Annotated in this window: 42 protein-coding genes and 1 CRISPR repeat array (2 of these 43 cut by a window edge); of the genes, 40 read left to right on the forward strand and 2 right to left on the reverse strand. The window is 31.4% G+C overall.

Features of this window, described 5'->3' with window-relative positions:
- From ACFOOI_RS03675 to ACFOOI_RS03825, 31 genes are all read left to right on the forward strand, one after another.
- Positions 1-8, forward strand: partial view of a heavy metal-binding domain-containing protein gene (locus ACFOOI_RS03675; protein WP_379835193.1) — the final stretch only. 190 nt of this gene lie to the left of the window's left edge; 8 of the gene's 198 nt are visible here — the last part of the coding sequence; its start codon lies beyond the left edge, outside the window; the stop codon is at positions 6-8.
- A gap of 589 nt (positions 9-597) precedes the next feature.
- Complete coding sequence (locus ACFOOI_RS03680) at positions 598-1,707, forward strand: HNH endonuclease domain-containing protein (protein WP_379835195.1); 1,110 nt, start codon at positions 598-600, stop codon at positions 1,705-1,707.
- The gene (locus ACFOOI_RS03685) at positions 1,695-2,501 is read left to right on the forward strand and encodes a bifunctional class I SAM-dependent methyltransferase/HIT family protein (protein WP_379835197.1); all 807 of its coding nucleotides are present in this window, start codon (positions 1,695-1,697) and stop codon (positions 2,499-2,501) included. The genes ACFOOI_RS03680 and ACFOOI_RS03685 overlap by 13 nt, the downstream gene beginning before the upstream one ends.
- 114 nt (positions 2,502-2,615) lie before the next feature.
- Positions 2,616-2,777 carry a hypothetical protein gene (locus ACFOOI_RS03690; RefSeq protein WP_379835199.1) on the forward strand — a complete coding sequence of 54 codons (162 nt, stop codon included), beginning with the start codon at positions 2,616-2,618 and terminating at the stop codon, positions 2,775-2,777.
- Between the two features lie 628 nt (positions 2,778-3,405).
- Positions 3,406-4,626 (forward strand): phage integrase SAM-like domain-containing protein, encoded by a 1,221-nt coding sequence (locus ACFOOI_RS03695; RefSeq protein ID WP_379835201.1) that lies wholly within the window; start codon positions 3,406-3,408, stop codon positions 4,624-4,626.
- 3 nt (positions 4,627-4,629) lie between these two features.
- On the forward strand, positions 4,630-5,640 hold the full coding sequence (locus ACFOOI_RS03700; protein WP_379835203.1) for a hypothetical protein: 1,011 nt from the start codon (positions 4,630-4,632) through the stop codon (positions 5,638-5,640).
- A gap of 332 nt (positions 5,641-5,972) precedes the next feature.
- Positions 5,973-6,176 carry a helix-turn-helix domain-containing protein gene (locus tag ACFOOI_RS03705; protein WP_379835205.1) on the forward strand — a complete coding sequence of 68 codons (204 nt, stop codon included), beginning with the start codon at positions 5,973-5,975 and terminating at the stop codon, positions 6,174-6,176.
- A gap of 164 nt (positions 6,177-6,340) precedes the next feature.
- Positions 6,341-8,008 (forward strand): hypothetical protein, encoded by a 1,668-nt coding sequence (locus tag ACFOOI_RS03710; RefSeq protein WP_379835207.1) that lies wholly within the window; start codon positions 6,341-6,343, stop codon positions 8,006-8,008.
- Positions 8,009-8,011: 3 nt separating this feature from the next.
- Positions 8,012-8,248, forward strand: a complete 237-nt coding sequence (locus tag ACFOOI_RS03715) for a hypothetical protein (RefSeq protein WP_379835209.1) — start codon at positions 8,012-8,014, stop codon at positions 8,246-8,248.
- Complete coding sequence (locus ACFOOI_RS03720; RefSeq protein ID WP_379835211.1) at positions 8,248-8,622, forward strand: hypothetical protein; 375 nt, start codon at positions 8,248-8,250, stop codon at positions 8,620-8,622. The genes ACFOOI_RS03715 and ACFOOI_RS03720 overlap by 1 nt, the downstream gene beginning before the upstream one ends.
- A gap of 658 nt (positions 8,623-9,280) precedes the next feature.
- Positions 9,281-12,916 (forward strand): hypothetical protein, encoded by a 3,636-nt coding sequence (locus ACFOOI_RS03725; protein WP_379835213.1) that lies wholly within the window; start codon positions 9,281-9,283, stop codon positions 12,914-12,916.
- 693 nt (positions 12,917-13,609) lie between these two features.
- A complete protein-coding gene (locus ACFOOI_RS03730) occupies positions 13,610-14,833 on the forward strand; it encodes a hypothetical protein (protein WP_379835216.1) in 1,224 nt (407 codons plus the stop codon).
- A gap of 78 nt (positions 14,834-14,911) precedes the next feature.
- Positions 14,912-17,707 carry a type I restriction endonuclease subunit R gene (locus tag ACFOOI_RS03735; protein ID WP_379835218.1) on the forward strand — a complete coding sequence of 932 codons (2,796 nt, stop codon included), beginning with the start codon at positions 14,912-14,914 and terminating at the stop codon, positions 17,705-17,707.
- 1 nt (position 17,708) lies between these two features.
- A complete protein-coding gene (locus ACFOOI_RS03740) occupies positions 17,709-19,346 on the forward strand; it encodes a class I SAM-dependent DNA methyltransferase (protein ID WP_379835220.1) in 1,638 nt (545 codons plus the stop codon).
- 1 nt (position 19,347) lies between these two features.
- Positions 19,348-20,952 (forward strand): restriction endonuclease subunit S, encoded by a 1,605-nt coding sequence (locus ACFOOI_RS03745; protein ID WP_379835223.1) that lies wholly within the window; start codon positions 19,348-19,350, stop codon positions 20,950-20,952.
- Positions 20,933-22,696 carry a restriction system-associated AAA family ATPase gene (locus ACFOOI_RS03750; protein WP_379835225.1) on the forward strand — a complete coding sequence of 588 codons (1,764 nt, stop codon included), beginning with the start codon at positions 20,933-20,935 and terminating at the stop codon, positions 22,694-22,696. The genes ACFOOI_RS03745 and ACFOOI_RS03750 overlap by 20 nt, the downstream gene beginning before the upstream one ends.
- Positions 22,696-23,784 (forward strand): HNH endonuclease signature motif containing protein, encoded by a 1,089-nt coding sequence (locus ACFOOI_RS03755; protein ID WP_379835227.1) that lies wholly within the window; start codon positions 22,696-22,698, stop codon positions 23,782-23,784. The genes ACFOOI_RS03750 and ACFOOI_RS03755 overlap by 1 nt, the downstream gene beginning before the upstream one ends.
- A gap of 19 nt (positions 23,785-23,803) precedes the next feature.
- Positions 23,804-25,657 (forward strand): McrB family protein, encoded by a 1,854-nt coding sequence (locus ACFOOI_RS03760; RefSeq protein ID WP_379835229.1) that lies wholly within the window; start codon positions 23,804-23,806, stop codon positions 25,655-25,657.
- The gene (locus ACFOOI_RS03765) at positions 25,654-26,892 is read left to right on the forward strand and encodes an McrC family protein (RefSeq protein ID WP_379835231.1); all 1,239 of its coding nucleotides are present in this window, start codon (positions 25,654-25,656) and stop codon (positions 26,890-26,892) included. Before ACFOOI_RS03760 ends, ACFOOI_RS03765 begins: the two co-directional genes overlap by 4 nt.
- A gap of 500 nt (positions 26,893-27,392) precedes the next feature.
- Positions 27,393-28,055: a hypothetical protein gene (locus ACFOOI_RS03770; RefSeq protein WP_379835234.1), complete on the forward strand. Its 663-nt coding sequence runs from the start codon at positions 27,393-27,395 to the stop codon at positions 28,053-28,055.
- A gap of 678 nt (positions 28,056-28,733) precedes the next feature.
- On the forward strand, positions 28,734-29,009 hold the full coding sequence (locus tag ACFOOI_RS03775) for a S16 family serine protease (RefSeq protein ID WP_379840172.1): 276 nt from the start codon (positions 28,734-28,736) through the stop codon (positions 29,007-29,009).
- A gap of 377 nt (positions 29,010-29,386) precedes the next feature.
- Positions 29,387-30,061 carry a CRISPR-associated endonuclease Cas6 gene (locus tag ACFOOI_RS03780; RefSeq protein ID WP_379835236.1) on the forward strand — a complete coding sequence of 225 codons (675 nt, stop codon included), beginning with the start codon at positions 29,387-29,389 and terminating at the stop codon, positions 30,059-30,061.
- 18 nt (positions 30,062-30,079) lie between these two features.
- On the forward strand, positions 30,080-31,555 hold the full coding sequence (locus ACFOOI_RS03785; RefSeq protein ID WP_379835238.1) for a Cas10/Cmr2 second palm domain-containing protein: 1,476 nt from the start codon (positions 30,080-30,082) through the stop codon (positions 31,553-31,555).
- Positions 31,546-32,076 carry an RAMP superfamily CRISPR-associated protein gene (locus ACFOOI_RS03790; RefSeq protein WP_379835240.1) on the forward strand — a complete coding sequence of 177 codons (531 nt, stop codon included), beginning with the start codon at positions 31,546-31,548 and terminating at the stop codon, positions 32,074-32,076. Before ACFOOI_RS03785 ends, ACFOOI_RS03790 begins: the two co-directional genes overlap by 10 nt.
- Positions 32,073-33,497, forward strand: a complete 1,425-nt coding sequence (locus ACFOOI_RS03795) for a hypothetical protein (protein ID WP_379835242.1) — start codon at positions 32,073-32,075, stop codon at positions 33,495-33,497. The genes ACFOOI_RS03790 and ACFOOI_RS03795 overlap by 4 nt, the downstream gene beginning before the upstream one ends.
- Positions 33,494-34,855, forward strand: a complete 1,362-nt coding sequence (locus tag ACFOOI_RS03800; RefSeq protein ID WP_379835244.1) for an RAMP superfamily CRISPR-associated protein — start codon at positions 33,494-33,496, stop codon at positions 34,853-34,855. Before ACFOOI_RS03795 ends, ACFOOI_RS03800 begins: the two co-directional genes overlap by 4 nt.
- Positions 34,845-35,231, forward strand: coding sequence for a TIGR04423 family type III CRISPR-associated protein (locus ACFOOI_RS03805; RefSeq protein ID WP_379835246.1), 387 nt, complete (start codon positions 34,845-34,847; stop codon positions 35,229-35,231). Before ACFOOI_RS03800 ends, ACFOOI_RS03805 begins: the two co-directional genes overlap by 11 nt.
- A gap of 4 nt (positions 35,232-35,235) precedes the next feature.
- Complete coding sequence (locus ACFOOI_RS03810) at positions 35,236-37,632, forward strand: TIGR03986 family type III CRISPR-associated RAMP protein (protein WP_379835249.1); 2,397 nt, start codon at positions 35,236-35,238, stop codon at positions 37,630-37,632.
- A complete protein-coding gene (locus ACFOOI_RS03815) occupies positions 37,629-38,741 on the forward strand; it encodes a hypothetical protein (protein WP_379835251.1) in 1,113 nt (370 codons plus the stop codon). Before ACFOOI_RS03810 ends, ACFOOI_RS03815 begins: the two co-directional genes overlap by 4 nt.
- Positions 38,742-38,769: 28 nt before the next feature.
- On the forward strand, positions 38,770-40,071 hold the full coding sequence (gene csx2, locus ACFOOI_RS03820) for a TIGR02221 family CRISPR-associated protein (RefSeq protein ID WP_379835253.1): 1,302 nt from the start codon (positions 38,770-38,772) through the stop codon (positions 40,069-40,071).
- A complete protein-coding gene (locus ACFOOI_RS03825; RefSeq protein ID WP_379835256.1) occupies positions 40,062-40,409 on the forward strand; it encodes a hypothetical protein in 348 nt (115 codons plus the stop codon). Before csx2 ends, ACFOOI_RS03825 begins: the two co-directional genes overlap by 10 nt.
- On the opposite strand, the gene ACFOOI_RS03830 is transcribed toward ACFOOI_RS03825, so the two are convergent.
- Complete coding sequence (locus ACFOOI_RS03830; protein WP_379835258.1) at positions 40,406-41,419, reverse strand: helix-turn-helix transcriptional regulator; 1,014 nt, start codon at positions 41,417-41,419, stop codon at positions 40,406-40,408. The two genes, ACFOOI_RS03825 and ACFOOI_RS03830, sit on opposite strands and share 4 nt — an antisense overlap.
- A gap of 188 nt (positions 41,420-41,607) precedes the next feature.
- Here ACFOOI_RS03830 and ACFOOI_RS03835 point away from each other — a divergent pair, with 188 nt between their 5' ends.
- Both ACFOOI_RS03835 and ACFOOI_RS03840 read left to right on the forward strand, forming a co-directional pair.
- Positions 41,608-42,342 (forward strand): hypothetical protein, encoded by a 735-nt coding sequence (locus ACFOOI_RS03835; protein ID WP_379835260.1) that lies wholly within the window; start codon positions 41,608-41,610, stop codon positions 42,340-42,342.
- 25 nt (positions 42,343-42,367) lie between these two features.
- Complete coding sequence (locus ACFOOI_RS03840; protein WP_379835262.1) at positions 42,368-42,874, forward strand: GreA/GreB family elongation factor; 507 nt, start codon at positions 42,368-42,370, stop codon at positions 42,872-42,874.
- A 64-nt stretch (positions 42,875-42,938) separates the two neighbouring features.
- On the opposite strand, the gene ACFOOI_RS03845 is transcribed toward ACFOOI_RS03840, so the two are convergent.
- Entirely contained in the window at positions 42,939-43,073 is a 135-nt protein-coding gene (locus tag ACFOOI_RS03845; RefSeq protein WP_379835265.1) for a hypothetical protein, read from the reverse strand.
- Between ACFOOI_RS03845 and ACFOOI_RS03850 the strand changes: the two genes are divergently transcribed.
- The 7 genes from ACFOOI_RS03850 (at position 43,051) to ACFOOI_RS03880 (ending at position 50,576) form a co-directional block, all read left to right on the forward strand.
- On the forward strand, positions 43,051-44,322 hold the full coding sequence (locus ACFOOI_RS03850) for an ATP-dependent DNA helicase (protein WP_379840173.1): 1,272 nt from the start codon (positions 43,051-43,053) through the stop codon (positions 44,320-44,322). The two genes, ACFOOI_RS03845 and ACFOOI_RS03850, sit on opposite strands and share 23 nt — an antisense overlap.
- Positions 44,323-44,367: 45 nt before the next feature.
- Positions 44,368-45,678, forward strand: a complete 1,311-nt coding sequence (locus ACFOOI_RS03855) for a hypothetical protein (protein ID WP_379835268.1) — start codon at positions 44,368-44,370, stop codon at positions 45,676-45,678.
- Positions 45,679-45,719: 41 nt separating this feature from the next.
- The gene (locus tag ACFOOI_RS03860) at positions 45,720-46,568 is read left to right on the forward strand and encodes a hypothetical protein (protein WP_379835270.1); all 849 of its coding nucleotides are present in this window, start codon (positions 45,720-45,722) and stop codon (positions 46,566-46,568) included.
- Positions 46,569-46,654: 86 nt separating this feature from the next.
- Positions 46,655-47,653 carry a CRISPR-associated endonuclease Cas1 gene (gene cas1 / locus ACFOOI_RS03865; RefSeq protein ID WP_379840174.1) on the forward strand — a complete coding sequence of 333 codons (999 nt, stop codon included), beginning with the start codon at positions 46,655-46,657 and terminating at the stop codon, positions 47,651-47,653.
- A 21-nt stretch (positions 47,654-47,674) separates the two neighbouring features.
- Positions 47,675-48,658: a BT4734/BF3469 family protein gene (locus ACFOOI_RS03870; RefSeq protein WP_379840175.1), complete on the forward strand. Its 984-nt coding sequence runs from the start codon at positions 47,675-47,677 to the stop codon at positions 48,656-48,658.
- A 1-nt stretch (position 48,659) separates the two neighbouring features.
- Entirely contained in the window at positions 48,660-49,133 is a 474-nt protein-coding gene (gene cas2 / locus ACFOOI_RS03875) for a CRISPR-associated endonuclease Cas2 (RefSeq protein WP_379835273.1), read from the forward strand.
- A 165-nt stretch (positions 49,134-49,298) separates the two neighbouring features.
- Positions 49,299-50,576: a DUF7017 domain-containing protein gene (locus ACFOOI_RS03880; RefSeq protein WP_379835276.1), complete on the forward strand. Its 1,278-nt coding sequence runs from the start codon at positions 49,299-49,301 to the stop codon at positions 50,574-50,576.
- A gap of 140 nt (positions 50,577-50,716) precedes the next feature.
- Positions 50,717-57,671: direct repeats of the CRISPR family, unit length 37 nt; unit sequence GACAGAACCAATAATCCAGAAGAATAAGGATTAAGAC (it continues 1,045 nt past the right edge of the window).

The following is a 57,671-nucleotide window of genomic DNA, read 5'->3' on the forward strand; positions in this document are numbered from 1 at the left end:
AAAAATAGTAAATAGGGGAGAGCCAACACTTTTTTCAGAATCTACGCTCCCTCTTTTTTTTTAACATAGTATTTAACTACCTGAAAGAGATTTTGGGTAGTTTTTTTTGGGGGGGATAAGCTAAATTCTTTGAAACTAGCCTGTAATAAGTTTTAAGTAATATCTAAGAAGACTTTTATTTTATGCAAATCAATAGCCTACATTAAGTTATGTCTACAAAAAAAGGATTTTCAAATGCCCAAAATTTACATAATTACCTGTAATCCATTTTTTAACCTATTTCTAATATTATATTTGTAATAATTGATGATTTTTGTGGTGAAATAAGAATGTTTTAATGCTGTATTTCCTTAAAAGTTAGCGTATAGCTTTACTTTGAGAATTTTAAAATGCACTTTACAATATAAAAATCACACAAACGAACAGGTAATTAATAATACCTTATTATTTTTTCTATTAAATATGAGTTTATTCCTTAAAGAAAATAAATTAAATTTCTCAGGGCATGATTCCTTTCAATGCCGACAACTTTGGCTTAAAAAAGGGTAAACTTGAAGATATTTTCTTTTTATAAATACCAACTTTAAAATAATAAAAATGAATAATGTAGTCTTCAATAATATCAGCAAAATCATTGAACAGGATAGTAAGACTACTACTTACAAATTTGCTCTTTTGCGGGGTGTAATTGATATTATTCAAGAAAATTCACCTTATATTTCGTTTGTAGAAAGCCGTGTTCATATTCCAACTGGATTGCTTATTGAAAAATGGTTGTTGTACTACTATCCGATTTTGCAATCTCAGACCTCAATCCCTCAAATTAACGGTGAAACTAATTTAGTTTTCAGCAATCATTTAAGTAAACTAATCTTTGCCTATGAATCTCGTGGCGGTTTTTCTGCTTTTTACAATGATTTGAAGAATAGAGGAATTCCAGAGGATTTACAGAGTGATTTTTATGAACTTTCTAAAAAACTGAGAGATACGATCACTAAAATGCCAATGAAATATATTGGACGTTCTATTACCAATGAATTTTATTCCATTTTTAAATATGAAAATAAAATAGTCAGAAGAAATTTAAACTTTAACATTGAAACTTTAATTAAAGACTTCGGAACATTCTCAATTCCCTTTGAATACTATGAAGCCTTTAAAATATTGGGTAGTTTCATCAATGGACAAGATTCCATTCTGTTTAAATGGGCGGAATTTTCAGTAAATGCTTCTGGGAATAATTTATCAGTTCACAAAGTTTTAAATGAGGTATTAAAAAGTCCTATCACCTTGCGAGATATAAAGGAATCTAAAAAATTGTATAAAGAGATTCTTCAAAAAGAAGGTAAAGTTTATTGCGTTTGGACAGGTAGGAAAATTTCAAACTATGATATTGATCATTTGATTCCGTTTTCAATTTGGAAAAATAACGACCTTTGGAATTTACTTCCATCAGATTCAAAAATTAATAATCAGAAAAGAGATAAAATCCCAACACCAGAAATTATAGAAAGGCAAAAAAGTTTAATAATTGATTATTGGGGAATTATTTATGAACATCAATCTAAAAGATTCCAAAAGGAGATCCAGGTTGCACTTTTGGGCAACCATTCATTTGATACTTGGAAAAATATTGGTATTTCTAAATTACAAAATAGTTGCAATTACCTAATTGAAAGCAGAGGTTTTGAAGGATGGAAAATTTAAAAGAAAACCCAAATAGCCACTTAACCGCAAAGGAAAGAGATACCCTTTCTTTTCCAGCCAAAATTCTATTTAATAAAAATCTATTGAATGGTGAGGTTTTAGATTTTGGATGTGGTTATGGAAGTGATGTTAAATTACTTAAAGCTAAAGGAATAAATATTGAAGGTTACGATAAATATCATTTTCCTAATTATCCGAGCAAAAAGTTTGACACCATTATTTGCTTCTATGTTTTAAACGTGTTATTGCAAGAAGAACAGGCAACCGTTTTGATGGAATTATCTCAACTTGTCAAACCAACAGGGAAAGTTTATATCGCAGTAAGAAGAGATTTGCAATTTGAGGGATTTAGAATTCATAAAATTCATCGAAAGAAAACATATCAGTGTAGTGTTTTATTAAATTCAAAGTCTTTTTTTAAAAATGACTTTTGTGAAATATATGAATATCAACATTTCACCCAAATCTTTAAAGCATCAAATAGAAATTGTCAGCTATGCAATCCAAGTTCTGATATGGATTTAATTGTTGAGTCTGCAACCGCATATGCTTTATTTGATAAATTTTCTGCAAATGAGGGAGAAGCCATAATAATTCCGAAGAGACATTGTTTAAATTATTTTGAATTATCTTTCAAAGAACAATCAGCATGTATATTTATGCTAAACCAGGTAAAAAAAATATTAACTTTAAAATTTAACCCTAGTGGATTTACTGTTAAAATAGATACAATAGAAAAAAATGATATTGAAAAAAAACATACACATATTCGTTTAGTCCCAACTTATAATTAGATTTTAAGGAATAAAATGTAGAGTTGAAAAATTAAAGTTACTTTAAAATTGAATTGTTATTAAAAAAACTTAAATCCATTTTATTTTCATTAATACCAACATCAACCCAAACCCATGCCACAAGAAGACCAACCACCAATCCAACCTAGGGAAAGATATCCAAAAGCTAAATATCCACCCGAAAGAAAAGAGTTTCCACTTTTGGATAAATACAAAGCCTATGTAGCTTTTGTGTTTATATTATCAATTGCAATATTGGCTTATTTATCATTTTAGGAAAATTATATTTAATTCAACCTTTAAAGCCACACGACCCAATATTTTTGAAAAATCACATCTCCCAAGAATCAAATATTCCTTATCAGTATCAAATCACTTTTCAAATATCCAATTCTCAGGCAGAATGAAAAAGTGATAAAATTAGCGAAATGTAGGGTTTGATAGACTTTGCGGTATAAAAAGTATATAAAATTGACTAATGTAAGAAATTTAGATTTTGCCATGTCAAATTGCAAATTTCAGTATTTTGGAGTATTGCATCCAAAAAATCATAGTAATTGGATAAAATTCAAAACTTAGAAAACTTTGGATACAAAACTAAGTCAGTTTTTAGTGTGCAATTAAAAGAACCGGATAAAATATAGTGGGGATATGCCCTAAATTAAAAAATCCCAATCTTTCGGCTATCAAAAGATTGGGATTTTAAAAGTGGAGACGCAGGGACAACACCTGCCAAATTTCATTAAATTAAATGCAACCATAAACAATCTGATTATCAGTATGTTACAACATTTTTCATTGTTTACACTTGTATGTTATTTGATTAAATATGATATTTATGGGCTAGAAATGGGCTAGATATGGGCTAGATTTTTCAAGTTAATACTTAATATTTTCACTAATAATGGCAACTATCAATTTTATAATTCAGACAGCTAAAAAACCTTCTCAAATTTATGTTAGAGTGAAGGAAGGGTCTCAAGTAGACATCAAAGCAAAGACACCATTTTTCATAAATCCAGAGGATTGGAGCACCATAAAAAAACAACCTAAAAACTTAAAAGATGCTGAAGGGAAGAAAATATTTCTAGGATTACAAGAATTGAAAAATTCAATAATGAAGGAAATAAATGAAGTTAATGGCCACACAATTCTTAATTCGGAGTGGTTATACAAAATAATAAATCCGGTAAAATTCCAAGATTCTAAAGTTGTTGATAAATCACTAATCGGATATTTCGAAAAATATTATTTGGCCAAAAAAGAAGATTTGGCGAAAGAATCAATGTTAAAAAAAATCAAATCAATGGAGGCTTTAGTTAGGCGATTTGAGAAGAAACTAAAGAAACCCATTCAACTTAATGATGTTGATTCGGCATGGATGATAAACTTCGAAAAATTTATGCGAGATAACAAATATGGTCAAGGCTACATTTTTAGATCAGTGAAGTTTATAAAAACTATATGTAGAGATGCACGAGAATCTGGTTTAGAAACTAATATAAATTTAGATTCAATTAAATCAAAAGATAAAAAAGCGTATAAAATATATTTGACTGAAGAAGAGATTGAAATTCTTAAAGATACCCTATTACCTACTGAAAGTTTAGAAAACGCTAGAGATTGGCTAGTAATTAGTTGTTACCTCGGTCAAAGGGTTTCTGACCTTATGCGATGTGAAAAAGGAAAAATAAAAGAAATCGATGGTCATAAAGTAATTGATTTAAGGCAAAAGAAAACAGACAAAGCCATTATGATAGCAGTTTTTCCTGAAGTTGAAGAGTTTTTAGCGAAACGAGATGGTGATTTTCCTAGGCCAATTTCAGATGTTAAGTACAACAAATATGTTAAAGAAGTTTGTAAAATAGCAGGATTGAATGAAATAATTGAAGGCTCATTAAACGACACTGAGTTAAATAGAAAAATTGATGGATTTTACCCTAAATGGCAGCTTATAAGCTCTCATGTAGGTAGAAGGTCTTTCGCTACCAATTATTATGGCAAATACCCTACAGCACTTCTTATGGCCCAAACAGGGCATACAACTGAGAGGGCATTCCTTGAGTATATAGGAAAGGGTCAGGTAGATCAAGTATTACAGCTTTTAAAAATGATAAATAAGTGATAAATGAAAACTTCAATTCAACTATTACACGATTTGTACCCCACAGAATTATTTACCACCAATTTTGATAATGTAATGAATTCTGAAGTAGAAAAATTCAATATTGAATATTACAATAACTTTTTAGTCAAATTCACAGAATTAACCCAAAATTCGGTCTTAAAAGAATCTGATTTTAAAAGCTATTTAAGTAGTGAGGCTGATTTTTTTTATAAAGAAATATATCAAGAAAAAGCTAGTAAAACCACAGAAGCAGAGAAAGAAAAATTGTTGAATTTTAAGAAAGTTTTTTTAAAGAACGGTTTAGAATTTGATTTAGCTAGGAAACAAATAAATGATTCTTATGCATACATACTAAAACATTACAAAAATTTTTCTACCAACTTAGGTTTAGTTCTATTGAATCATAACTACATAGTTTTTTTTCTAAACAAAAATCCAGAGGAAAATTATCAAACATTAAAGAAATTTGAATCTAACATAAAGAAAACCTTAAACAATTTCCAAAAACCTACTGAAATATTAGTCGATATCGATCAATTAAGGATCCAAAATGATAATAGAGCACCTATTATAGAAAGGATTAAAAAGATGAATCAAAAACTAAATAGCTTTTATGAAATTATTAAATGGAAAATATTCTTTTTGGAAATAGTCCATGTAGTTGAAAAAAGTCATCAATCTATAGATCATTTAAAATTGAAGTTTGAAATAGGTGAATTCCTACATCAAGAAGTTTTTTCCAATAAAACAGGATTCTCTATTTTCAATGAGATGGTTGAGCAAAGTGAAATAAAAAAAGGCACAAACTTTTATAGTTTTCTTTTTAACCAATTAAAAAAGGATGGAATGATTACAAAAGGGATTACAAATGGCAATTATATAGACTGGCTGTCTTCAAATTATCAATATAAACTCTCTCGGGTAATAGAGCTGAAAGACATGAAAATTGAAAAATATATGCCATTATATGAAAAGGCAAAACACATTTATTTGGGCACTGCAAACCTTTAATATTAATATTCCAACTTAAAAATATAACTATATCCTTATAGTTATATTTTTTTTTGCTTTTTTTCTTTTGACAAATCGGAGAATTTTAGGATTCACGCTTTTTTGCAAATTTTGTTATTAATCCATATTTGAAAATTATAATATATTGAAAATTAAACTTTAATGATTTTTAAAATATAAATTTATTTATATTTATCGAAAAAAACTGACGACACCAGTTGAGCAAAATCATTAGACTTTTTTAAGGAAATCCCATATTTTCTAAAAAAAAATTTATTTTTCAATAAAAAAACACTGCCCCTAATTTGCAATCAAATAAACAAACATTTCAAATGAACAATAGACAATCACATCAAGCTGAAAACAGCTATCCAGAAATTTTAACTAGGCAACAGGCTGCTGACCTGCTTAGTATTAATCTTTCTACCCTCTGGGCTTGGACGAAGTCCAAAAAATTAACCGCTTACGGAGTTGGTAATAGAGTATACTATAAATACTCTGAGATTATCAATAAAAACCTAACGCCCCTCAACTGAGCATAATTTGTTCAAGCACTTATAGTAGTTCGTTTATCTTAACGTCGACTCTAAGTTTTTTTCAAAACATTAAAATCTAAAATTTCATGAATCACGATTTATTCGGGAACATTATAAATGTCTCCCCTGGCAAAGCTTTGCCTATTCAAAAGGAAAAACCATCAATGCTAAACGACGGAACTGAGCAGAATAAGATTATCCATTGTGCCACCATTGAGAGAAAAATGGTGATCAAAACAAACTCAATACTGATATATGATGCACATAAAAGAGAAATGATGGTTGCATTAAATCCAAGAGCCAAGGAAAATCTAAACAACCAGAATGGAAATGATTCATCTATGAATGGGTATTTATCTCATGCTAGTAGGCGACATATTGAAAGGACTTTAGCGGTCTGGTTAACCGCTATCGAATTGAAAAATATCCTAAGTCTGCAAAAAAAAGAAGTAAACGCAGAAAAAGTATTTCCAACATTCGTTACGCTCACACTCCCAAGCACTCAGATGCATGGAGATAACCAAATTAAAGCGAAGATCTTAAATCCATTTATTAAGTGGATAACGGAAAATTCAAAGGATGTTTACACTAAAGGCTCAAAAAAAGGCAAACAGAAAGGGTTTGGTGTAAAATGTTTTTTTTGGAGGGCAGAGCCCCAAAAAAATACAAGAATTCACTTTCATATTATTGCGGATAAATACGTACCGTGGGAAAGAATTAGAGAGGAGTGGAATAGGTGCTGTGAAATATTAGGGTATGTAAGTAGGTATTCTAAAGTGCAAAAAGCAAGATTTAAAAATGGCTTTGAAATTAATCAAAATCAACTGAAAGAAGACAAATTCAATATAATTCTAATATCTCAAGAACATCTAAAAAAAAGCAAATATTTAAGCAAAGAGATTAGAAATCTTATGGAAAAATACAAAGGGTATAATTTTTCTTTTAATGAAAAACTAAATATGAAAGAGGTTGAAAAAGTTTTGATTGAAAAGCAAAAAGTTACCTATCAAAAAGCATATGACACCGGTTTTACAAACCCTCCATCAACAGAGATAAGAGCAATTCAGAACTTGAAAAGTCTTACAGCATATGTTATTAAATATATAGCTAAAAAGCCTACTGAAATGGATTTAGAACCTAACCAAAGGGTCGTTTACAATGAAATAGAAAAAAAGGATATGCTACAAACATTTGAAATCATAAAAGACCCCGATACAAATGAAAAAAAAGAAGTAATAATTGATGAAGTGAAATATGTGCCAAAATTTGAAGAGAGGAAAATTAGCGGACGTATATGGGGCTGTTCTGATAATCTAAAAGGTTTTAAAATAACTGATGATTTAATTATTGAAGAAGACGAAATCGGCAGAAAATTTTTGACTGGCAAAAAAATTAAAGTAATGAAAGATGGTATAGAGATAGAAACTGAAGAAAAGCATCAAAAGATTCCAATTACGGAAATGAGATTCTTTACAAAAACTGTTTCAAAAAGAGAAGTAATGGCAGACAATAGCCATCATTTTCCAAAATATCACGTTTCGGACGAATTTGAAGTAAACGAAGCCGTAAAATCTTTTATTGAAAAAATGATAACGACTATAGGTCAAACTGCGATAGATGAAATTACCTCCAAAGCAGGTAAAGGTTTCGAAAATATTAATGGACTTATAATTCCGATAATTCCAGAAAAAATGGGCTATAAATCCAAAAATAAAGAAAAAAAGGTATCAGTACGTATAGATCAAGTATTAAAAGATTATGGTATTGACCAATACGAAAGTTATATCTTATACTATGAGCATGTGTTTAAATCAGTTTACCAAAATAAATAATAAATGAAAACAGAAAGTAAAAATTACGGTGATTGGAGCGTAGATGAAGTCGGAAAAATGACTTATAAACGTAATGGAAAGGTGTTTTATGAGATTCCGCCAGAGTTATTGAGGGATCCAGATAAAATTGCAGAAGTGCTATGTTTTGATGATATCGATTATCATGACTTTATGACTCATGTTATAATGGCATGTAAAAAAGCCGGATATAAATCGATAAACATAAACATAAGACCATAATGAAAGAAACAAAAGATGAAAAGATTACTTTCAGGCTTACTGAGCTCTTAAGGAAGAAAATAGAATCTTATTCAAACGAAAAAGACAGCACTATTTCAAAGGTGGTGGAAGAAATTGTAAAAGAATATTTTACGACAAAGGAGCTAAAAGTAGAGGTTCAAAAAGTTGAGCTATCTAAATCTAAAGCGTTAGCCCCAAAACCTATAAAAGTGGTCCCAAAGCAAGGTGCTGTGCAAATTAAAAATAATGACTATAAATTTAGTTTTTGGGGTGTTGTATTGTTACTGTTAATTTTAACTGTTACCATAATTTTATCTAACAGACCCAGTAAAAGAAAATACGGGTATATGTTAGATGAGGGGTTAAATGATTAATCCTTTAAACCGAAATACCATGTTAATATTTTTAGAAATTGCCTCTTACTTCAAGTTTGAGGCAATTTTGTTTTTAAGAAAGCCAAATAAAATAGCGATTCCGCTGAAAAAAAAACGGCTTTTAGTCCTTAAGTTGCTTAATCTTTTATTGACAAATTTGGACTTATAAAAACGTCCGACAAAAAACGTCCACAATCCATTTTTATCACTTAAATTTTATTGCTCAGGCAGGCAAGACAGTTGAGACAGTCTGTTTTGCCTGTCTGTTTTTGTTTCTGTCTCGCAATCTGTCTCGCCTTAAAATCGGCCTTTGACATACTGTCTTGGGCTGTCTCGGGTTTTGTCTCGGGTAAAAATTGAGAGAAAGTACTCAGAAATTGAAAAATCAATTAAAAGTGTCCGACAAAAGCTATTTTTTTTGAAAAAAAATAAACTAAAATTTCCTTTCTCGAATAAAATTCTCAAAAAAAACTCTATGAATTATCTCTCAATTTGCTAAAGTTGTAGATGTTTAATAGCTTGATGAAGTGATGTTTCATTTAGGATTACCTTTTAATAAATTGGCCTTAGATTTATTTGATTATCCAATTAAAATTCAGAAATTATTTTTTTAATAAACCTTCTTTCATGTGAATTGTAAAATTTTTATTTACAGAGTATGAAAAATAATTTAATTAAGTCCTTTTTATCTGGGTTACTAGTTGTATCCTCAAACGAAGAATTTCAAAAATCACTTTTCGTAGATGGTTCGCTCAAAAAAGCATTATTAGTTAGTGGTAAAATAATTTTTGAGAAAGTTGCAGCAGATAAATTTTCTGAGTTTACTTCAAAGATTTCTTACAAGAGATTGGTAAAGGAAATAGAAAATCCAAATAATTTAAATCATTTTCTTTCTGAAACGATTAAGCCATCAATAATCAAAGCCTTTCAATATACTAAAATTGGCTATTTGGAGAAGCTAAACGAATTAGGAGAGTCAAAGGAATTTATTAACAATGAAGAAATTAGGTTAGAATGGTTAGAAAAGGATTTGAAAGAATGGTTGGTAGAAGAATCAATAGATGATTCATTCATTGATGAAACTGAAAACAGTTTGATGAATATTAAAAACAAAATCCTTCTATTTCAAGGACAATATAAGAATCCAGAAGTTTGGGAGAGTATAAGCACATATTTTGATCAGAAATTATTTAGTTGGTTTGAGCTCTCATTCAAAAAAACTTTATTAAATAATGACAATGCCTTTAAAAGTTTTGAAAAATACTATCTTGAAAAGATCTATAAACAAGGAGAAATTAATACAGGTTTAATTTTGGAAGTGGATAGTAAAATTGGCTTAGTTAATGAAAATTTAGAGGCAATTACTGAATTAATAAAAAACGAGAATAGACTAAAAAATGAAAATTATTTGAATATTTATGAGAATTTATATTTGAATCTTGAAAATTCTAAACCAAAGGGAAGAACTAAAATTGACATTTTCAGGAATAGGTTATTAGGTGTTAGAGCGTCAGATGAAAATAATTTTTTTGAAGATATATATATTAAAAGAAAAATTGATAACGATTTATTTAACAATTGGAAAAATGGATTCAATACTATAATTGGAGGTAAAACTCTGTCAGGAAAATCTCGAGCATTATATGAACTCTTAAAAAAAACTACCATTGAAGAAATAAAATACTTCAAGGCAGAAGCATTTCCACCCAGTAATTTAAACAGCTTTTTTAAAATTGAAAAAGAAGTTGAAACCATATTAGTGTTCGATAATATGGAAAAAATACTACTTTGGGATAATAATAAAGTGGAAGAGTTTTTAAAGTTATTTTTCAATTACACAGATAACTTTATTGTAGGAATAACTAATAAAATATCGGAATGGGAAAATATTTGTTATAAGTATGATCAGTTCAGTATTCTTAAAATTCCTAATTTAACTGAAGATGTAATTGGTGAACTTAACAAAATTGAGCAGATAAATAATGAGCTTTTAGATGATACTATTGGTTCATATTTTTATCCTATTTCTAGTAGAGTAAGTGAATATAAAAACCTTTCTGAATATTCTAAAGGAGTGTTAAGAGCCTACCTAGAAATTAGTAAATGGCGAAAAAACCATTTAGGAGAAATTATGTTATTGTGGCAATATGTACATGATTTCGAAATTATTAAAGATGAGAATTTATTCAAAAAAGCTATCAATGAGATTTCATCACTAAAATATTGGGTAGACATCTATGAGGAAAATAAGTATATAACGTTAACAGATGAGGTTTTTAAATCTATAACAAATGAGATTTTAAAAAACTATATAAGCGATAACAGAGAATTTAAAATTTCTGATTTTTTCAAAGAAAGAGATGAAATATTGAAAATTTTCCAAAAAGAAACCGCATTTAAGATATTGAAAGTTTACAATACACCAGAAAACCACAATAAGCTCATAAGATTTGCAAAAGATGATTTAAAATTGGAGTTAATGATTAGATATTTGGAACAAGGTTTTCAAATTGACAGTCATATGTATGTTTCCATGCTAAATTTAAATGAGGAAACTTTATTTAATTTAATTGATGAAAAATCTATAACAATACCCTCTGATGATTCACATATCATAAGAGCAAAATGCAGATTTAAAAATTACCTCGAATCCAAAATAACTATTTTTGATTTTTTTGAGAAAAATTCACCTCTGCTTGAGGACAGAATTGAATTATTAAGATATTTAGCTGGAAAATGTGAAACTATAAAAGAACTTCAATTTATTTCAAATTTTGGTAAAAAAATCGGCTCTGATGATTTAAAAATCGGAAGGAAAATAATTGGAATAGCATTAAGAGCCCAAAGGAAAGGTAACAATCTTCAAAAAATCGATTTAGAGGGAGTGAGCATTGACGGCCAATTTATAAATTCTATAAATGAGACGTTTTTAGATTCTAATTCGCCAAAAGAAAAAGAAGCTTTTTCAATATTTTGGTCAATTATTATTTTTTCTTTACCTCATGAAAATAATAGATTGGTTTTTAATTTAATTGTCAAAGAAATTCTAAAGCTTAAAGAATTTGAATTAAAAGGAGTTTTCTTCACGAATGTTTTTAAATATTTGAATGACTTTGAAACCGCAATAAATTTCATTGAAATTGTTTCGGATGATAAAATAAACTCAAACAACCTTAATAAATTATTAGACCTATCGAATAAAAAGGAAGATTTAGATAAGGTAAATGATAAGTATAAAGAATTATCTCTTGAAAATGATAAAGATTTATACTACTACACGCAAATGCTCTATAAATTAAGAGTATTTAATCGAAGGAATGAGGCTTTTGAGTTTTATTTTGAACACAAAAACACAATATTTGATTTATATCTTAAAAGCCTAAAACCAATATTTAGGTTGGGCTTTTTTCGAGCTTTTTTGGATTTGAATCCAAAACTACATGATTTAAAGTTGCTAATAGATTTAGAATATTCTATTAGAGGCTTAATTCCCTCTGATTTTTCAACAGAATTATTTAAAAACTCGAAAAAAAATAAAAATCATGATATTATTGATTTGATATTCATGCTTAATAGAGAGTTTAAGTATAAAATTAAATCTGTAAATAGATTAAAGAATTTTATTGACTTTAAAGAGCTTCTGACCAATTTAATTGATTTACATCCATATATTGACCTTTCTAATCCTGAAATACATGAATTTATCAAGTTTCAGATTAAAAGTTATTTAATTAAAAAAAATATTTTATCTGAAGCTGATTTTGATAATATTATATTCTTAAATAATACGTATTTCAAAGGAACGGAGGTTTACATATCCAACTTAGAACAATTTTTATCCGTAATTATAAAAAGGGGAAATTATAGTCTTATTAAAAAAGTGTACACTTTTAGTTTGGGTAATTTCTGGGTGAAGGTTCCAAGTAAAAGTATGAAGCACTTGCTCGAGAAAAGGTTTTATATCTATTTTGATACTTTAAACAAAGAGGAATTATTGACTGAATTATGTTGGTTGAAAGACCATGAGATTAAACTAAATAACTTTAATAAGTCAAATAATTTCAGTTTGGAAAATTATGTTAACTTATTAAAGTCTATTTCAGATAAAAAAGAATTAATCCTATTTTTCGAGATTTTAAAATTTAATTTGGACGGTTTTAACAGATTAATGTTGACTGATTTTTCAAACGGGTATGAAAGGAAAAAGTGGTTCGAGAAAAGAATCTTAAAAAATTATCAAAATGAAGTTAAAAATATTGGAATAATTATTAGTAATAGGGGGCTACTTAAATGATATTCCTTTAGATTATAAAAATCTAATTTCAATATTTTAATAAACTCAAAATACGATACATTAAGCCTAGATTCTAAATATTTTAAAAGCGATAACATGCAAGATTCTCATAAGACTCCCTAAGAATCAAAAATGTCCGACAAAAAACGTCCACCATCCATTTTTATCACTTTTATTTTATTGAAAAGACAGGCAAGACAGTTGAGACAGACTGTCTTGCCTGTGTGTTTTTGTTTCTGTCTCGCGTTCTGTCTCGCCTTAAAATCGGCCTGAGACACACTGTCTTGGGCTGTCTCGTGTTTTGTCTCGGGTAAAAAATGAGTGAAAGTCCTCTGAAATTGAATTTTATTGAAATTTGTCAGACAAAATCATTTTATTTGATAGTTTATTGAATAGTTTTTGAGCCAAATCTATTTCGAGCTACACACTTTTTTATGTGATGCATCAAATGGTCCTTAATCTTAACAAATTCTGAAAGAATGAATCTGAAATTATTGGAGATTAACTTCAAAATTAAAATGTAAAATTATTTTGAAGTTACCTAAGGTGAATTTGCCTTAAAACTAATTAATTGATAAAAGCCTAAATAAAACATATTCAATATTATCACTTCACATATTTATAATGACCACAATTCAAAAACAATTCTACCGAATTTTCTGGGAAAATGTAGTTTGCCAAAATCTATTTTTATTGTCTAAAGAAGAATTACTTGAAACGCATGAAATAGGGCAGGGGCAGACAAGATTAATATATCCAACTAACAGAATAATAATATCCAACGCATTTCATAATGCTAATAAACTAAGAAGGGTACAATCAAGAAGCGAAATTTATGATATTAATGTTAAAGATTTCGCAAATGAAAAAATTGAATATTTGAGGCCGTATTTTGAAGAGATATATACTCAGAGATTAAAGTCTCCAATAGATCGAATTTCAGAAGATTTCAAAAAAAATAAAATAAATATTGTTGGGAAGCTGGGAGAAACCTTTGCAAACCCAGAAGAAATTGAACAAAAAATATTCATTCTACTTCAAGAATATGGCTTTATTGATAAAAGCTTAAATTCTTTCCAAGAAATTAAAGATTCTTTAGATAGATTTTTTATGCCAAAAAAGAACAAAGAAATCATAAATGAAATAACAGTAAAAAACCTATTTGAAATAATAAAATCTATCAAAGAGTTATATGTAAATAATTCATATAAAAGGCTTTATCAAACTAACCAAGTCTTAAAAAATTCCTTAACGGGAAATGTCGAATTTTACTCAAAACTTGCCTTGTTTACAGAACTTTATGAAGCTAAAATTTTAAATACATCAAAGGAAGACTCATTTGTAGAATGTATTCAATGTGAACACTTAACTTACAAAGGAGTTTTGCAAATAAAAACGAGCCCGCAAAACCTTGAAAACCTAAAATGCCCTTTTTGTAATACTGAACTTACATACTTTGTTCCATATGAGCTTAATACTGAGATTTATGAGGTGGTTAAAAGCAAAGATGGACTTTTACTTGATGCTTTTTGTAATACACTTTTAGAAAATGAAATTAATTTCTCAATAAATGATAAATTTCTTGGGGATATTGAAGTGGATTGTATTTTTGAAGATGAAAGTAAAAAGTATGTAGCTGAAGTTAAAATGTACAAACTAAATACAACAATTGAAAAACTAAAAAGTAAGGTAAGAAATCATTTTGGGAAACTTAAGGAAGATGCAGAAAGACTTTTGACGCTTCCTGAATTTCAAAAAAAAGAGTTGATTCCAATACTATTGATTAATTTTCAAGACAATAATTTTATTGATGAATTGCAAGCTGAGCTAAAACTAGCCAACAAGGATGAATTGAGCCAAAATATTAGAATCCTCAATCTAATACAAATAAAAGAAATGTTGATTGCATACGACTAATTCTGTTTTAATGTAAAAATGGAATATCAACAAATTTTGCTATTTTTACCAACCGCAAGCTAAACAACTCAAATCGCCTTGAATAACGAAAAATATACTCGGAAAGAAATCATAGACAACCGCTTGAAGCAGGCAGGATGGAATTTATCTGATAGGACCCAGGTTGTAGAGGAGTATAATATCATAGTAGATGGATTTAAAGTGGAAGATTCACAAGGACAATATGGTATCAAACAATTTAGTGATTACGTTCTTTTAGGTAAAAATGGTAAACCTTTGGCCGTGGTTGAAGCCAAAAAATCTTCTGTAGATGCCAGTATAGGTAAAGAACAAGCTAAACAATATTGTCATAACATTCAAAAAGAATCGGGTGGTGAATTACCTTTTTGTTTTTACACTAATGGACATGAAATTTACTTTTGGGATTTAGGAAATTATCCGCCTAAAAAAGTTTTAGGCTTTCCGACAAGAGATGACTTGGAGAGATACGAATACATAAGGAGAAATAGAAAGCCATTAGCAGCGGAATTAATCAATACTAATATTGCTGGACGAGATTATCAAATACATGCTATTCGTTCTGTTATGGAAGGTATTTCTAAAAAGCAAAGAACATTCTTACTCGTAATGGCGACCGGTACTGGTAAAACTAGAACTACCATCGCAATGGTAGATGCCTTAATGAGAGCTGGTTGGGTTGAAAGAGTTCTGTTTTTAGTTGACCGTATTGCTCTTAGAAATCAAGCTTTAGAAGCATTCAAAGAATACTTGCCAAACGAACCTGCTTGGCCAAAAATCGGAGAAAAATCAATTGCAAAAGATAGACGGATTTACACTTCGACCTATCCAACTATGTTGAATATAATTCGAGATGAAGAGAATTCTTTATCTCCTCATTTTTTCGATTTGATTGTGGTGGATGAAAGTCATCGTTCTATTTATAATACTTACCAAGAAGTACTTGATTATTTTAATACAATTACACTTGGATTGACGGCTACACCAACAGATGTAATTGACCACAATACTTTTAAACTTTTCGAATGTGAAGATGGAATTCCAACTTTCGCTTATTCTTATGAGGAAGCGGTAAATAATATTCCGCCTTACCTCTGTGATTTTCAGGTAATGAAAATTCAAACGAAATTTCAAGAAGAAGGAATAAGTAAAAGAACCATAAGCCTTGAAGACCAAAAACAATTAATCTTAGAAGGAAAAGAAGTTGCAGAAATAAATTTTGAAGGAACCGACTTAGAAAAAACGGTAATTAACAAAGGAACTAATGTTACCATTGTTAAAGAATTTATGGAAGAATGCATTAAAGACCCGAATGGCGTTCTTCCAGGCAAAACAATATTCTTTTGTGCAACGAAAGCCCATGCAAGAAGAATTGAAGCAATTTTTGATTCACTTTATCCTGAATACACCGGTGAATTGGCAAAAGTAATGGTGTCAGACGACCCAAGAGTTTATGGCAAAGGAGGTTTGTTACATCAGTTTACACATAACGACATGCCACGAATTGCAATAAGTGTGGACATGCTTGACACAGGAATTGATGTAAGAGAATTAGTAAATCTTGTTTTCGTTAAACCTGTTTTTTCATACACCAAGTTTTGGCAAATGATTGGACGAGGAACTAGGTTATTAGAAAAATCTAAAATTAAACCTTGGTGCCTTGAGAAAGATACTTTCTTAATTATGGACTGTTGGGATAATTTTGAATATTTCAAACTGAATCCAAAAGGCAAAGAATTAAAGGCTCAAATTCCTTTGCCAGTTCGATTTGTAGGAATACGAATTGACAAAATTGAAAAGGCATTAGAAAAAGGTAAAAATGAAATTGCACAAAAAGAAATTCAAAAACTAAGAATTCAAATTTCTGAACTGCCAACAAAATCAGTAGTTATACAAGATTCAAAAACTGATTTAGCAAAAGTTGAAGAGGATAATTTTTGGTTACACCTGACAGATGAAAAATTAGAATATCTAAGACACAAAATAAAACCTTTGTTTAGAACTGTATCGCAAACCGATTTCAAAGCAATGCGATTTCAAAAAGATGTCTTAGAAATTTCCCTTGCACATCTTTCAGAGGAAAAAGAAAAGTTCGATACGTTAAAGGAAAACATTAACACCATCGTAAGCGAATTGCCTTTGTCTGTTAACATAGTTGCAAAGCACACATCATTTATCAAGCAAGTTTTAACTAATCATTATTGGTCAACAATTACCGATGATGGATTTGAGGAATTAGCAGAAACTATATCGCCATTAATAAAATTCAGAGAACAACGCTTTCAATCAGATGGGCCAGCAAAATTGAATTTGCAAGATGTATTAAAAACAAAAGAAATGGTGGAATTTGGTCCACAAAACGAAGCTGTAAGCATTACAAAATATCGTGAAATGGTGGAAGCAAAAATTGCTGAACTCACAGAACGAAACCCTATTTTACAAAAACTAAAATCTGGTAATTCCATTTCTGAAGAAGAAGCCCAACAACTAGCTGAAGAACTCCATGAAGAAGATCCACATATTACTGAATCTCTTTTACGGAAAGTATATAAACATCAAAAGGCAAAGTTTATTCAGTTTATCAAACACATTTTAGGAATAGAAATTCTGGAAAGTTTTGACGAACAAGTTAGCAAAGCTGTTCAGCAATTTATTGTTGAGCACACACATTTAACAACAAGACAAATTGAATTCTTAAACTTATTGAAAAGTTACATTATTGAAAGAGGTAATATCGAAAAAAGAGATTTGATACAAGCCCCTTTTACAATCATTCATCCAAAGGGAATTCGTGGCATTTTTTCGCCATTAGAAATACAAGACATTTTAATATTAACAGAAAAATTCGCAGCATAATATGAGTTTAATAAATAGCAATCCGCAAATCGCTTCCAAAATAAATGACCTTTGGCAAAAGTTCTGGAGTGGTGGTATTTCCAATCCTTTGACAGCCATTGAGCAAATTACCTATTTGCTTTTCATGAAAAAGTTAGATGAAAACGATTTGGAAGAATTGTCAAAAAGCGAATTTTCAGGCGACCCTTTTACTTCAAAGTTTGAAGGTATTTATGTGCTTCCGCAGGATAGACCAAAAGGTGATGCTACTCCTGAACAGATTGCTGAAATCGAAAAAACAAAAGGAGTTGATAAGCATAGTTTGCGTTGGAGCCAATTTAAGAGAATTGCACCTACAGAAAACATGCTTTCTTATGTTCAGCAATATGTTTTTCCGTTTATTAAAGAATTGGACAAAGATGATGCATCATTTACCAAGCACATGGCAAATGCGGTATTTATTATTCCTAAGCCTTCACTTTTAAAAGAAGCGGTTGAAACTATAGATGCCATTTATTTAGAAATGGAAAAAGATGCCAACGAAAAAGGGCAAGATTTCCAAGACATACAAGGTGATGTGTATGAAATGTTGTTGAGTGAAATTGCAGCCGCTGGTAAAAATGGACAATTTAGAACACCGAGACATATTATAAAATTGTTAGTAGAATTGGTTGATCCACAATTAGGGCATCGTATTGCTGACCCTGCATGTGGCACAGGTGGTTTTTTATTAGGTGCTTACCAATACATGATTACGCAACTTGACAAAGAGAAAGATAAAAAAGAACCTGATGAAGATGGTTTCATTCGCAGTAGTCGAAGTGCATTATTAACAGAAGATGTAAAAGAAATCTTAGGGAAAAGTTTGCATGGATACGACATTGATCAAACCATGGTGCGTTTAGGCTTGATGAACTTAATGATGCATGGCATTGATAGTCCTCAAATAGATTACAAAGACACGTTAAGTAAAAGCTATACCGAGAATGCACAATACAAAATTGTATTAGCAAATCCACCTTTTACTGGTAACATAGATAAAGGCGATATCAATGAAGAACTAGCCTTAAAGACTACAAAAACAGAACTACTTTTCATTGAACGCATTTACAATATGCTGGAAATGGGGGGTACTGCCGGCATTGTTGTTCCACAAGGTGTTTTATTTGGGACTGGCGGTGCATTTGTAGACGCAAGAAAATTGATGATTGAAAACTCAGAATTGAAGGCGGTGATTACAGCACCTAGTGGAGTTTTTAAACCTTATGCTGGTGTAAGTACAGCATTATTAGTATTTACTAAAGGAGGTACTACGGAAAATGTTTGGTTCTACGATATGGAATCGGATGGTTATTCTTTGGATGATAAAAGAGCTAAACAAGAAGGATACGGAGACCTGCAAGACATAATTCATCAATATAAATCAAGAAACCCAGTAGCTGAATACGACAGAAAAGAAAAATTCTTTTTTGTACCTAAAAATGAAATTGTCTTAGCTGATTATAATTTGAGTTTTTCAAAATACAAAGAAGAAGTATTTGATGAAATAGTTTATGAAAAACCAGAATTAATCTTGGCTAAATTAATAGGAGAAGATGGAAATGGCGGATTGGAAAAGGAAATTAAAGATGGTTTGGTTTCATTAAAACAAAACTTTTAAAATGGAAATCACTCATCTTCCTTTTCTTGATGTAACACAAGATATTACATCCAAGTTTAATAAAATCCCCAATAAAGATTTCATTAATGAGGGTGAATATGCAATAATTGACCAAGGTGCAAATATTGTTGCAGGTTATACAAATGACAAATCAATAATAACTGATTTGGGCTATCCTGTAATTGTTTTCGGAGACCACACAAGAATTATAAAATATGTCAATTATCCTTTTGCTATTGGTGCAGATGGAGTTAAAGTCCTTTCAGTAGATACAGAAAAAGCTTATCCTCTTTATGTTTTTTACTTTCTGAAATTTTTAAAAATACCGAATGCTGGATACTCTAGACATTACAAGTTTTTGAAAGATAAGAAAATTGCACTTCCAAAAGATATTGACGACCAAAAACGAATAGCCAAAGTTCTTTCCCAATGCGAAGCATTAATCCAAAATAGAAAAGAAAGCATTGATTTGTTGGATGAGCTTTTGAGATCAACTTTTTTAGAAATGTTTGGAGATCCAGTTAGAAATGAGAAAGGATGGGATAAAGATTATTTTGACAATATTGTAGCGAAAGATTGCCCGTTAACATATGGAATTGTTCAACCTGGAATTGATTTTCCTAATGGAGTACCAATAGTAAGACCGGTTGATTTAACTAAAACATTTATTGAAAGGAAAGGCTTAAAACTGATTGATCCTTTAATTTCAGAGAAGTTTAAAAGAACTTTATTAAAAGGCAATGAGGTATTAATGTGTGTTAGAGGAACAACAGGCGTTGTTGCAATGTCTTCAAGCGAATTGGAGGGTTGCAATGTAACAAGAGGGATTGTACCTATATGGTTCACTGACGAGTATGATAAATATTTCGCTTATGGGTTACTAAAAACAAGAGCTATTAATCATGTTATTCAAGGATTAACGTATGGTGCAACTTTGCAGCAAATAAATCTAAGTGATTTGCGAAAAATTAAGCTTGTAAAACCACCAATTGAGCTTCAAAATCATTTTGGAATAATATATAAAAATGTTGAGAAAATAAGAAATCAATTTAAAGAAAGCCTAAAGGAACTTGAAAACCTTTATGGTAGTATTAGCCAAAGAGCATTTATAGGTGAACTAAATTTAAGCAAAGTAGATATTTCAGATATGGAAGATTCAAAAAAAAAAGACCTTGAAGCAGTGAAAGAAGATTTAACAGAAGAACGATTTGAGGATTTGCTAGACTCATTTGAGCACACTTTGCCAACTGGTGAAGTACCTTCAAATAGGCAAACGGATATTCGCAATATGAGTATTCGACAATACTTGCGTTTACCTGATAATGAAGAAACCGAAGGAATTGAGTTCTCATATATGAATAAGGATTTTTTCTACCAATTCATTCTTACAAAAGGCTTTGCTGATAGAACTTTTACTTTGCCCGAATTAGAGCAGTATGCAAGAAAATACATTTTAAGAGGCACAGGTTTTGAGTTTAGTTATGAAAATTGGAAAACCATCATATTCCGATTTATTGGTGCCAAGCAACCGATAATTGAGCAGTTATTTGACGAAGAAGCTAAAACCATAAAATTAAAACTGACAGATGAAGCTTTTAAGGTTTAAAGTAAATACACCCGAAGGTTTCAGGTCATTGCAAAGTGGTTTTGAAATCTATTTTCTGAGAGATTTTGACTACCAGTTATCTTATGATTTCAACCCCAATATTTTGGCTGGTAGAAATGGAAGTGGTAAGTCAAATATATTAGAAGCATTGGCGAATATCTTCTATCATTTAGACTGTATGTTCAATGATTATTTGCCTGATGGTTTTTTAATTAGTGAAGAGGATAAAAGTGGTTTTGATAATACAGTTTGTGTAGTTGATGCTTTTGAACTAGAGTATTTTATTCCAGTTCCTATTAGATTAATTGACAAGACTTTTGGTGAAATGCCAAAAGTAGTTTTTAATGACACAAAGTGTCATATAAAAATTTCAAAGCAAATAGGCCATGCACCAATTTTTGAATGGGTTAATCGAACTGAATACTCAAATAAAACTGAGCCTCTAGGTAAAATAGAAATTCAATTATTGCTGCCAAAATATGTTTTAGGTTATTCCTCGGGTGAAAATGAATTGCTCAGTCTTCCTTTTTTCAAAACTCGATTCTTGCATTTTGATGAATATGCAGATAAGCTAACCTATGAAGAGCCTTTTGGTTTTCCTCCTAAATCAGAGGGAAGATTGGTATATCTCGATAAAGAATATAGTCAAGCCATTTTGTTGGCTAATTTTCTGATGCAAGATGAAAAGATGCTTGCTCCTTTTAATGTAGAAGTTGAATTGGAAGATTTAGACGAATTCCGATTGATTATTTGCATGGATAAATATCTTGTTTTACAAGAAGATATTTTGCGTGACAGAAAAATAACAATGGATCAATTGCAGGAAGATAAAATCAATAAAGTTCAATTAACATATAACCTTAAAGACAGTATTGAGATTTTAAAAAAATGTGCAACTTGTTTTGAAACCCAATATATAGAACAAGAAAATAATGAAGATGGAAGAGAATACTTAATTCTTGATTACAAAGTAACCCAAGCCACAAAAGATGCTTTCCGTTTTCATTTTTCTGAAAGTCCGTTGCAATTATTTCAACTTTTTCAAATACTCCTAGAACTAAACGCTTATGTTGTTTCAGCAGAGGACAAGAAAAGAGTGTATCAGTCAAAGAACATTTTCATCAATCATGATATTTATCCAAACCCTTTAGAGGATGATAGAATTATCCGATTCAAGAATCTTTGGATCAAGAAGAAAGGATTAAGCAAACCACTTTTTACAAAAGAACTTTCTGACGGAGAACATCAGTTTCTCCATTCATTAGGGCTTTGTTTACTTTTCAAAAATGAAAGTTGCTTGTTTTTACTGGACGAACCAGAAACACATTTCAATCCAGATTGGAAAGCCAAATTCATTTCAAGCATTCGCCATTGTTTTGCTTTAGATAAATCAAGCACAATGAGGGAAATGTTGATTACAACGCATTCACCTTACTTAGTTTCCGACAGTGAATCAAAGTACGTTCATGTGTTTGTAAAAGACAATGAAACGAAAAAAGTTACTTGTGGCTTTCCTGATTTTCAGACTTTGGGCACTTCTGTAAATAAAATCACTTTAAGAATCTTCAATAAACCTGACACAATTGGGGCTTATGCGAACAGTAAGATTGATGAGTTAAAAAAGGAATTAGAAGAGACGAAAGAAAAAGAAGTGTTTCTTTCAAAAGTAAGAAAAGAGATTGGTGAATCTGTTGAAAGCATGTTATTCATTAATGATATTATAGACCAAATCGAAAGCAAATAATGATATTCACTTACCAATATATAAAACACGATATTGAGAAATTGCAAGAATTTCTTGACTTCCTATTTTATGATGTTTGGCTGGTAGCAGAAGGAACTTTTAATTTTTCCAAACTCGATAAAAATCCTGATTTAAAAAATATATGTGAAAAACTGGAATTAGAAGATACAAAATGGGGTAATTTTTTTAACAGCAGAATTGCTTGGATTTATGATGAGTTTGCAAAGATCAAGGATAACAATTTTAAACTTGATTTAATTGATTTTTACCATAACAACAATAATATTGAAGCTTTATGCTCATCTAAAACGCTTTCGCCACTGACCTATTCAGAATTAGAAGTAAAATATCCTGATTTAGAGAAAGCAATTAATAGTTTTTACTCCAAATTATACGGAAGCGAATCACCTTTTAATTTAGATGCTTTCGGACAGTTAAGTAAAAAACTATTGCAATCCCATTACAAAGCGTTTGTAGATTCTAATAATGATGGCATTTGCCCTTTCTGCGGTTTAAATTCTATTGATGGAAATATTGTATCGACAAAAGATGCTTACGACCATTTTCTACCGAAATCTATTTATCCTTTCAACTCTATCAACTTTAAAAATTTATCTCCAATGTGCTACAAATGCAACTCGGGAAATAAAAGCACAAACGACCCTATTGAACATATTAAAGGCAGAAAGCTTGCTTTTTATCCTTATTCAATAATACATCCTAAAATTGAATTTGGGTTTAAACTTTTATCAAAAAATGTAAAAGCTTTAACACCGAAGGACTATATACTTTCAATAAATTGTTTAATTAAAGCAGAAGAGATAGAAACTTGGAAAAGAGTTTTTAAGATTGATATAAGATATGATGAATTGATTTGTAATAAACATAAGGCAAAAGAATGGTATGAAGATGTTTATGATTACTTTGAGAATGCTAAAGCTTTAGTTGAAATTGAAGATGCAGAGAAATATTTTGAGAAAGTCATTAAGTCTACAACACGAAATCCAAGGTCAGTTAAGAATACAATTAAACGGAAGTTTTTAGAGGAATGTAAGGCAAATGGATTGTTTAAGAATAATACCATGTGAAGTAAATAGAATTTATATTATGAGCTCAGTCAAATCAAAATATGCACAACTAGAAGAATTTATCTTTAGAAAACTTTGGGAGGATTATAAAGTATCGGGTAAAACATTTAGTGTCAGGAAAAGTTTTGGAGATAAGAACCAAGATCGCTTTTTCATTGGAACTGAGAAGTCTAATTACTTAGGTTTTTCCTATTGGAGCATATCCTTGAAGATAAGAAACCCTATTGATGTAACCAGTTTTGTACTGGGTGAAGCCAAAGGAGGTGAGTTTTACTATAATTTTCAATTCGTTTGCCCAGGTGTACCAAAAGATGACTTAGAAAAAGCTTGTCTATTTTTAGCTCTTGATTTTGAAAGTCATGTTAAAACTAAGTTTGAGAATAAATACGGATATAAAAATTCAAAGAAGGGTTCAAAAGACTACATGTTTAGTATATATCCGCACAAAACTTTTTCTGATTTAGAATCATTATGGGTGAGTTTCACAGAGTTTTCTCAAGATATTACATCAGTTTTAGAAAACAGTATTATTGAAACAAGAGGGATATATAACGACTTAGAAACTAAAAGAATAGAAAAAGGTGAGTTTGAAAAGCAAATAGCAAACTTAGAGAAAAACAATCAAATATTTTTAAATAAGATTAAAAAGGAAGAATCAAACACAAATATGCCTTCTAAAAACACAATTCTTTATGGCCCTCCTGGTACCGGCAAAACCTATCATACAGTTGAGATGGCCTTCCAAATTGTAAATGACAATAAAAAGGTTGATTATAAAACTAGTAAAGACTGGTTTTCTAAGGAGTTACAAAAAGAAGAAGATAGGCAAGTTGACTTTATTACTTTTCATCAAAACTATAGTTACGAAGACTTTGTGATGGGTATTAAGCCAAGCTTAAATGGAGAAGAAATGAGTTTCAGAAACCATAAAGGAGTTTTTTTTGAGATATGCCAAAGAGCAAAATTAAATCTTGAACAATCGTCGGAAAAAGGAGGGGAGTTAGTTCCTGACTTCCAAACAGTATTTGATGAATTGCTAATGCCACTAACAATAGATGGCAATGAAATACCTATAAAAATGCTTAAAGAGGGTTATGAATTTAGTATATCGGGTTTAAATGAGAAAAACCTAAACTTCAAAAAGCAGAAGGGTGATTCACAGCATACTTTAAGCATTCAAACTATCAAAGACTTGTTTGAGGGTAATAGAGAGTTTAATATTCAGGGACTTGGTTCTTATTATTATCCGCTAGTAGAAGAGCTGAAAAACATTCAGGTAAAACTTACTAGAAAAGTATCTAAAGTTGATTTAAAAAACTATGTGTTAATCATTGATGAAATAAATAGAGCCAATATATCAAGAGTGTTTGGTGAGTTGATTACGCTCATAGAAGAAAATAAGCGTTGGGGAGAAACCTACCAAATGGAGGTTCGATTACCTGATGGTAAAACCAGATTTACTGTCCCTAAAAATCTTTATATAATTGGCACTATGAATACCGCAGATAAATCTATTGCACTTTTAGATATTGCTTTGAGGCGTAGGTTTGACTTTGTGGGACTTTACCCCAATTCAGATTTGGTAGTTGAAAATTGGAAGACTTTTTTTATAACGCTAAACGAAAATATAATAAGTCAAAAAGGCAAGGACTTTGCAATTGGACACTCTTATTTTATGTTAGAAGAAAATAAGTCGTTTGATTTTGTGAACGTTATGAATAAAAAGGTACTCCCTTTATTGAACGAGTATTTTTACTCCAGCAGGAATTCAGATTTAGTTAAAAATTTGATTAATTCTGCTCTAATAAAGTCTAAGTTACCTTATGAACTACTTTCGGATGGCTATTCTGATAAAATTGTTTCTTCGAAATGATAGCTACTAATCTTTTTGAATATGGTGAGTTCTTTGAAATACCATTTGACAAAGTAGATGGGTTAAAAGCCTATTTGCAAACAGTATGGGAAAGTAGACCTCAGTATTCAGAAGAAAACCAAAATGCCCAAAGGTTTATACAATTCGATGGAAATAAAATAAGAGCAAGAAACTATTCTGGATTTATACAATACGAAGATTTACACTTTAATATTTATCCCAAAGTATGTAAGTCAAATAAAAAAGAAGGTAATATCCTCAATCACGTTTTGCATTGGTTAAGCCACAGTGAAAGAATTAGGTTTCCGATAGTTAGCAATGAAATTGGCTTGCAAAATACCGATGATTGGTTTGAAGCATTAATTGCAATATTTGCAAAAGTGACGAATGATGTTTTAGAGTCGAATCCATATCAATCATACCAAGAGGTAATAGAAGAAACTCAATACTTAAGAGGGAGGTTAGCAATAAACGAGTACATAAGTCAAAATTTAGTAAAAGGGAATTGGACCAGTTTTCGATGTACACATGAGCCATTTATTTTTGATAATCTCTTTAATAGAATAGTTAAAAGTGTAACAAAGTCTTTAGCATCCAAAACTAAAAGGCCAGAAACATATGTAATATTAGATGAAATTCTATTTTTGTTGGATGAGGTTACAGATTATTTTTACAATGCTGAGGATTGTGATAAAGTAAAACTAAATCCGCTTTATCAGGAACTAGCCAAAGTTTTAGATTTGTGTAAGATGTTTCTTGAAATGCAGACTATAAGTGAAACTAACGCCCAAAATTCCAATTTCTGTTTGATGCTACCCATGGAAACAATTTTTGAAGATTATGTTTTCGCACTAATTAAAAAGCATTTACCACGGGAAAGGCCACTTGGTCAGAAAGGGAATTTTTTGGCCATAACAGATAAAGAGACTCATACATTTTTAATGAAACCAGACATTTTGCTTCAAAAAAGCAAGATTGTAGTTGATACAAAATACAAATTAAGAGATAGAGCTCTAAATAATAAAAAGGGGATCTCTGAATTGGATTTATACCAAATGATTACATATTGTACCTATCACCAATATGACAAAGCAATATTGATTTATCCTTCAGATGGCCCAGAAAGTATTGATGAATTCAGTATTAATAACTCCTCTATAAAAGTAACCGCGATTGACTTTTACATTTTTGATAATAATAACCTAAAGGTGATAAATGAAATATCTTTAGGATAAGCAGATTTTAATTTCATCCAATAGCACTTTGTGTTACTTCATATTAAAACTATCCAGAAAGAGATAATCGTTATTTCACTCTAAATAATCTACAAACATTAGGTTATTTCCCTTTTTGATTACACTGAAGAAGTTTATTCTTGGCTTTTTAATAAACAAACTCTTGTTTCTCAAAATCACCAACCTGATAGCAAATTCTAAGCATTTTCTCACTATTTTTTTTAGATTTTGGCCCTCAATTACCGGATAATAAAAATGGTTTTGTAAAAATATTCTTATTCAATATTTTCGTACCAAAGTATATAAATAAAGGCTGAGCTCAAGGTCAAAATTTTATAGATTATGATATTATTGAAATTATGTTATTGTCAATAAATATGATATGAAACATGAATCTAATTCCTAGATATTGGGCTTTATTTTAAATTAAAAAATAATTAAAAACTATTTTAATCATTGATGCTAAAAATTAAAATTAAACAATAAAAACTAAAAGTAATATGAAAAAAGTAACTGCATTTTTAACATTAATCTTTCTAACAAATTTTGTGTTTGGCCAAGTGGAAGGTACAAAAGAAATTTCTAAATCTGACGCAGAAGCGGTTGGTAATATTAAAACAAAAGGCATAAAATATGGGATTTCGTTTGGATTCAATAGAGCTTTTGATAAATTATATGATGCTAGAATCTCACCAATAGATACAACATTATTGCTGCAAAAGACATCTAATGTTTCATTTTTACTTTCGACATCAGTTTCTTTTCCTATACTTAAAGGTGTTTTCGGTGGTAAATATTATAGAAAACTTGATTTAGCAGGAAACCCTATTGGTGACCCATATTTTGTACCAACTGGTTTATCGGTGATTTCCTCTTTGAATTTAGTAACTTTTAATTCTGCTTTAGGCGGAGCTGGACTTTTCAATCAAAAATTAGATGGAGGTCTCGGTCTAGGTTATATATTTGGTGAAAATGTTCAAATAGCTATAACTTATGAAATGATTTCATTTAGGCAGCCAAGAGATTTCCTTAAAAATTATGATGGTAAAGTTATAAAAGTAAATAATCAGAATTTATCAAGCTTAGCAATTGATAATAATGACTATTTTATCGATAAATATATACCTTCAGCTTCATTTAAGGTTGTGTATATTCTCAACTAATTACATCCAAAATATACAAATATATAAAATAAACCTGGTTGGTTTCACATCTAATGAAAGGGAAGAACTAAATAAAAAACAGTGCTGCCGAAACAGGTATAAGAAGGTAAGAATAGTAAGGTGATACAAATTCCTGTCAAAGGAGGGCCACTTATTCTGGAGCATTGGGGGCCAGTTATTGAGCTGTAGTTACCTTTGACTAAAAATTTAATATTTGATTTTTTCAAAGTTAAAGTAATTAGAATAGTAATAAACCGCTTTGCTTATTCACAATGAAAAATATACTAAAATAGAACCTAAAAGCCATGAAGTATAAAAAGGCGGCTTTTAGATAAATTGGTATTCTTGATTTATCCCAAAGTCGATTCTTACAATATAATGATAAACCCAAATCTGTCGCAAATATTTACTAAATATGCGACAAAATAATTTAAATATGACACACAAAGTATTGATTTAAAGGAAATTACTATGATTTAGGCCGCGGAGAGGGGTCCGCAGTTATTATTGGAAATTTCTTGTAATTAGGAAGTGTTCTGGCTGTACCAAAGGCCATAGAATTCAAAAAACATTAAAAAAGGTATCCTTAATGAACAGAATTCCCTTTCAGGGTATGACCTAAATATCCAAATCAGCAACCTAATATGTTCTCAAATTTTTGGAGGAATTGGAAGTGCAATATATATGGCCATTTTGTCAGCTATTTATAAGAAAAATTTGAAGGCAGGTTTAGCCGTTTTGGGAAAAATATCGATAGGTGGAGCAGTGGAAAAAGCTTCCAGTTTTGCCGAAAAAGTAACGATGCTTTCAGAAAATGGAGCTAAAACCGTGTTGGTTCCAATGGATAACCTAATCGAAATGACCACCTTACCATCAAGTATTCTAGGTAAAACAGATACGCCTTTTTATGGAAATAGTCAGATGTTATTGCAGAAAGCAGTATTGGGAGAGTGAGGCTAGGAAAGGTTAACAAAGAGTGTATTGTTAAATATTTTCAAACAATTTTATCCAAAATTAGTTACCACCAAATTTTAAAACTTTACCGATAAATCAATAGTGTGAATAAAAAAGACAAGATTGTTTGGTATATAAATCTATTCTTTATTATTTGGGTATTATTAATATTCAACCATGACACCTACTATTATCACAACCACAAAAAAACTCCATTCTAGCATGTATTGCACAAGCTTGAGGAAGTATACCAATTTCTTTCGAAACTCTTCATGAGTGAAAATAGATTGCACTCTTCTAATTTACCTTTGGCCTAATATTTAAGCTGAAGTAATAAGAAGTATTTCATTATCGTCCATTTAATCACGTAATATTAATTGAAAAAACTCCGGTATCTCACCATTGAATTTGATTCAGAAATAGCCCCATACGAAGTTGCAGCTTTTAGAGGTGCAATTGCTCAAAAGGCGGGTTTCGAACACGTGTTATTTCATAATCATCAAAAAGATGGTACAGTTATATACAAGTACCCATCCATTCAATACAAAAGAATCGGTAGAAATGCCGCTATAGTCTGTATTGAAGATGGAGTAGATGAAATTCATCATTTTTTTCAAAGTCGTACATGGAATATTTTCATAGGTGACAAAGAGCTCCCACTAAAGGTGAAAAGCTTAAATATGAACCAAATCACGATGCAGGTTTGGGAAAAAACGTTTGACTATGAAATAAACAATTGGCTACCATTAAATCAGGATAACTTTAAAATCTACCTTGAAATAAAAGATCTAAAAGAGAAAATTGAGTTCCTTGAAAAAAAGCTTATTGGTAATATTATCTCTATGGCAAAGGGGATAGGGTGGGACGTAGACAAAGAAATTAAAATGAGTATCAGCAAATTAGATGAGCCTAGAATTATTAAGCACAAAAGTCAAAAGCTATTAAGTTTCAGGGCGGTATTTAGAACCAATGTTTTTATTCCGAACCATTTGGGTATAGGAAAAAGTGCGAGTACAGGATTTGGAGTAGTAAAAAGTGTAAATTCAAATTAAAGTAAAAATATACGATATATGGGAAATAGCTATTTATATGGTGCCTCTGTTCAAGGAATTCAAAGTTTTATTTTTCAGACAAATAAACTAAAAGAAATAGGGGGTGGAAGCGAGTTAGTTGAGCAGATTTGTACAACTAAGTTTTATAAGGAAGCGAAAACTGATAAAGATGATGCTAATATCATTATGAATGCAGCAGGAAATATTAAATACATTTTTGAAGATGAAGATAAATGTAAGGCTTTTGTAAGAACATTTCCAAAATTAGTATCTGAATTTGCTCCAGGCATTACAGTAAGTCAAGCTGTAGTAAAACTAGAAAAAGGCATTAAATTGATGGATGCTATTGGAGAATTAGAAGGAAAACTTAAAACTCAACGAAGTAAAATAACCAACCCCACAGAATTGGGTTTTATGGGAATTGAAAGAGCAAGACGAACAGGTGGATTGGGCATAATATATAAAGATAAAGAAAATAGAGACCTTTCAACTGAGGAAAAACATAAAGCCTTTGAAGGTAATTCTAGCCTTTATGAAAAGTTTTTTGGGAAGAAAATAAAAAATGAGACAATCCCTTTTGATTTGAATGAAATAAACGAAAGAGATAAGTCTTGGATTGCAGTAATTCATGCTGATGGGAATGGTCTTGGGATGTTGTTGCAGAAACTAGCACCAAAATTAAATGACTTAGACGATAATCAAGCAAAAAGTCAATTTAGAAGGTTTTCTCAGGCCATAGAAAATGCTACAAAAAATGCATTGCAATCCGCCTATTCAGAATTAAATATTAAAATAAAAGATAAACACCCAGTTCGTCCTATACTTATTGGTGGTGATGATGTTACTATTGTAATACGAGCTGATTTGGCTCTTCAATTCACATCTTTATTTCTTGAAAAATTTAAACAAGAAACTAAAAAAGAATTGTCGTTTTTATCAACTGCCCCTTTAAATGTTATTGATTTTAATGACGGCTTAACAGCATGTGCTGGCATAGTATATATAAAAGAGTCGTATCCAATGCACTATGCACTGCATTTGGCAGAAGAATTAACTAAAAAAGCAAAAAAAGCTTCTAAGGCTATAAGCGAAACACATCCGCCTGCTAGTCTTTCATTTTATAAAGTTCAAGCTTCGTTTTTAGAAAGTCTTAATGAAATAGAAACTAAAACTTTAAAAGCTGGAGATATAAATCTTGATTTTGGACCATACTTTATCGATTCTCAAAACTCACCAAAAATAATCGATCTATATGAAAAACTTCAAGTGTTAGAAGACTCTAAAAATGACGATTCTAAAGGTATATCCAAACTAAGAAAGTGGATTTCGGAATTATATAAAAACAAAGTGACTGCTGATTTTATGATGAAAAGAATGAAAGAAATCAATCCTGATTTTTATAAAAAAATGAAACTGGATGATGCTATAAAGGATTCGAAATCTATTATATACGATGTTTTACAATTAAAATCCCTTGATACCACATGGAAATAAATTATAAATTAACATTCCTGAGTGATTGGCATGTTGGCTCAGGGTTGTCTGGCGGTGCTGAATCGGATGCTATTGTTTTAAAAGATAAAAACAAACTACCATACATACCTGGTAAAACCATTAAAGGATTAGTTAGAGATGCTATTGCAGACATGAAAGATGCCGGTCAAATAGAATCTGAACTCGAATCCATTTTTGGCACAGAAGGCAATCACGCAATAAAAGTTGCGAGTTTTTCAAATGTAGAAATTAAAGATGAATATGAAGAAATTTTAAGTAATAATCTCAGCGATTATTTATACAGAATCATTGCTTCTACTAAAATTGAAGAAAACGGGATTGCATCTCAAGGGTCTTTAAGGAGTATAGAGGTTTGTATGCCGGTAACTATATTTGGCAAAATTTCAAATATTGAAACTGAAGAAATTAATATAATTTTTAAGAATGCTTTAAAGCTTGTTCGAAGTGTAGGAGTAAATAGGAATAGAGGTTTAGGTAGATGTAAAATAGAAATAATATGATAAAGCAAAATTATACATGTACGCTATTGTCTGACATAGTGTTAAATGCAAGCTTGGCCACAGATGGGAATATGGAAACGCTAAACTTTATTCCAGGAGCTAACTTTTTGGGAATAGTGGCAGCTGGAATTTATCAAAACCATATTGATTTTGCTTTTGATATCCTGCATTCAGATAAAGTTTTGTTTGGAAATGCATACATTTCTAACAAAGAAAATGTAAGTATACCAATGCCATTTAGCTTATTTAAAGCAAAAACAGGAACTGGACCAACTTATATACATCATGCTATTAGTGGTGACAAAGACAATGAACTTAGAAAAAAAGGCATTCAGTTAAAACAAGAACGAGCTGGCTTTTTATTGTCCGATAACACAATTATTAAGAATTTAAAGAAAAATTTCAGTTTAAAATCTAAACAAGACCGAAATACAAGAAAATCAGAGGACACTAAAATGTTTGGTATGGAATCGATTGAATCTGGTCAAATGTTTTCATTCTCAATTGAATATGCAACTGAACAACTAAAAAATATAGTCGAAAAATATTTAATAGGAAATAAGTTTATCGGAAAATCAAAATCTGCCCAATATGGTAGTGTTGATATCCAACCCGAAATAGATATAACTTTAAAAACTTTCGAAAACAATACTTATACGCTTGTATATGCTGTTAGTAATCTATGCTTTTTGGATGAAAAATTCGGATACCCAACATTTAAACCTGAGGCTAAAGATTTAGGTATTGAAGGAGGAGAAATTTGTTGGGAGCTTTCACAAATTAGATCAAAGACGCTAAGTACTTGGAATTTTAAACGAGGAACAGACAATGCTCAAAGACATTGCATAGAAGCAGGTTCTGTGTTTTACATTAAAGGAGGGAAACCTCGTATAATCACAAAACCTCTAGGTGAATATATAAATGAAGGATATGGCAAAGTAATCTATAATCCGTGGTTTTTAAATGCCAACTCAGATGGTACAATTCTAAATGAATTAACTGAATCTAAACCTGACGAGTTTAAAAATGACAACAAACCAATTACCACTGCTTTAGGCAAGTTTCTAAAGAACAAGCAAGAACAAAGGAGTATTGACCTTTCTCGTGCAATCAAAATTCATGAACTTGTATATGCAAATGGAAAGGATAATCTAAAGGCAATTTCATCTAGTCAGTGGGGAGAGATTCGAGCTAAAGCAACAAACATTAGTGAAATTGAAAACCTAAAAGCTGAGTTATTTACTGACAAAACAGGTTTTTTATGTCATGGAGTTTCTGCTGAAAAGTATTGGGACAAAAACAAGAATAGAGAAACTTTTAAATCAGATTTTGATAGTTTATCGAAACACGGAACAGCTGCCATCGCAAAATATGCAGCTGAAATGGCGAAAGAATCTATTAAACAAAAGAACAAAAGATGAGCAATAATATAAGATTTATAGCGAGAATAACATTGGAAGCTAAAACTGGACTTTTTGTTGGCTCTGGCGAAAGCTCTTTATTAAAAGATGCTTTGGTTCAAAGAGATCACTTAGGTTTACCAATGATACAAGGCACTTCATTGGCTGGGGTACTAAGACATTCTCTAGAGGAAGCATCTCCAAACCCAATATGGGATTCAATTTTTGGTTTTCAAAAAGGCGATAAAGGCAATGGCTCACGCCTAAAAATAAGTTCTGCCTATTTAATTTCAGAAAATGATGAAATTATTGAAAGCTTAGATTGTAAAATACCAGATCACATTACAAAACATTTCGAAAATTTACCTTCACGTCAACACGTGAGGATATCAGATAAAGGAGTTGCCGAAAAAAACGGTTTGTTTGATAATGAGGTAGTATATGCAGGTTGCAAATTCAAATTTGAAATTGAGCTAATTGGCACAGAAGTCGACAAAAATGCATGGAATAATATTTTAAACCAAATGTATCAACCAAACTTTAGACTTGGCTCTGGAACTAGAAATGGTTATGGCAAATTAGCTGTTGAAAAAATAGAAACAAAAACGTTTGATTTAACGCAAAAGTCAGATTTTGAATCATATTTAGCATTCGACCCTTCTTTAAATACCAAATTAGAAGGTTTTGAAACTGATTTTAATTCAAAGCAAAACATTAGTTTGGTGAATTATAGGCTTGAATTAAAACCTGATTTGTTCTTTATGTTTAGTGAAGGATCGGGAGACGACCAAGTTGATAATAAACCAACAACAGAAGAAAAAATGGTTTATAACGCAGACAAAACTATATCATTTGTAAATCATACATTAGTACCAGGATCTTCTATAAAAGGAGCCATCCGCCATAGGGTAGCTTTTCATTATAATAAGCTTTTAAAAAGATGGGCAGATCCCGGAAATGACAGAGATGGAAAAAACAACGAAGCAGTATTTGCTCTTTTTGGTATTGAATCCAAAGGAGAAACTGGTCAGAGAGGTAATATAATGATTGACGATATTTATTTTAATGAATCGGAAGTTAATAACGACAAAATTTTCAATCACGTAGCCATAGATAGGTTCACAGGTGGTGCTATGGATGGTGCATTGTTTTCAGAAAAAGTAAGTCAATTAATAGAAAACGATATTGTTTTTGAAATAAACTTAAGTTTGAATAAATCAGAATTTAATGATGAAAACATTAATCACGCTTTTGAAGCAGCCTTAATTGATATTTGTAAAGGGCTACTACCCCTAGGCGGAATGACAACAAAAGGTAATGGAATGTTTACAGGGAAATTATTTAAAAACGAAACTGAAATTTATAATTATGGAGCTTAAAGATATTCCAAACTATACCTATGATGGTTACATCTGGTTTTCTGACCAGCCTAAACCAAAGGTTTTAAGAAATGATAAATTTGACTTTGAAAATGAAGGCCAAAATCCTTTCATCATAGAGGCACTATTATGGGCAGAAAAAGAACAAATAGCCGTTCATATTAACCATACCCATAGATACTTAATACATGTATATGACCTAAAAGCATTGAAAAATGATGACAATAAAGAAATTAAATATTTAGCACATAATATTGATGGTGTTAAAAAACTAAAATTCAATCAAATATGGCAATCCGAACAGGATTCACTTTGCAATGGCATGGATGTATTAGAAATGAAAGCACAAGTATTTATAGGCTTCGAAAACAATTAAATATATGGAACAAGTAAAATCACCTTATAATTTTGTACCGGCTCCTTCTGAAAGCGAGGTATTTAAACCAGAGTGGGCTGACCTGATTAATCATGATATCCCCTTTGAAGACGGAGAAAGTGGTGAGATAGATATCACAATCACCGCTGAAACACCTATCTTTATTAGGAATGGGCACAGTCAACCCAGTGAGGGAACAAATCCTACTTCTGAGTTCTCACATATAATGGTAAACGATGAGAAGAAATACTTTATTCCGGCCACATCTATCAAAGGTATGCTCAGAAATGTATTAGAAATCATGAGTTTAAGTCGAATGAAACAGGTGGGGGATAATAAATTCTCTATTAGAGACTTGAGCTCAAATAGTAACTATTATATGTCTCAAATGAAATCGACGGATGGCAACAAAACACATTGTGGTTGGCTATCGGAAGATAGTGAAGGTAATTGGAGTATTTTAGATTGTGATGAACCAGGTAGGATAAGCCATTTAGAACTAAAAGAAAAATTTGGTCTTGGATTTCGTGACGAGTTTTTGAATAAAGAACCTAAAAATGAAGATGCAAAAACCGCTAAGTACAAATACTTAGAATCAGAGAAACAACCCTATTTTAATTTAAAAAATAAATTTAGGACTTTAAGACAAGACACAAGATTAAAAGTTTGGGTAGATACCGATGGAGATGAAACTGGGACAATTGTTTTTACTGGCCAACCTGGGAAAAGAAAAGAACTTGGAGACGATAAAAAAAGATTTAATGGCAAATTTTATGAATTTGTATTCTTAGATAAAAATTCTAAAATATTAAAACTTACTCAGAAACAAAAACAAGAGTTTCTTTATATTTATAATGATTCAGATAAAAATAATATTTCTAAAGATTGGGAGTTTTGGAGAAACAAATTAGCAAATGGAGAAAAAGTGCCTGTTTTTTTTAAAGTAAAAAAACATGAGATTTTACATTTTGGATTATCTTATCTATATAAATTGCCTTTAGAATGCTCTATACATGAAGTTACTCCATTTTCTACATATAAAAGAGAAAGCTTAGATTTAACGGAAACTATTTTCGGGGTATCCAATAATGATAGCTCATTAAAGGGAAGGGTATTTATTTCAAACGCTTTTGCACAAAATCCCAAAGAATTGTCTGAACAAAAGGAAATATTAGGTGGGCCAAAAGCATCATATCTTCCTTTTTACCTAGATCAAACTGAAAAAACAGGATTAAATTATTCAAACTATAATTCAAAATCAATCTTAAGAGGTTTTAAGAGATATCCGGTACGAAATAATATTAGAGCCCAAAAATACTCAGACTTGCAATTAAAAAATAAAAATGTTTTTTCTCATTTTATTCCATTAGAAAAAGGAACAATTTTTAAGGGGAAAATAAGATTTCATAATTTAAGAAAAGTTGAAATTGGAGCTTTGATATCAACGCTAACATTTCATAATACAGATTCTCTATATCATTCAATTGGCGGTGTCAAAGGCTTTGGTTATGGAAAAATAAAAATTGAAGTAAACAACCTTTCTGATTATTTTAAAAATTTAATGTGGTTTGAGTCAGAAATGAATTCAATATGCAAAGCAGACTGGCTAAAAACTCCCCAAATAAAAGAGCTATTTAGTATTGCTTCTAATCCGGCAGCTGATGTTGAACAAAATCTTATCTATCCAATGCTGGAAGATTCTACTAAATCAAATGAATTCGTAAAGTATAAACAAAGTGGTGAGTACTTAAAGTCATATTCTATTTATAACGGAAGTAAAAAAGTCGAAACCACTTTAGAAAATTCAGAAATTATATTATTGAAATCTGAAATTGCCAAAGCAAAGGAAATCAATGATTTAGAGAAAATCGAAACATTATATAATACTTTAAAAGAAATTGACCCTTCATTTGATTTCAAAAAAGAATTTAACGAATTACAAAACTTTAGGAAAAATTTAGAAAAGGAAAATCTAGAAAAAGAAGAAATTGACAATGGATTAAATACTAGTGATTTAGATATTATTTTGGCTTTGATTTCAAAATATCCAATAAGTGATCGCATAAAATCATTAAGAGCAAAAGAATTAGAAATTAGGCAGAATATTAAATTGGAGGAAGCTAAAAAATTAGGCGAAAATAATTTGGATTTAAAATCATTAGAATTCTCTAAAATTAAAGATTACTTAAATGGATTTTCAAAGAAAAATAGACTATTTGAGTTTTCAGAAAATCAAAAAATAGAAATAACTGAATGGCTTAAAAAATCATATAACGCAGAAAAGCAAAATAAAAAGTCTGATTGGAATAAAAATCCATATCCAAAATACCCTTGGTCTGACATTTCAAAATGGCTTGGAGATGAGCAAGCCAAGGAACTTCATAAACAATTAATAGGATGAAGATATTAATTTCATTGATTGGCAAAGAAGTAATAGGGAACTTTCGCGTCTTTAAGCATTTAAGACCTGATAAAGTTGTACACCTATATTCAGATGATACTAAAATTCACAATCAAAATCTTGTAAATACAATAGAAACTAGCTACCACGTTATGGTAGAGTCTTTTAAAGTAGAAGGGTTTGATTATGAGAATTGTATGTCAAAATTGAATTCTTTAAGTATAAAAGAAGAAGATATAATAGTTTCAAATATAAGCGGTGGAACAAAGATTATGTCTTTAGCTCTATATGCATTTGCACAAGAGATAAATCAAACTGAAAATGTTTGTTATTTTGATACTAATCAGAACCTGCATTGGCTAAATAAAAATTTAAAAGATATTATAACCACCGAAATTCTATTAGAAGAATATATAGAACTTCAAGGGCAAAAAATTAGCTCAAAAGTTGAATTTGAAATTGCATGGATAAAATTCAAAAAGTCGTTAAAATTTGTCAAATATAATTATATCAACGATCAGTGGAAAACATTTCTCAAGGAAGTAGTAACTGTTTTTAGAAAATACAGAGATAATAAAAATAATGAACAAAGTATTTTCGAAATCATTTCTAAGAAATTAATCAAAACAAACATTTTTGATTTAGATGTCCAAAATGGTCAATTTATTGTTAAGACAAAAGAATCTATATTTTTTCAAAGTAAGTTAAGTGAGTCGGATATAGACTTTTTTTATTTCAATGCAGGGTGGTTTGAGCTTTTATGTGCTCAAGCGTTACAAATGAAATATTCTAAAGACAAGATTTATTTAAGCGTTCGATTTCCTTACTTATCAAATCAATCTTCTGATAAAAATGAAGTAGATATATTGATTAACGATAGTGGTAAACTTATTTTTATTGAATGTAAATCAGGAGATGTAAAATCTGAGCATATTGATAGAATTAAAAACAGAAAAGATACTTTTGGAGGCCTTATTTCAAAAAGTATGCTTATTACTCGATTTCCTATAGAAAAAAGTTATAACCCTCATATGAGTAAAAATATAGTGGAAAAGTGTAATGAGTATGGGATTGAATACACAACTTTAAGAGAACTTCAAAATAGATAACTAAAATTAATTAAATCATTCTATACAAATGCCCCGTAAATTATTCCTTTCATTCCTAGGTACAAATAATTACGTCAATTGTAATTACATAGACGAAACAGATATCTTAAAGAAGGTAGAAAATGTCAAATATATTCAGGAAGCAATTCTGAAACTCTATTGTAAAGATTTTAATGAAAATGATAAAGCATTATTTTTTTTAACAAAAGGTGCAGAGAAACAAAATTGGGAAGATAATAGTCAATTCAATCGTGAAACCAAACAATATGATCTGCCAAATATTGGTCTAAAAGGCCAATTACAAAATTTAATTGAATTTAAAGGTTCCTATGAGGCAATTTCAATCCCAGAAGGTTTTTCATCGAGTGAGATAATGCAAATATTTCAAATTATTTTTGATTTGATTAAAGAAGACGATGAAATATATCTAGATATTACACATGCTTTTAGGTCATTGCCTATGTTAGGAATGGTGCTAATGAATTATTCGAAAACTTTGAAAAATGTAAAGTTAGTAGCTATTCATTATGGAGCTTTTGAGAAACTGGGACCAGCTACTGAAGTGATAAATCTTCCGATTGAAGAAAGAAACGCACCAATCATTGATTTGATGCCTTTAGCAAGTCTAATGGATTGGAGTATGGCTGCCAATACATTTTTAAAATATGGAATAGCTAATGATTTGAAAACTTTAGCAGATGAGGTAAAGAAAAATATGGCTATTTCCAAATCAGAAAGTAGGTCAACAATCTCGAATTTGCAAAACATTTCTAGTTCCATAGGTACGGTAACCTCAAATATTAAGACAAATAGAGGGAACGAAATAATGGATGGAGCTCAGTTTATTACAGCCAAAGCTAACATCACCAATTTCAAAGAAAATGAGAAAATAATGCCTCAAATGGTACCCATAATTGACAAGTTGGCAAGCAAGATTGAAAATTTTGAACAAAACGGCTTATTAAATTGGTTACATGCAGTTAAATGGTGTTTAGACCATGACTTGATTCAGGAGGGAATCACACAATTACATGAAGGCATTGTTACTTATTTGTGCCAAATAAATGGAAAAGATATTCAAAATGAAACTGAACGTAGGAAAATTTCTGAAATATTAATCTTGCTAGCAAATCCAAATTATCCATTTATACTCAAAGATGATTTTGTAAATAGAAGTAAATTTATGGCGTTATCTTCATCTCACGAAAGCTTAAGAGTAATTCGAAACGACATAAACCACGGTGGTAATTTAAACACATCAGGCAAGGCTGGTGATTTTAAAAAAAATCTTATGGAAAATTATAATAAAGTAAAGGAAATATGCTCCTAAATCTAACAAACCATCCTAGTAGCCAATGGTCTCAAAAACAGTTCGACTTTGCTATTGAATTGTACAAAAATGTTGTCGATTTATCTTTCCCTCTAATCTCACCTGACCTAAATTCCGATTCTCTAGACTTAGTAGTTAAAGAATTTGAAGCCAAAGTACGCGAAATGAACCCTAAAGCGGTCCATATAATGGGTGAAATGACGTTTACATACCGAATGGTAAAAATTTTAAAGAAAGCTGGTTTCACATGCTTAGCAAGTACTACTGAAAGAACAGTAATAGAAGAAAAAGATATAAAAACTTCTACTTTTAGCTTCGTACAATTTAGGGAATATTAATAGTATGTACTCATCTTTAATATCTTCTTTTTGATTATTGTTCTTAGCTCAGGCGGACTCATAACTTCTAAGTCATCTCCATAACTTAGGAGTGCACTAATTAACTCATTGTTGACATAAACATTAATTGAATAAAAAACATAATTTGGCACATTCCTTTTTTCGGAATCGGGAATTATTTCTTGTGAACTATGCAAAGGTTTAGTATCCAAATAGTTTGCTCTCTCTTTTTTTACTTTAATAATAATTAGTGTCTTTTCAGCCCTTACATTGTTTTTATAATCCTTCTTCCATGTAAAGCCTATTAAATCCTTTAGAAAATCAAGGTCATTTTGTTTAAATTCTCTATAGATTAAATTAGACTGTTCTATTTTTTTTATTCTATCTAATGGAAAATTGAATATTTCATTTTCAAGATGATTCCAGCCATAAATGTGCCATCTATTATTATACTCCTTTAACATATACGGACTAAAAGAATGGCTCGTGTTTTTACCTGAAAACTCACCATAAATAATTTTTAAAACTTTTTTTGTTTTAATTGACTCATATAGTTCATGTAATTTGTCTAATCCCCTGTATTCTTTATTTTCATCAAATTCAATGAAATTTCGCTCATTGTTATCAAATCTACTGTTAATCTTTAACTGAACATTTTCTAGTCCTTTAAACATCGGAAATTCTGCGTATTGCTTTAATAACACCATAATTTCATTCGCTAATATAACTTCATCTTTATTTAGTACTCCAAATAAAGAAAAAGGAGGCTTACTCGAATCATAATAAAATCTCATTTTAATTCTATCTATTGGAGCATTATAAGGATGATTCCTCAACGATTCTATATCTTGATAAACTATCCTCTTAACTTGTTCTAATCTCTTGTCATAATATGCGGGTATTTTTTGAATATAACTTTCGGCAATGTCTCTCCAAGTAGGCCCCTTCATCTTTGTTAGCAAACCATGTATTATATTATATCTCTCAATTGGATTTCTAAACTGGCTCATTTTAGGAATTATTAAATCGTGAAAATAGATTGCACTATTTGCGAATACTTTTGTAACATCATTTACAATTAAACAAAAATAACAACTTCAATAACACAAATGCTACTCATACAAATATATTATGTGGTCTTCCTAATGCTTTAGGAAACAGTACCTCAAGTTCGATCTACGTATTTGAACCTAAACCTTTGAAAAAAGGAATTTGGGGTAACCATAGTGATGCCATTAAATGCCAAGATTTTAATATTCTTGAAAACACTATTTCCAATATTTTAGCTAACAATTCGAGCCCCTATGCGATGTCAAACTTGATATCCTCATTAAGCCATCCAAACCATAGAAAAATGCTTTTTGGAATGTTCTTGAAAAACGAAAGTTTACAAGAGAATATGCTTCAGTCTTCTTATCAGCATGACAATGGATTTGAAAAATGGGTTTTAATTGACAACCCTTCTTACAAACTAAGATTACATATTTATGAAGACTCGCAAGCTATGCCACAAGAAAACAGGCATAATCATGCTTGGGATTTTGCTTCTAGCATAATAGAGGGCTGCCTTCAAAATAGCATTTATGCGATAGATGATGTGAATGGTAACGAAAGACTAAATCATTATCAATATAGTCCGGCAAGTGCAGATGCCTATGGTACAAAATTTATTGGTTCTAGGTTGCTGCGTAAAATGACAGATGTGCAAATGACAGCTGGAACCGCATATTTTATGCCTGCTGAGGTTATTCATAAAATTTCATACGAACAAACTTTTAAGCAGAGGACCATCACACTAATGATTACCGGTAATAGGAAAAGTTATCACTGTGATTTGTTTTCTGAACATGAATTTGCCTCAGAGAAAAACAGCATGACTAGGTTCTCAAAGTCAAAAATGATAGAAAGACTAAATGAACTAAAAAAACTCTAATATAAACATTTAACCAAATAATATTATGACAGCAATGACAGATAAAATATACATGACCCTTGAAGGTCAAACAGAATTGAGAAAAAGGATTATCACGGAAGAAAATAATCTAAAAGCTCTGCTTAAAGAAAAGGCTGTTGCTTACGAAGCATCAGGCGACGGCTGGCATGACAATCCGGGCTGGATTCAAATTGGGCAACAGGAGGAGCGAATATCGAAAGATATAAACGAAATGAAAAAGCGACTTAGAGATGCAATTATTATAAAAAATAATGCCGAAAGTTTAACTTCTGTTCAGATTGGCTCAAAGGTTAGACTAAAACAAGAGTGCAAAGGAATAGTAAAAGAGTTGATTTTAGATATAGTTGGAAATCAAGAGAGCAATTTGGCTAAAGGAAAAATTGCCTATGATACTCCTTTGGGATCTGCTATTATTGGTGCTAAAGTTGGGGAGTTGGTAAACTTAAAAGCCCCAATAGGAATAATAAAAATAGAAATTCTTGAATTACTCCACACAAATGAAACTATTTAAACAATTAAAAAATAGTGAAAATAGATTGCACTATAGCACACTACTTTTGTAACATAATAATTATTTAAAAACTAAACAATACCAATACTTTCGAAAAAACTAATGCATTAACCCAGTTCCTTTCTTTTGAGCCTACTAATGAGCAAGTAAATGCTCTAGCCTCTATCCAGACATTTATTTCAAATGATGATGACTTCATGATAGTTAAAGGTGCAGCCGGAACTGGCAAAACCTCTATTATGAAAGCAGTTGCTGATTTCCTAGAAACTAAATCCATACTTTTCCAACTTCTAGCACCTACAGGCAGAGCCGCAAAAAACATAGCTTCAAAAACCAACTTTCCCGCTAATACAATCCACAGCTCTATTTACAATGTAGAGGCTGACACTAAAAGTCTAATTGTAAGGTATTCACTAAAAGAAAATCAAAATGAGAACCACCAAGTGTTTATTGTGGACGAAAGTTCTATGATTAGTGATAGAGTTAACCATCAAGAAATGTTCAAAAGTCCTGGTAGTTTACTAGCTGATTTCATTAAATATTTTAAAAAAGGGAATGCTAGTTGCAAGGTGATTTTTGTGGGTGATGCTTGTCAGTTGCCTCCTGTTGGATATACTTTAACTGAGGTCTCTCCGGCTTTAAATGCCTTATATTTGACCAGTAAGTATGGCTTTAAAGGTTCTGAAATTGAACTTTCAAAAGTGATGCGTCAGCAAGAGGGAAGTTCTATTCTGAAATATGCCTACCAAGTAAGGGATTGTATCTTAAATCCAACTACTGGTCAACTACCCAGTCAAATAGGTCAATTTATGGGAAAACCTCAAAATGCTTGTAAGGTGTATCTTTCTAACTATAATGCTCATAAACACGACAAAGTGGCCATACTTTCTTATGGAAATCCCTATGCTTTAGAATGTAATAAGATAATCAGGAGCGAACTAGGTTTGCAAAATACTTTGACTATTGGCGATAAAATAGTTTTAAATCAAAACTACTATGGGAGTCCTACCTCATTTTTAAGCAATGGAGAAGTTGGGGTAATAAAAAGTGTAGATAGATCTAGGAAGATGGCAGGGTTAACTTTTGTGGACGCCGAAATTGAGTTTACCAATAACATTAATTTGCCTGTATTGGTGAGAAGCAAAATATTGCTTGAAACTTTAGCATGTCCGGAAGCTATCACCCACGAAAAAAAACAAGAACTTTCTGCAATGGCATTTAAAAACAATCCAACTTTTAGAAATTCTAAAAATATCTGGGATGACGAGTACCTTTCTGCTATGCAACTGAGCTATGGTCATGCATTTACCTGTCACAAAGCTCAAGGCTCAGAGTGGGATACCATTTTATTAAATTCTTGGAGTCCAAATAAGGACAGGAGGTTTTTGTATACAGGCATAACACGTGCCAGAAAAAACCTTTATACAAACGGTAGTCACAACTATTAATAATCCATTTCATTTCTTTTTTTTAACTCTAAACCTATTTCAATTATGACGGAGAACAATACTTTTTTTGCCGAAAAAACTATTACTAATTCTGATGAAATGCAATCTATTCAGGACCAAAATAGTGCTGATAAAACCGCAGCCACCATTTCTAAACCCGACTTTGGAATGGTAAAGCGTGTGGATTTAACTCAATATGCGATAGATCGCTCTATGTCACATAAAGGAGATGCACGTGCTTTAAATAATATGTTTAATGAGATCAGAAGCGGTCACTTAATAGATGAGAGTGCCGATTTTGAATACCAAGAAAAGCATAGGTTTAAGCTTACAGAGCAGATAATACAGCTTGAGAAAGAGTCGGAGGAAATGCTTGGTGAAAAACTTAAAGTTAAAGAGGTAAACATACCAAGTATAAAGGCAAAAGTGGTAAATCTAGAAAGTGAGTTGCATGATTGGAACCTTAAACTTCAGCAGCCAGCAGATAAAGATATAATGAACACTTTTTCTCTTTGGAAATACGGAATCGCTATTGTGTTAGGTTTACTATATATCTGTATGTTTTACATCAGTTGTATCTATATGGGTATGGTTAGAAACCCCATGGCAGAGGCTCAAGTATTATATGAAAATGGGGGAGATGTAAATGGCCTATTTAGTGCTATTTTTTCGATGAAAGCATTCAAAGTTTTTGACTTTCATTATGTATCGCCTATTCTGTTATTAATCTTTGCGATTTTGTTAGACTACATACACTCAAATTATGAGGGCTGGAGAAAAATCGTTGGTTTGATTTCCGCAGGTTTGATAACCTTGGTTTTGGATGCTTTTATTGCTTATAAAATAGAAAATACCAATTATGAAATGAAAAAATTGATGGGAATTGAAGACCCTTCACATGTTTGGTATTTGAGTAGTGATTTTTATATCGTGCTCATTATGGGTTTTGTAGCCACTTTGGTTTGGGGCATTCTGTTGATTGCATTTAAAAAGGAACTACAAAAAACGGATTATAAGAAGGTTATTGGCATAGAAATGTCATACGTGAAAAAACAAATTTCTGAACTTAAAGATGAGATTTCAAAATTGGAGTTGATTCTTCAAGATCTAGAAACAAGGCTAAGGAAAATCTTACTTGACATTAAAAAACTTGGAGATCGAAAAAGTGACATGCGGATAAGTATACCCGAGCTTGAAAGGTACATCGCAAAGTTTTTTGATGGTTGGATGGAAGTAGTCGCTGTATTAAAAGATGAAAACATCAAAGCCGAATGTCAGCAAGTGTACGAAAACTTCAGGTCCAATCATTTAGGGAAAAACCAACCTGCCTTGGCCGAAAATAATGACACTTTGTAATTATATAGATACTCATTTTTCCACTAAAATCATTTTCAATTATGACAAATTTCAATTTCATTTATAAGGGTACCGTTGTGTTATTTTTTTTGATGCTTGTTAATTATGTGGCATCGGCCCAAGCGAAGCCCCAAAATAACTACATCGTTTTGTTAGATCTATCAGATAGGCTACTCACAGTGGGGCAATCTGCCAGAGACAAGGCTTTGATTCAAGAAGTCTTCAAACGTTTTGAAACCGATGTTAGGCAGAAGCTAATTATTCACTCCAAAGATTGTTTTAAAGTAGTAATTGGCCCACAAATTGGCGGAGTGCAAACCGACAGGTTTGAGAATTTATTGACCATAAACATGGGAGAAATTCAGCTTGCAAACAAACGAAGTCAATTGGATGATTTTAAAGCGAAACTTCCAGCTAGATTAGATAACCTGTATAGTGCAGCATTAAAAGGTAAATCGAAATCGAGCCAATTTAAAGGCACAGATTTATGGAAATATTTCAATGATTTTTTGAGCACTGATATATCCGCTAAGCATCAAAACAAGGTGATTGTGATTTCAGATGGGTATTTTGATTTTGAATCTAATCAACCTGCATTGGTTCAAGGCAATAGGTCTACTGATACCAGAATGCTACCAAGGCTGCGTAAAGATAAAAACTGGGAACAGACACTGCAATCAGCTAATGAAGGAATGCTAAAAGTCAATAAGGTATTTATAAACACAAGTGTTTGTTTATTAGAATTAAAGCCTAAATATGCAAATCTAAATGAACAAGATATTTTGATAGCTATCTGGAAAAAATGGACGAAAGAGTTGGCGTTAGTCAAGTTTGACTTCGCTCCACATGCGTCTTTAGCTATTGCTTATAAAAAGATTAAAACTTTTTAAAAAGTGTAAATAGCTTACACCAATATGAGATACTTTTGTAACATAAATGTTTCACCTAAATAAATTAAAACTTCAATACACAAATAATATTAAGCCAGTACGGAACGCAAATTAGCGTTAGAGAAGGAAGATACTTTATTAAAAACAAGGAGCATGAAAGTTATGTACCTTTTCACAAAGTAAAAAGTATCATATTGCATTCTGCAACAGCCCTAACATATGAAGTAATAAAAGTGGCTATCGATAACAATATTGAGATATTGTTTGTAGACAAAAAAGGTTTTCCATTTAGTAGAGTTTGGAGTAATCAATTTGGGTCTATTACCACTATAAGGAAAAATCAGTTAATTTTTTCTTCGGCTCCTGAGGGTGTTGAATGGATAAGGGAAACATTGTCTCAAAAAGGCACCAACCAATTATTGGTTTTAGACTTAATCACTCACCTAACCAACCAACCCAATGCAGTTCAAACTAACAAATCAAAAATATTACTCGGAATAGAAAAAATAAAAGCCTATGAAAACATAAATAATGGGGAAACTTTCGCAAGTTTTAGAGGATTTGAAGGAAGCATGAGCAGAAACTATTTCCAAGCTTTGAGTAATTTGATACCCGAAAAATACAAATTTGATAAACGAAGCCAACACCCTGCATTTGATGGTTTTAATTGTTTATTAAACTATGCCTACGGAATGTTATATGGCACTTGCGAGTCTGCATTAATTAAGGCTGGAATAGACCCCTATATCGGTATTATGCACCGTGATGAATACAATAGGCCTGTTTTTGTTTATGATTTTATAGAACAGTTCCGACACTGGGCTGACTATGTTGTTTGTCACCTTTGCATACAGGGAATTATCGATACTGATTTTTTTGATATCTCAGAGTCCCAAGATGGTAGACATTCTGAAAAACCATATTTGCTTAACTCAATAGGAAAAAGAATACTCATACAGTCTTTTAATGACTATTTAAATGAACTTATTCATGTAAATGGTTTAAGTAGATCACGCTTAAATCACATAGAACTCACTGCACAAAAAACAGCTACAATATTTAAAAATTTTTCACCATTAAACTAAATAAATACCTTCAATATATACATCGGACAAAACATCACCCAGCACCCAGTAGAGGCACTTTCTTGTTCCACTATTGAAGATTTGGTAGCATTAATAAAAAATGACAACCAAGTATTAGAAAAAATAGCGAGGTTAAGAAAACTGCGGGCTTTGGATATAAAAGCCTATAAGTCTTTAAAAACTCAACTTCCATATTTTGTTGGATCAAAATTTAAAAATGATATAAGAAATTCAGAAAATTTTGAATCGGCTAACTACTTAATATTAGATATTGATGATTATTTCGGTGAAAATGCAAAAATACCTCAAAATATTTGCGAGCATCCAGAGGTGCTTATGGCATTTATCTCTCCAAGTGGCACCGGCTTTAAGATAGTTTTCAAATTAGAGTCTGAATGTAAAAACTTGAAAGATTTTAAAGAGTTTTACAAAAACTATGCACGAAAGTTTGCCGACCAAGTCAAACTTGAAGGAGCTATTGATTTCAAAACTTGCGATGCTACTAGGGCCTGTTTTATTAGTTCTGACAATGAGGTTGCCTATAACCCTTCTTCTTTAACCGTAAATTGGACTAATTATATTGAAAAAATTGAAGAAATAGATTTCCAAGAAAAAACCAATGAAATAAATGAGCAGGCTTATCAAAACGTTTTGAGCAAAATAAACCCAACAGCCCCAAAGAAAAAAGATAAAAACATACATGTGCCTGACCAACTTTTAGAAATGCAAGGCGACATTAGGTCACTTTGTCTTTTAAACGGACTTCAGCTTTTGGGATTAGTTCCTATAAACTATGGCTTAAAAGTCCAAGTAAAAAAAGGATATAGTACAGCTGAAATTAATGTCTTTTATGGTAAAAAAGGTTTCACCTTGGTTATGTCACCCAAAACTGGTTCTGACCCTAACCTTGCCATTATGCTCTATACAATATTAAATGACCTTCTGTTTAAAGAAACCGAAAAAGTGCCTGTATACGAAACTAAATATCAAATAAGTGTGAATTAATATGCCAAGAAAAAAAAGAGAGTTTCTAAATATAAAAGATTCAAACCTAGCAAGAAAAGCAACAGGCCTTCCTTTTTTTGATGATGATGAGGTGGAAGTGTTAGAACAGGAATTGCCGGTTGACTTTACACGGTTTTTAAATTGGTTTAAATCTAAAAAACTTAAAAATAGCAACGAAATGTACTGTCTAATCTTATATGATGTTGAAAATAATAAAATCAGAAGAGTTTTAGCTAAATTCTTGGAAAAGCAAGGCTGTATTAGGCTTCAAAAATCAGTCTTTTTTGCCCAAGTTCATAGAAAACTTTATAAAGAAATTAAAGAAATAGTTACGGAACTTCAAAGTTGCTATGAAAATAACGATACCATTATAATGCTTCCAGTTGGCGAAGATATGCTCAACAGTATAAACTGTATCGGAAAAAACTTTGATTTCGAATTACTTACTCAAAATAAGCATACCATAATCTTTTAAACAAATAATGCCTTCGATAATACAAATACATTACATATAGCAAGCCTGAGAAAAATTGGAAATATAGATTTAGCTCTGCTAAAGGCTAAGGAAGACTTCCAGTTAAACCCTGCAAATAGTTTTAAGAACCTTGCTTGGGTATATTATGACATTTGGAAAAAAGCCTTGATTGCAAAAGATTGGGAAAAAGCATTAGAAATAAAAAATGAGATGTTTAAACTCCCGTTTCAGACTGATAATTTATTAAAAAAACAAACGTATTGGTTAGTAATTAAGACTATCAGTTTATCCCAAGAATTATCAAAGGATTCTTATCATACTCAAGAGATTTTGAGTGAGATAATGAAATATGCAAGAATTACCGATACTCAACTTACAAGTGCTTTTATTTGGGCATCCTCAAAAGTAGCACCGACCTGGAAATTGTATTTAGACTTTATGTTATGGGTAAATTTCGATAAGCTTAAAGAACCTCAACAAATTGAGAAGAATGCTATTTTAATTGCTAAAAATTTATTATCTATTATCAATAAGGAAGAATCAACTACATCATATTTTACAAATTGGATTTATACATCTTCCGAACAAAATCCTGAAATGCCCTATTTAAAGTATTACGCCATAAAACTATTAATAAAGGATAAAAACATAGAAAAAGCACACAAATTAATTTTAGAATTACTTCAAGTAAAACAAAAAGAGTTTTGGGTATGGCATCTTTTAAGCTCTTGTTATCAAGAGAAACCTGATCTTCAGTTTTCCGTATTTTGTAAAGCTATAAGCTTAAACAATAAACCAGAAATGCTTCGTGGTGTAAGACAGGATTTTATGCGATTATTAATTAAAAATGAAATGTGGGCTAATGCGAAATATGAAATCGAAGAAATTATTGATATCAGAAAAAGCCATGGGTGGCAAATACCGGAAGATGTAAGAGAAAATCTATATAACCAAAACATAATAAACATAAAGTCTGAAAAAGTAGATTATAGGAAATTTGCAAAAGATGTAGAACAGGAGTTTTTACAAACACTCCCTAAAGCCGCTATAGCTATTACTAAAATAGATTTGCAAAATGGTTATGCTTATTATATAACGGAAAACCAAGTTGGAGGAAAATTCCCTTTATCAATTACAAAGGGAACCGCACTTAAAGTTGGAGACAGTTGCTATGGATATATGACAAAACATGTGCAAAAAAACTTTGATATAATTAAAAGTGTAGTCCTTTCAAAAGATTCGCATAGTTGGTTGAAGTCATTTGAAGGTGTACTAAGCATAAAAAGCTCTGGAATTGGTTTTGTGGATTGTATCTATTTATCGGAGAGGATTATTTTAAAAAATAAACTGACTAACAACGTCAAAATAAAAGGTCTAGCCATACGCTCATATGATGCTAAAAAAAGCAAGGAAGGATGGAGTGGAATTATTGTTTTTGAATAATTTTATGGCTAAAAGTATTTATCTTGCATTAACAAATAATGTTAGGAACAAAAAACGTTGGACTAAATGAAGTTCTTATATAAAATACCTCATATTTTGCTAAGTAAGTTTCATATTACTAGTAAGATAGAAAAAGGACGGACAGAACCAATAATCCAGAAGAATAAGGATTAAGACTTTTAGAATTACCACCTAAAGAAAAAGATTTTAAGCGACAGAACCAATAATCCAGAAGAATAAGGATTAAGACCTTCATTAATTTCTCCACTGCAATCTCCATATCAGGACAGAACCAATAATCCAGAAGAATAAGGATTAAGACTTTTCTCTTCGGCTGTTTCCAACCTATCCCATAGTTTGACAGAACCAATAATCCAGAAGAATAAGGATTAAGACGTGTATAGACCCTTCTTTCCAATTAAAGGTCTAGAAGACAGAACCAATAATCCAGAAGAATAAGGATTAAGACAAAACGTCGCTTGTTGATACAATTTCGCTTGAAATAGGACAGAACCAATAATCCAGAAGAATAAGGATTAAGACATCCGAGATAATCAGACAGTCAAATTGGACACGACAGAACCAATAATCCAGAAGAATAAGGATTAAGACACGCTAGTGCAGCGAGTTTAGTTTCAGCACCAAAGAGACAGAACCAATAATCCAGAAGAATAAGGATTAAGACCGACGGGCATTGTACCCTCCATAACACTCTTGGCGTGACAGAACCAATAATCCAGAAGAATAAGGATTAAGACTAGAGTAACAAGACATATCCCATATATAATAAAAGGACAGAACCAATAATCCAGAAGAATAAGGATTAAGACAATATATCAAACATTCTCTCGCACGCCTGATTAATGACAGAACCAATAATCCAGAAGAATAAGGATTAAGACTCCATAGCCTTCTGTAAATGGTCAGGAGCTCTGTAGACAGAACCAATAATCCAGAAGAATAAGGATTAAGACAATTTAACGGCATCTTCAAAGGTAATTCTTTTAGAATGACAGAACCAATAATCCAGAAGAATAAGGATTAAGACTTTATCCAAAGTTATGATACAAGGTGAATTAAATGAGACAGAACCAATAATCCAGAAGAATAAGGATTAAGACCTTACCAGCTTTCACTATGGTAAGTTCACTAAATTGACAGAACCAATAATCCAGAAGAATAAGGATTAAGACGGCGACATGCCCTCAGCAAGTCTGTCTTCTGCAGGACAGAACCAATAATCCAGAAGAATAAGGATTAAGACTTGCTTGTTTAAATCTCCAAAACTCTACACACTGAGACAGAACCAATAATCCAGAAGAATAAGGATTAAGACGTTTAGTCTCTGCTCCGAAAAAGACTTTTTCGTCTTGACAGAACCAATAATCCAGAAGAATAAGGATTAAGACTTGTGACGAATTGAATCTAAGTTCAAAAACAGTATCTGACAGAACCAATAATCCAGAAGAATAAGGATTAAGACACCATTTTAATCAGTTTTTAATCAAAAATTCACATGACAGAACCAATAATCCAGAAGAATAAGGATTAAGACTTCTGGAAACTCACCTACTGTCACAGCAAATGCTAGACAGAACCAATAATCCAGAAGAATAAGGATTAAGACAAAGGGAATTTCACCCTTTAATTCTTACTTAGCTGACAGAACCAATAATCCAGAAGAATAAGGATTAAGACTGCAAGATACAGTTTCTTGCGGCAATGTATTAAGAGACAGAACCAATAATCCAGAAGAATAAGGATTAAGACTTACAGTGAACAATTCTGAAAGCTTTATGCCTTCAGACAGAACCAATAATCCAGAAGAATAAGGATTAAGACTGAACTTCCACATCATCTTCAAATTCCTCTGAAGATTGACAGAACCAATAATCCAGAAGAATAAGGATTAAGACATATTGACCTAGGTCAATATACAGTTCCGCAACCTCGACAGAACCAATAATCCAGAAGAATAAGGATTAAGACTCGTTTGGTAATAATGAGAAGTCGATTTTTGTGATGACAGAACCAATAATCCAGAAGAATAAGGATTAAGACATTATTATTTTCGAGGTCTGCAATTTTTGCCTTAAGACAGAACCAATAATCCAGAAGAATAAGGATTAAGACAAAAGTAGATTTTAGCAAATATCTTAAAATCTAACTTGACAGAACCAATAATCCAGAAGAATAAGGATTAAGACCTTTCTTGTTTTTGCCATGATTTTTAAAATTTAAATTGACAGAACCAATAATCCAGAAGAATAAGGATTAAGACTCTAATCTCTTGGCTTCTAAAGCCTTTCTTAATTTGACAGAACCAATAATCCAGAAGAATAAGGATTAAGACAATTTATCCAAAAAAGTAACACTATTATCCGAAAAAGGACAGAACCAATAATCCAGAAGAATAAGGATTAAGACAATGATGCGGTATCGTGCCTACGCACGTTTTAAAAAAGACAGAACCAATAATCCAGAAGAATAAGGATTAAGACAGCAGCACAAGCCGCCTACGAAGCATCCAAAACAGGACAGAACCAATAATCCAGAAGAATAAGGATTAAGACAATCTTGATTTGGAATACCAGACTTTGTTTTATTTGACAGAACCAATAATCCAGAAGAATAAGGATTAAGACCTTGGATGTTAATTGTTGTTCTATAAATATTAAACTTGACAGAACCAATAATCCAGAAGAATAAGGATTAAGACTACTGTTACAATAACTTTGACAATAGCATTGCCATGACAGAACCAATAATCCAGAAGAATAAGGATTAAGACATTTATCACCCTACCAACTCTACTCCAGAATTTTGACAGAACCAATAATCCAGAAGAATAAGGATTAAGACTTCAATTGCATCATTTGAATAATCAACATTTATTTTGACAGAACCAATAATCCAGAAGAATAAGGATTAAGACAGCTGAAAGAGCTACAGCTTGCTCAAAAGTAATTCTGACAGAACCAATAATCCAGAAGAATAAGGATTAAGACTTGATGTTAATTGTTTAATGGTGAATAATGTGATTGACAGAACCAATAATCCAGAAGAATAAGGATTAAGATAGGGCTACAGCTTGCTCAAAAGTAACTCTCTTTGAGTTAGACAGAACCAATAATCCAGAAGAATAAGGATTAAGACTCGTTTACTCTAAGTACGTCTGATGTTGATACTATTTGACAGAACCAATAATCCAGAAGAATAAGGATTAAGACATTACTTAGCAACTTTGGAGTGTCAACAGTTATTCGACAGAACCAATAATCCAGAAGAATAAGGATTAAGACTCAAGTAAAACAGATTCTCTCGACAAAGCTTCGTAGACAGAACCAATAATCCAGAAGAATAAGGATTAAGACGGTTTAACACGAATGCTCAATGCTAGGTTAGAGGCTTGACAGAACCAATAATCCAGAAGAATAAGGATTAAGACGTTCCTTATTTTCAAGGTCTGCAATATTCTTTTGCAGACAGAACCAATAATCCAGAAGAATAAGGATTAAGACAAAACATCTGAAGTACTTACTATTTCGCTTGAAATTGACAGACCCAATAATCCAGAAGAATAAGGATTAAGACAAAACATCTGAAGTACTTACTATTTCGCTTGAAATTGACAGACCCAATAATCCAGAAGAATAAGGATTAAGACAAATCTCCGACGGCATTATTAAAGCCTAAAAATTCGGACCGAACCAATAATCCAGAAGAATAAGGATTAAGACGTGCTAAATCCGTCCACATTCCAATACTCTTTGCCGACAGAACCAATAATCCAGAAGAATAAGGATTAAGACGTGCTAAATCCGTCCACATTCCAATACTCTTTGCCGACAGAACCAATAATCCAGAAGAATAAGGATTAAGACTAAAATTCTTTATATAGTGCAAAGAAAAAAGAGAGACAGAACCAATAATCCAGAAGAATAAGGATTAAGACGTCCTTTAAAATTAACAATTATTAAAACAAGCTTTTGACAGAACCAATAATCCAGAAGAATAAGGATTAAGACATATTAACCGTCGTCGTTTTCATAGTGTTTCAAAGGACAGAACCAATAATCCAGAAGAATGAGGATTAAGACAGTTAGGAATTTAATCATCTGTTTCAATTATTGCAAGTAGACAGAACCAATAATCCAGAAGAATAAGGATTAAGACAATTCACCTTTCGTAACAGCGTAAGCTAAAGCAGAAAGACAGAACCAATAATCCAGAAGAATAAGGATTAAGACGCAGAATTATCTGCCTTTAAGAATGTTACGTAAGGAGACAGAACCAATAATCCAGAAGAATAAGGATTAAGACTACCCTTAGTAGCACCTTCTAACTCTGGCTTTTCGACAGAACCAATAATCCAGAAGAATAAGGATTAAGACAATAAGTAATCCCATTCACCTCTTAGGTGTTTGGAAGACAGAACCAATAATCCAGAAGAATAAGGATTAAGACACCACCAGAGTTGGATTTAAGCTCTTCGCCAACAGGACAGAACCAATAATCCAGAAGAATAAGGATTAAGACATTGAATAGGCTGCATCGTGCTCAGTGAGCATCTTAAGACAGAACCAATAATCCAGAAGAATAAGGATTAAGACTCTTACTTTGAATCTGTTCTGGAATGTTTTGTAAATAACAGAACCAATAATCCAGAAGAATAAGGATTAAGACCATCAGCTGACAGTTTGATAGCTTGCTCAAAGCTAAGACAGAACCAATAATCCAGAAGAATAAGGATTAAGACGATTTGATACTTGCTCAATCAATTGCCTATCTTCAGACAGAACCAATAATCCAGAAGAATAAGGATTAAGACGTAGTAAAATTCTATTTTGATTCTTTGCTTTGATAGACAGAACCAATAATCCAGAAGAATAAGGATTAAGACAGTGAAAAATCTTCATCTATCGTACAAGATTTAAACGGTGACAGAACCAATAATCCAGAAGAATAAGGATTAAGACTACGCTGCTACAGCGTCCGCATTTACAGCCCCTTCTAGACAGAACCAATAATCCAGAAGAATAAGGATTAAGACTGTTATAGACCCGTCTGCTTGTTTAAGGTTCAAAGCAGACAGAACCAATAATCCAGAAGAATAAGGATTAAGACAGTAGTAATACTAGAGTTATGAATTTAATCATTTGTTGACAGAACCAATAATCCAGAAGAATAAGGATTAAGACTAGTGCTCCCAGCTTTGTTTCTGCACCGAAATACACGACAGAACCAATAATCCAGAAGAATAAGGATTAAGACTGGCTCTGTTTTACTCCAGTGCTTGCCGTTGATGACAGACAGAACCAATAATCCAGAAGAATAAGGATTAAGACAGTATTCTTTCAGTTCTTGTCGTCTGTTTGAATACAGACAGAACCAATAATCCAGAAGAATAAGGATTAAGACTCTCTGTTGAGAACCCGTCCACATTCCAATATTCGACAGAACCAATAATCCAGAAGAATAAGGATTAAGACCTAACTTTCCAAGGGCCTTGGCTTTTTCCAAATGGACAGAACCAATAATCCAGAAGAATAAGGATTAAGACGCTTTTTCTTTCTCTTTCTTGAGTGTCGCAGGAGCCGACAGAACCAATAATCCAGAAGAATAAGGATTAAGACTTTTATTCCTGTGCTGTTTGATAGTCGTTTTGTTTTCGACAGAACCAATAATCCAGAAGAATAAGGATTAAGACTTCTTCATAATCTGCATCAAACATTTTTGCAGAAAGACAGAACCAATAATCCAGAAGAATAAGGATTAAGACAAAAAAGACTTTTTCATCTGTATCAGATGAAAGTTGACAGAACCAATAATCCAGAAGAATAAGGATTAAGACAGGCCTTCCTGATTGCCTATTCTCTCTTGACCAAATACCGACAGAACCAATAATCCAGAAGAATAAGGATTAAGACTCTCCATATGGCGTATTTAAGGCCCACTTAAAGCGAAGACAGAACCAATAATCCAGAAGAATAAGGATTAAGACTCCTTTTGCTCCTGTGTAGGAGCTGTTACTGCTTGGACAGAACCAATAATCCAGAAGAATAAGGATTAAGACTAATATCGTCCGATGATATTTCCAAATTACATACGTGACAGAACCAATAATCCAGAAGAATAAGGATTAAGACTTTTGATTGTTATCTATTTCGATTATTTTACTCCATGACAGAACCAATAATCCAGAAGAATAAGGATTAAGACTTGAGGCAATGCATTTAAGTCTGTGATCTTAATTGGACAGAACCAATAATCCAGAAGAATAAGGATTAAGACTTCATTAACCCTTAATAGTTGGTCGGTTGAAACTATTGACAGAACCAATAATCCAGAAGAATAAGGATTAAGACTATTCTAAATTATGCTTTATTTCCTTTGTGTTTATGACAGAACCAATAATCCAGAAGAATAAGGATTAAGACTTATCAGATCATTAGCCACAAATGAGCTTTTAAACTGACAGAACCAATAATCCAGAAGAATAAGGATTAAGACTCTATTTTGAATATCCGAATATTTAACTAAAGTGCTGACAGAACCAATAATCCAGAAGAATAAGGATTAAGACGTAATGTTATTCTTAGTACAAAACATTTTGTTAAATAGAAAGAACCAATAATCCAGAAGAATAAGGATTAAGACAGCTCTCTCCTTTGCTTTATCGAATTTCTCAAGTAATTGACAGAACCAATAATCCAGAAGAATAAGGATTAAGACAACAATTCTGAAAGCTTTATGCCTTCAGGTTTTGTGACAGAACCAATAATCCAGAAGAATAAGGATTAAGACATAGCTTGCTCAAAGCTAACTCTCTTACCGTTTCCACGACAGAACCAATAATCCAGAAGAATAAGGATTAAGACATAGCTTGCTCAAAGCTAACTCTCTTACCGTTTCCACGACAGAACCAATAATCCAGAAGAATAAGGATTAAGACTAATTTTGTCTTTCTCAAATATTAAACTTGAAAACTTGACAGAACCAATAATCCAGAAGAATAAGGATTAAGACCATATTTTTATTCGTTTTCGTACTTGGCTTTTAACGACAGAACCAATAATCCAGAAGAATAAGGAT

Origin of the sequence: Lacihabitans lacunae, assembly GCF_042649125.1 — a bacterium.
Classification (GTDB): domain Bacteria; phylum Bacteroidota; class Bacteroidia; order Cytophagales; family Spirosomataceae; genus Leadbetterella; species Leadbetterella lacunae.

Coding starts and splice junctions, on each gene's coding strand:
- ACFOOI_RS03680 (WP_379835195.1), top strand. CDS start 598: ATGAATAATGTAGTCTTCAATAATATCAGCAAAATCATTGAACAGGAT.
- ACFOOI_RS03685 (WP_379835197.1), top strand. CDS start 1,695: ATGGAAAATTTAAAAGAAAACCCAAATAGCCACTTAACCGCAAAGGAA.
- ACFOOI_RS03690 (WP_379835199.1), top strand. CDS start 2,616: ATGCCACAAGAAGACCAACCACCAATCCAACCTAGGGAAAGATATCCA.
- ACFOOI_RS03695 (WP_379835201.1), top strand. CDS start 3,406: ATGGCAACTATCAATTTTATAATTCAGACAGCTAAAAAACCTTCTCAA.
- ACFOOI_RS03700 (WP_379835203.1), top strand. CDS start 4,630: ATGAAAACTTCAATTCAACTATTACACGATTTGTACCCCACAGAATTA.
- ACFOOI_RS03705 (WP_379835205.1), top strand. CDS start 5,973: ATGAACAATAGACAATCACATCAAGCTGAAAACAGCTATCCAGAAATT.
- ACFOOI_RS03710 (WP_379835207.1), top strand. CDS start 6,341: ATGCTAAACGACGGAACTGAGCAGAATAAGATTATCCATTGTGCCACC.
- ACFOOI_RS03715 (WP_379835209.1), top strand. CDS start 8,012: ATGAAAACAGAAAGTAAAAATTACGGTGATTGGAGCGTAGATGAAGTC.
- ACFOOI_RS03720 (WP_379835211.1), top strand. CDS start 8,248: ATGAAAGAAACAAAAGATGAAAAGATTACTTTCAGGCTTACTGAGCTC.
- ACFOOI_RS03725 (WP_379835213.1), top strand. CDS start 9,281: ATGAAAAATAATTTAATTAAGTCCTTTTTATCTGGGTTACTAGTTGTA.
- ACFOOI_RS03740 (WP_379835220.1), top strand. CDS start 17,709: ATGAGTTTAATAAATAGCAATCCGCAAATCGCTTCCAAAATAAATGAC.
- ACFOOI_RS03745 (WP_379835223.1), top strand. CDS start 19,348: ATGGAAATCACTCATCTTCCTTTTCTTGATGTAACACAAGATATTACA.
- ACFOOI_RS03750 (WP_379835225.1), top strand. CDS start 20,933: ATGAAGCTTTTAAGGTTTAAAGTAAATACACCCGAAGGTTTCAGGTCA.
- ACFOOI_RS03755 (WP_379835227.1), top strand. CDS start 22,696: ATGATATTCACTTACCAATATATAAAACACGATATTGAGAAATTGCAA.
- ACFOOI_RS03760 (WP_379835229.1), top strand. CDS start 23,804: ATGAGCTCAGTCAAATCAAAATATGCACAACTAGAAGAATTTATCTTT.
- ACFOOI_RS03765 (WP_379835231.1), top strand. CDS start 25,654: ATGATAGCTACTAATCTTTTTGAATATGGTGAGTTCTTTGAAATACCA.
- ACFOOI_RS03770 (WP_379835234.1), top strand. CDS start 27,393: ATGAAAAAAGTAACTGCATTTTTAACATTAATCTTTCTAACAAATTTT.
- ACFOOI_RS03785 (WP_379835238.1), top strand. CDS start 30,080: ATGGGAAATAGCTATTTATATGGTGCCTCTGTTCAAGGAATTCAAAGT.
- ACFOOI_RS03790 (WP_379835240.1), top strand. CDS start 31,546: ATGGAAATAAATTATAAATTAACATTCCTGAGTGATTGGCATGTTGGC.
- ACFOOI_RS03795 (WP_379835242.1), top strand. CDS start 32,073: ATGATAAAGCAAAATTATACATGTACGCTATTGTCTGACATAGTGTTA.
- ACFOOI_RS03800 (WP_379835244.1), top strand. CDS start 33,494: ATGAGCAATAATATAAGATTTATAGCGAGAATAACATTGGAAGCTAAA.
- ACFOOI_RS03805 (WP_379835246.1), top strand. CDS start 34,845: ATGGAGCTTAAAGATATTCCAAACTATACCTATGATGGTTACATCTGG.
- ACFOOI_RS03810 (WP_379835249.1), top strand. CDS start 35,236: ATGGAACAAGTAAAATCACCTTATAATTTTGTACCGGCTCCTTCTGAA.
- ACFOOI_RS03815 (WP_379835251.1), top strand. CDS start 37,629: ATGAAGATATTAATTTCATTGATTGGCAAAGAAGTAATAGGGAACTTT.
- csx2 (WP_379835253.1), top strand. CDS start 38,770: ATGCCCCGTAAATTATTCCTTTCATTCCTAGGTACAAATAATTACGTC.
- ACFOOI_RS03825 (WP_379835256.1), top strand. CDS start 40,062: ATGCTCCTAAATCTAACAAACCATCCTAGTAGCCAATGGTCTCAAAAA.
- ACFOOI_RS03830 (WP_379835258.1), bottom strand. CDS start 41,419: ATGAGCCAGTTTAGAAATCCAATTGAGAGATATAATATAATACATGGT.
- ACFOOI_RS03840 (WP_379835262.1), top strand. CDS start 42,368: ATGACAGCAATGACAGATAAAATATACATGACCCTTGAAGGTCAAACA.
- ACFOOI_RS03845 (WP_379835265.1), bottom strand. CDS start 43,073: ATGAAGTCATCATCATTTGAAATAAATGTCTGGATAGAGGCTAGAGCA.
- ACFOOI_RS03855 (WP_379835268.1), top strand. CDS start 44,368: ATGACGGAGAACAATACTTTTTTTGCCGAAAAAACTATTACTAATTCT.
- ACFOOI_RS03860 (WP_379835270.1), top strand. CDS start 45,720: ATGACAAATTTCAATTTCATTTATAAGGGTACCGTTGTGTTATTTTTT.
- cas2 (WP_379835273.1), top strand. CDS start 48,660: ATGCCAAGAAAAAAAAGAGAGTTTCTAAATATAAAAGATTCAAACCTA.